This is a genomic window from Arthrobacter crystallopoietes BAB-32, from assembly GCF_000328305.2.
GTDB lineage: Bacteria > Actinomycetota > Actinomycetes > Actinomycetales > Micrococcaceae > Crystallibacter > Crystallibacter crystallopoietes_A.
The window spans coordinates 1-55,897 of record NZ_ANPE02000109.1 but is presented as its reverse complement, the minus strand read 5'-3'; the positions used below and the strand labels follow the sequence as shown (position 1 = coordinate 55,897).

55 protein-coding genes and 3 pseudogenes (1 of these 58 cut by a window edge) are annotated in these 55,897 nt (G+C 67.4%); 19 read left to right on the top strand and 39 right to left on the bottom strand.

Annotation, left to right across the window (positions count from 1 at the left end):
* The 5 genes from D477_RS08795 to D477_RS08775 form a co-directional block, all read right to left on the bottom strand.
* A protein-coding gene (locus D477_RS08795; RefSeq protein ID WP_005268678.1) for a 3-hydroxyacyl-CoA dehydrogenase family protein crosses the window boundary here: on the bottom strand, window positions 1-524 show its 5' portion. 340 nt of this gene lie to the left of the window's left edge; 524 of the gene's 864 nt are visible here — the first part of the coding sequence; its start codon is at window positions 522-524; the stop codon falls past the left edge of the window.
* Window positions 521-1,303 carry an enoyl-CoA hydratase/isomerase family protein gene (locus tag D477_RS08790; protein WP_005268677.1) on the bottom strand — a complete coding sequence of 261 codons (783 nt, stop codon included), beginning with the start codon at window positions 1,301-1,303 and terminating at the stop codon, window positions 521-523. The genes D477_RS08795 and D477_RS08790 overlap by 4 nt, the downstream gene beginning before the upstream one ends.
* Window positions 1,303-2,517: a thiolase family protein gene (locus tag D477_RS08785; protein ID WP_005268676.1), complete on the bottom strand. Its 1,215-nt coding sequence runs from the start codon at window positions 2,515-2,517 to the stop codon at window positions 1,303-1,305. The genes D477_RS08790 and D477_RS08785 overlap by 1 nt, the downstream gene beginning before the upstream one ends.
* A 154-nt stretch (window positions 2,518-2,671) precedes the next feature.
* The gene (locus D477_RS08780; RefSeq protein WP_005268675.1) at window positions 2,672-3,151 is read right to left on the bottom strand and encodes an SRPBCC family protein; all 480 of its coding nucleotides are present in this window, start codon (window positions 3,149-3,151) and stop codon (window positions 2,672-2,674) included.
* Complete coding sequence (locus tag D477_RS08775) at window positions 3,148-3,627, bottom strand: SRPBCC family protein (RefSeq protein WP_005268674.1); 480 nt, start codon at window positions 3,625-3,627, stop codon at window positions 3,148-3,150. The genes D477_RS08780 and D477_RS08775 overlap by 4 nt, the downstream gene beginning before the upstream one ends.
* Before the next feature lie 252 nt (window positions 3,628-3,879).
* Between D477_RS08775 and D477_RS08770 the strand changes: the two genes are divergently transcribed.
* The 4 genes and pseudogenes from D477_RS08770 (at window position 3,880) to D477_RS08755 (ending at window position 7,443) form a co-directional block, all read left to right on the top strand.
* The gene (locus D477_RS08770) at window positions 3,880-4,317 is read left to right on the top strand and encodes a VOC family protein (RefSeq protein ID WP_005268673.1); all 438 of its coding nucleotides are present in this window, start codon (window positions 3,880-3,882) and stop codon (window positions 4,315-4,317) included.
* Between the two features lie 46 nt (window positions 4,318-4,363).
* Window positions 4,364-5,353 carry a 1,4-dihydroxy-2-naphthoyl-CoA synthase gene (locus tag D477_RS08765; RefSeq protein ID WP_005268672.1) on the top strand — a complete coding sequence of 330 codons (990 nt, stop codon included), beginning with the start codon at window positions 4,364-4,366 and terminating at the stop codon, window positions 5,351-5,353.
* A 9-nt stretch (window positions 5,354-5,362) separates the two neighbouring features.
* A pseudogene (locus D477_RS23865) lies at window positions 5,363-6,504 on the top strand (AMP-binding protein).
* A 57-nt stretch (window positions 6,505-6,561) separates the two neighbouring features.
* Entirely contained in the window at window positions 6,562-7,443 is an 882-nt protein-coding gene (locus tag D477_RS08755) for a 1,4-dihydroxy-2-naphthoate polyprenyltransferase (RefSeq protein WP_005268671.1), read from the top strand.
* 18 nt (window positions 7,444-7,461) lie between these two features.
* Here D477_RS08755 and D477_RS08750 read toward each other — a convergent pair whose 3' ends face one another.
* The gene (locus tag D477_RS08750; protein WP_005268670.1) at window positions 7,462-7,776 is read right to left on the bottom strand and encodes a DUF4229 domain-containing protein; all 315 of its coding nucleotides are present in this window, start codon (window positions 7,774-7,776) and stop codon (window positions 7,462-7,464) included.
* A gap of 107 nt (window positions 7,777-7,883) precedes the next feature.
* Between D477_RS08750 and D477_RS08745 the strand changes: the two genes are divergently transcribed.
* Window positions 7,884-8,264, top strand: a complete 381-nt coding sequence (locus D477_RS08745) for a PLD nuclease N-terminal domain-containing protein (protein WP_005268669.1) — start codon at window positions 7,884-7,886, stop codon at window positions 8,262-8,264.
* 127 nt (window positions 8,265-8,391) lie between these two features.
* Here the strand turns inward: D477_RS08745 and ccsB are convergent, their stop codons facing one another.
* The 5 genes from ccsB to D477_RS08720 are packed head-to-tail and all read right to left on the bottom strand — an operon-like array spanning window position 8,392 to window position 13,198.
* Window positions 8,392-9,423: a c-type cytochrome biogenesis protein CcsB gene (gene ccsB / locus D477_RS08740; protein WP_005268668.1), complete on the bottom strand. Its 1,032-nt coding sequence runs from the start codon at window positions 9,421-9,423 to the stop codon at window positions 8,392-8,394.
* A 14-nt stretch (window positions 9,424-9,437) separates the two neighbouring features.
* The gene (resB, locus tag D477_RS08735) at window positions 9,438-11,081 is read right to left on the bottom strand and encodes a cytochrome c biogenesis protein ResB (RefSeq protein WP_005268667.1); all 1,644 of its coding nucleotides are present in this window, start codon (window positions 11,079-11,081) and stop codon (window positions 9,438-9,440) included.
* Window positions 11,081-11,836 carry a cytochrome c biogenesis CcdA family protein gene (locus D477_RS08730; RefSeq protein WP_043846275.1) on the bottom strand — a complete coding sequence of 252 codons (756 nt, stop codon included), beginning with the start codon at window positions 11,834-11,836 and terminating at the stop codon, window positions 11,081-11,083. The genes resB and D477_RS08730 overlap by 1 nt, the downstream gene beginning before the upstream one ends.
* Before the next feature lie 32 nt (window positions 11,837-11,868).
* Entirely contained in the window at window positions 11,869-12,483 is a 615-nt protein-coding gene (locus tag D477_RS08725; protein WP_005268665.1) for a TlpA family protein disulfide reductase, read from the bottom strand.
* 52 nt (window positions 12,484-12,535) lie between these two features.
* Window positions 12,536-13,198: a histidine phosphatase family protein gene (locus D477_RS08720; protein ID WP_005268664.1), complete on the bottom strand. Its 663-nt coding sequence runs from the start codon at window positions 13,196-13,198 to the stop codon at window positions 12,536-12,538.
* Between the two features lie 144 nt (window positions 13,199-13,342).
* On the opposite strand from D477_RS08720, the gene D477_RS08715 reads away from it, so the two are divergent.
* Entirely contained in the window at window positions 13,343-13,888 is a 546-nt protein-coding gene (locus D477_RS08715) for a YceI family protein (protein ID WP_005268663.1), read from the top strand.
* A gap of 177 nt (window positions 13,889-14,065) precedes the next feature.
* A complete protein-coding gene (locus D477_RS08710) occupies window positions 14,066-14,902 on the top strand; it encodes a hypothetical protein (RefSeq protein WP_005268662.1) in 837 nt (278 codons plus the stop codon).
* A gap of 10 nt (window positions 14,903-14,912) precedes the next feature.
* Here D477_RS08710 and D477_RS08705 read toward each other — a convergent pair whose 3' ends face one another.
* Both D477_RS08705 and D477_RS08700 read right to left on the bottom strand, forming a co-directional pair.
* On the bottom strand, window positions 14,913-15,626 hold the full coding sequence (locus D477_RS08705; protein WP_005268661.1) for a redox-sensing transcriptional repressor Rex: 714 nt from the start codon (window positions 15,624-15,626) through the stop codon (window positions 14,913-14,915).
* A 77-nt stretch (window positions 15,627-15,703) separates the two neighbouring features.
* Complete coding sequence (locus tag D477_RS08700) at window positions 15,704-15,961, bottom strand: glutaredoxin family protein (RefSeq protein ID WP_005268660.1); 258 nt, start codon at window positions 15,959-15,961, stop codon at window positions 15,704-15,706.
* Between the two features lie 100 nt (window positions 15,962-16,061).
* Between D477_RS08700 and D477_RS08695 the strand changes: the two genes are divergently transcribed.
* Window positions 16,062-16,880, top strand: a complete 819-nt coding sequence (locus D477_RS08695; RefSeq protein WP_005268659.1) for an HAD family hydrolase — start codon at window positions 16,062-16,064, stop codon at window positions 16,878-16,880.
* A gap of 81 nt (window positions 16,881-16,961) precedes the next feature.
* Here D477_RS08695 and D477_RS21790 read toward each other — a convergent pair whose 3' ends face one another.
* The 7 genes and pseudogenes from D477_RS21790 to D477_RS08665 form a co-directional block, all read right to left on the bottom strand.
* Window positions 16,962-17,060 (bottom strand): 30S ribosomal protein bS22, encoded by a 99-nt coding sequence (locus tag D477_RS21790; RefSeq protein ID WP_003792170.1) that lies wholly within the window; start codon window positions 17,058-17,060, stop codon window positions 16,962-16,964.
* Between the two features lie 178 nt (window positions 17,061-17,238).
* Window positions 17,239-17,451, bottom strand: a complete 213-nt coding sequence (locus D477_RS08690; RefSeq protein ID WP_005268658.1) for a helix-turn-helix domain-containing protein — start codon at window positions 17,449-17,451, stop codon at window positions 17,239-17,241.
* Window positions 17,452-17,602: 151 nt separating this feature from the next.
* Window positions 17,603-18,711, bottom strand: a pseudogene (locus tag D477_RS08685) (3-deoxy-7-phosphoheptulonate synthase).
* Between the two features lie 247 nt (window positions 18,712-18,958).
* Window positions 18,959-19,855 (bottom strand): N-acetylglucosamine kinase, encoded by an 897-nt coding sequence (locus tag D477_RS08680; RefSeq protein ID WP_005268656.1) that lies wholly within the window; start codon window positions 19,853-19,855, stop codon window positions 18,959-18,961.
* A 24-nt stretch (window positions 19,856-19,879) separates the two neighbouring features.
* Window positions 19,880-21,220, bottom strand: a complete 1,341-nt coding sequence (gene gdhA, locus D477_RS08675) for an NADP-specific glutamate dehydrogenase (protein ID WP_005268655.1) — start codon at window positions 21,218-21,220, stop codon at window positions 19,880-19,882.
* A gap of 148 nt (window positions 21,221-21,368) precedes the next feature.
* A complete protein-coding gene (locus D477_RS08670) occupies window positions 21,369-21,836 on the bottom strand; it encodes an ArsR/SmtB family transcription factor (protein ID WP_005268654.1) in 468 nt (155 codons plus the stop codon).
* Between the two features lie 68 nt (window positions 21,837-21,904).
* Window positions 21,905-23,107: an acetoin utilization protein AcuC gene (locus tag D477_RS08665; RefSeq protein ID WP_043846246.1), complete on the bottom strand. Its 1,203-nt coding sequence runs from the start codon at window positions 23,105-23,107 to the stop codon at window positions 21,905-21,907.
* A 122-nt stretch (window positions 23,108-23,229) separates the two neighbouring features.
* Between D477_RS08665 and D477_RS08660 the strand changes: the two genes are divergently transcribed.
* Together D477_RS08660 and D477_RS08655 are read left to right on the top strand one after the other, a co-directional pair.
* Complete coding sequence (locus D477_RS08660; protein WP_005268652.1) at window positions 23,230-24,639, top strand: TrkH family potassium uptake protein; 1,410 nt, start codon at window positions 23,230-23,232, stop codon at window positions 24,637-24,639.
* Between the two features lie 37 nt (window positions 24,640-24,676).
* Complete coding sequence (locus tag D477_RS08655; RefSeq protein ID WP_043846268.1) at window positions 24,677-25,315, top strand: potassium channel family protein; 639 nt, start codon at window positions 24,677-24,679, stop codon at window positions 25,313-25,315.
* 4 nt (window positions 25,316-25,319) lie between these two features.
* On the opposite strand, the gene proC is transcribed toward D477_RS08655, so the two are convergent.
* The 7 genes from proC to D477_RS08620 all read right to left on the bottom strand — a co-directional run bounded on the left by proC (window position 25,320) and on the right by D477_RS08620 (window position 35,027).
* The gene (proC, locus tag D477_RS08650) at window positions 25,320-26,177 is read right to left on the bottom strand and encodes a pyrroline-5-carboxylate reductase (protein WP_005268650.1); all 858 of its coding nucleotides are present in this window, start codon (window positions 26,175-26,177) and stop codon (window positions 25,320-25,322) included.
* Between the two features lie 258 nt (window positions 26,178-26,435).
* On the bottom strand, window positions 26,436-28,124 hold the full coding sequence (locus tag D477_RS08645; protein WP_005268649.1) for a DUF5671 domain-containing protein: 1,689 nt from the start codon (window positions 28,122-28,124) through the stop codon (window positions 26,436-26,438).
* Window positions 28,121-28,585 carry a hypothetical protein gene (locus D477_RS08640; protein WP_005268648.1) on the bottom strand — a complete coding sequence of 155 codons (465 nt, stop codon included), beginning with the start codon at window positions 28,583-28,585 and terminating at the stop codon, window positions 28,121-28,123. The genes D477_RS08645 and D477_RS08640 overlap by 4 nt, the downstream gene beginning before the upstream one ends.
* 89 nt (window positions 28,586-28,674) lie before the next feature.
* Window positions 28,675-29,691, bottom strand: coding sequence for a Ppx/GppA phosphatase family protein (locus tag D477_RS08635; protein ID WP_005268647.1), 1,017 nt, complete (start codon window positions 29,689-29,691; stop codon window positions 28,675-28,677).
* Between the two features lie 88 nt (window positions 29,692-29,779).
* Entirely contained in the window at window positions 29,780-32,491 is a 2,712-nt protein-coding gene (gene topA / locus D477_RS08630) for a type I DNA topoisomerase (RefSeq protein WP_005268646.1), read from the bottom strand.
* Between the two features lie 142 nt (window positions 32,492-32,633).
* Complete coding sequence (locus D477_RS08625) at window positions 32,634-33,272, bottom strand: ArsR/SmtB family transcription factor (RefSeq protein ID WP_005268645.1); 639 nt, start codon at window positions 33,270-33,272, stop codon at window positions 32,634-32,636.
* An 81-nt stretch (window positions 33,273-33,353) separates the two neighbouring features.
* Complete coding sequence (locus D477_RS08620; RefSeq protein WP_052510726.1) at window positions 33,354-35,027, bottom strand: DUF7059 domain-containing protein; 1,674 nt, start codon at window positions 35,025-35,027, stop codon at window positions 33,354-33,356.
* Here D477_RS08620 and D477_RS08615 point away from each other — a divergent pair.
* Window positions 35,026-35,601, top strand: coding sequence for a GNAT family N-acetyltransferase (locus D477_RS08615; protein ID WP_005268643.1), 576 nt, complete (start codon window positions 35,026-35,028; stop codon window positions 35,599-35,601). The two genes, D477_RS08620 and D477_RS08615, sit on opposite strands and share 2 nt — an antisense overlap.
* A 17-nt stretch (window positions 35,602-35,618) precedes the next feature.
* On the opposite strand, the gene trhO is transcribed toward D477_RS08615, so the two are convergent.
* Complete coding sequence (gene trhO, locus D477_RS08610; protein WP_043846265.1) at window positions 35,619-36,512, bottom strand: oxygen-dependent tRNA uridine(34) hydroxylase TrhO; 894 nt, start codon at window positions 36,510-36,512, stop codon at window positions 35,619-35,621.
* A 97-nt stretch (window positions 36,513-36,609) separates the two neighbouring features.
* On the opposite strand from trhO, the gene D477_RS08605 reads away from it, so the two are divergent.
* Both D477_RS08605 and D477_RS08600 read left to right on the top strand, forming a co-directional pair.
* The gene (locus tag D477_RS08605; protein WP_005268641.1) at window positions 36,610-37,284 is read left to right on the top strand and encodes a GNAT family N-acetyltransferase; all 675 of its coding nucleotides are present in this window, start codon (window positions 36,610-36,612) and stop codon (window positions 37,282-37,284) included.
* Between the two features lie 38 nt (window positions 37,285-37,322).
* A complete protein-coding gene (locus tag D477_RS08600) occupies window positions 37,323-39,665 on the top strand; it encodes a DEAD/DEAH box helicase (protein ID WP_005268640.1) in 2,343 nt (780 codons plus the stop codon).
* Here the strand turns inward: D477_RS08600 and D477_RS08595 are convergent.
* The 7 genes from D477_RS08595 to ssd form a co-directional block, all read right to left on the bottom strand.
* On the bottom strand, window positions 39,658-40,065 hold the full coding sequence (locus tag D477_RS08595; RefSeq protein ID WP_005268639.1) for an Rv3654c family TadE-like protein: 408 nt from the start codon (window positions 40,063-40,065) through the stop codon (window positions 39,658-39,660). The two genes, D477_RS08600 and D477_RS08595, sit on opposite strands and share 8 nt — an antisense overlap.
* Window positions 40,062-40,499: a TadE family protein gene (locus tag D477_RS08590; RefSeq protein ID WP_005268638.1), complete on the bottom strand. Its 438-nt coding sequence runs from the start codon at window positions 40,497-40,499 to the stop codon at window positions 40,062-40,064. Before D477_RS08590 ends, D477_RS08595 begins: the two co-directional genes overlap by 4 nt.
* Before the next feature lie 5 nt (window positions 40,500-40,504).
* The gene (locus tag D477_RS23860; RefSeq protein WP_005268637.1) at window positions 40,505-40,792 is read right to left on the bottom strand and encodes a DUF4244 domain-containing protein; all 288 of its coding nucleotides are present in this window, start codon (window positions 40,790-40,792) and stop codon (window positions 40,505-40,507) included.
* Window positions 40,793-40,926: 134 nt separating this feature from the next.
* A complete protein-coding gene (locus D477_RS08580) occupies window positions 40,927-41,511 on the bottom strand; it encodes a type II secretion system F family protein (protein ID WP_005268636.1) in 585 nt (194 codons plus the stop codon).
* A 4-nt stretch (window positions 41,512-41,515) separates the two neighbouring features.
* A complete protein-coding gene (locus D477_RS08575) occupies window positions 41,516-42,184 on the bottom strand; it encodes a type II secretion system F family protein (RefSeq protein WP_005268635.1) in 669 nt (222 codons plus the stop codon).
* Window positions 42,185-42,291: 107 nt separating this feature from the next.
* On the bottom strand, window positions 42,292-43,443 hold the full coding sequence (locus tag D477_RS08570) for a TadA family conjugal transfer-associated ATPase (RefSeq protein WP_005268634.1): 1,152 nt from the start codon (window positions 43,441-43,443) through the stop codon (window positions 42,292-42,294).
* 63 nt (window positions 43,444-43,506) lie between these two features.
* On the bottom strand, window positions 43,507-44,601 hold the full coding sequence (ssd, locus tag D477_RS08565) for a septum site-determining protein Ssd (RefSeq protein ID WP_081608519.1): 1,095 nt from the start codon (window positions 44,599-44,601) through the stop codon (window positions 43,507-43,509).
* A 69-nt stretch (window positions 44,602-44,670) separates the two neighbouring features.
* On the opposite strand from ssd, the gene D477_RS23685 reads away from it, so the two are divergent.
* From D477_RS23685 to D477_RS22250, 3 genes are all read left to right on the top strand, one after another.
* Entirely contained in the window at window positions 44,671-45,288 is a 618-nt protein-coding gene (locus tag D477_RS23685; protein ID WP_337587555.1) for a hypothetical protein, read from the top strand.
* Entirely contained in the window at window positions 45,270-46,391 is a 1,122-nt protein-coding gene (locus D477_RS08560; protein ID WP_337587554.1) for a bifunctional 3'-5' exonuclease/DNA polymerase, read from the top strand. Before D477_RS23685 ends, D477_RS08560 begins: the two co-directional genes overlap by 19 nt.
* Before the next feature lie 253 nt (window positions 46,392-46,644).
* A complete protein-coding gene (locus D477_RS22250) occupies window positions 46,645-47,994 on the top strand; it encodes a hypothetical protein (protein ID WP_190273543.1) in 1,350 nt (449 codons plus the stop codon).
* Here the strand turns inward: D477_RS22250 and D477_RS08550 are convergent.
* From D477_RS08550 to D477_RS08540, 3 genes and pseudogenes are all read right to left on the bottom strand, one after another.
* Window positions 47,882-48,588: pseudogene (locus D477_RS08550) on the bottom strand (NUDIX hydrolase). The gene D477_RS22250 and the pseudogene D477_RS08550 overlap by 113 nt on opposite strands.
* On the bottom strand, window positions 48,585-49,409 hold the full coding sequence (gene nth / locus D477_RS08545) for an endonuclease III (protein WP_005268631.1): 825 nt from the start codon (window positions 49,407-49,409) through the stop codon (window positions 48,585-48,587). Before nth ends, D477_RS08550 begins: the two are co-directional and overlap by 4 nt.
* Window positions 49,396-50,874 carry a hypothetical protein gene (locus D477_RS08540; protein ID WP_005268630.1) on the bottom strand — a complete coding sequence of 493 codons (1,479 nt, stop codon included), beginning with the start codon at window positions 50,872-50,874 and terminating at the stop codon, window positions 49,396-49,398. The genes nth and D477_RS08540 overlap by 14 nt, the downstream gene beginning before the upstream one ends.
* A 267-nt stretch (window positions 50,875-51,141) precedes the next feature.
* Here D477_RS08540 and acs point away from each other — a divergent pair, with 267 nt between their 5' ends.
* Both acs and aroQ read left to right on the top strand, forming a co-directional pair.
* Window positions 51,142-53,118: an acetate--CoA ligase gene (acs, locus tag D477_RS08535; RefSeq protein WP_005268629.1), complete on the top strand. Its 1,977-nt coding sequence runs from the start codon at window positions 51,142-51,144 to the stop codon at window positions 53,116-53,118.
* Between the two features lie 96 nt (window positions 53,119-53,214).
* Window positions 53,215-53,673 (top strand): type II 3-dehydroquinate dehydratase, encoded by a 459-nt coding sequence (aroQ, locus tag D477_RS08530; RefSeq protein ID WP_043846238.1) that lies wholly within the window; start codon window positions 53,215-53,217, stop codon window positions 53,671-53,673.
* A 28-nt stretch (window positions 53,674-53,701) separates the two neighbouring features.
* Here aroQ and D477_RS08525 read toward each other — a convergent pair whose 3' ends face one another.
* A complete protein-coding gene (locus D477_RS08525; RefSeq protein WP_005268627.1) occupies window positions 53,702-54,889 on the bottom strand; it encodes a MarP family serine protease in 1,188 nt (395 codons plus the stop codon).
* 255 nt (window positions 54,890-55,144) lie between these two features.
* Between D477_RS08525 and D477_RS08520 the strand changes: the two genes are divergently transcribed.
* A complete protein-coding gene (locus D477_RS08520; protein ID WP_005268626.1) occupies window positions 55,145-55,822 on the top strand; it encodes a Crp/Fnr family transcriptional regulator in 678 nt (225 codons plus the stop codon).
* Window positions 55,823-55,897: the final 75 nt, after the last annotated feature.

Here is a 55,897-nt window from a genome sequence, read left to right as displayed (position 1 = left end):
ACCCAGGCCTTGGAGGCGGCGGCAAGCTCCGTGGAGGTCTTGGGCGCCAGGACTACCTCCACCAGCTGCGATGCCGGGACCGGGTTGAAGAAGTGCAGGCCGCAGAAGCTGCCCGGGCGCTGCAGCTGGTCCGCCAGCTTGCCGATGGACAGCGAGGAGGTGTTGCTGGCAAGCCAGGCGGTGGGGGCGAGCTGGGCCTCAACCGCCTTCAGCGCGGTGGATTTGAGCTCGAAGTCCTCCGGCACTGCCTCCACCACGAGGCCGCAGTCGGCGAACGATGAGTAGTTCACGGCCACGGCCAGCCGCTCGGTGAGCTGGCCGATGGACTCCGTGGTGGTCCCCCGCTCCACGCTCTTAAGCAGGGCATCGGTCACGCGGCGGCGCGCGCCCTCGGCCGCTTCGTCATCCCGTTCGACGACGACGACGTTCGCCCCGGCGGTCAGGAAGGCGTGCGCGATGCCTGCCCCCATCCGGCCGCCACCCAGGACGCCGACCTTGCCCGGTACTGACTCAACTGCGTTCATTTGTTCTGCCTGCTGTCTTTCTTCTTGTCCAGGAAGGCCTGCATGCGGTCGAACTTCGCCTCGGATTCGAACAGGATCCCCTGGGCGATGGTGTCGATCACGGGGTGGACCTCCCGCGGGGTATGGAAAACGCTCTTGGTGATGCGCACGGCCAGGGGGTCCTGGGCGGCGATCCGGTCCGCGAGCGCGTGGGCGGCGTCGATGAGCTGCCCTGCCGGGTGGATTTCGGTGATCAGCCGGGCCGCGAGGGCTTCCTCGGCGTTGAGGATCCGGCCGGCGAGCAGGATCTCCTTGGCCAGCGGTTCGCCGACCAGTTCCTTCAGCCGCCAAGTGGCACCGGCCGCGGCCATAATCCCGAGGTTCGTCTCGGGCTGGCCGATCTTGACGGTTTCCGTCGCGATCCGGAAGTCCGAGGCGTAAGCCAGTTCCGCCCCGCCGCCAAGGGCGAAGCCGTCGAGGGCTGCGATCACCGGCATGGGCAGCTGGGCGATGCGATTGAAGATGGTGGAGTTGATGCCGGCCAGTGCATCCTCGCGGCGGCGCTCGCGCAGCTGGGCGATATCGGCGCCGGAGGCGAAGATGCCTTTGCCGTTAGCCTCGGTTCCGGAGAGGATCAGGATCCGCGGTTCTCGTTCCAGGACGGAGCAGATGGCGTGCAGCTCATCGACCATCGCCTGGTCGATCGCGTTGCGGACCTCGGGCCGGTTCAGCTTGACGTGGACGCGGTCGTCCCGCTCGTCGACCAGCAGCGTCTTGAATTCGTGGGAGGCGAACAGCATCAGACCCGCTCGACGATCATCGAGGTGCCCTGGCCGACGCCGACGCACATGGTGGCCAGGCCGCGGTTGGCGTTTTCGCGCTCCATGCGGCCGAGCAGGGTGACGACCAGACGGGAGCCGCTGGAACCGAGCGGATGCCCCAAAGCGATGGCCCCGCCGTCGTTGTTGACAATGGACTGGTCCAGCTTCAGGTCCCGCAGCACGGCCAGGGACTGGGTGGCAAAGGCCTCGTTCAGTTCGACGGCGCCCAGGTCCTCGATGCTCCAGCCGGCCTTGTCCAGCACCTTCCGGGTGGCCGGGACGGGGCCGATGCCCATGATTTCCGGGGCGACACCGGCCGAGGCACCCTCCACGATCCGGGCCCGCGGAGACAAACCGAACTTCTGCACCGCGGCCTCGGAGGCGACCACGATCGCGGAGGCGCCGTCGTTAAGCGAACTGGAGTTGCCGGCCGTGACCACGCCGCCGGGCTTGATGATGGATTTCAGCCCGGCCAGGACCTCCATGCTGGTGCCCGGGCGGGGCCCCTCGTCGGTTTCGACCATGGTGGTCGCTCCCTTGCGGCCATGGACGGCCACCGGGACGATTTCTTCCTTCAGCCGGCCGCCCTCAATGGCGGCGATGGCCCGCTCGTGCGACTGGACGGCGAAGGCGTCGGCATCCTCACGCGAGATGTTGTAGACCTCGGCAACTTCCTCGGCCGTCTCCGGCATCGAGTAGGTCATCTTGCCGCCGCGGGACAGGTCCCCGTGCGTGAAGCGGTGGTTCACGAAGCGCCACCCGATGGACGTGTCGAACTGCTCGCCGGGCTTGGCGAAGGCCTTCGCGGGCTTCTCCTGCACCCACGGGGCCCGGCTCATGGACTCCACGCCGCCGGCGACCACGATGTCAGCGGCGCCGGCCTTGATCATGTGCGAAGCCTGGATGATTGCGCTCAGGCCGGAGGCGCAGAGCCGGTTCACCGTGATGCCCGGGACATGGTCCGCGTAGCCGGCCAGCAGCCAGGCCATGCGGGCGACATTGCGGTTCTCCTCGCCGGCGCCGTTGGCATTGCCCAGGATCACTTCGTCCACCGCGTCCGGATCGATGCCGGCACGGTGGACGGCCTCCTTGACCACCAGCGCGGCCAGATCGTCCGGACGGACCGACGACAACGCCCCGCCATAGCGGCCCACAGGGGTCCGCGCTCCGCCAACCAGGAATGCCTCAGCCATTGAAAGTCCCTCGAGTCTGTGTTCCGTAGTAGTCCGCCGGCCGGTTCCGCGGGCGCAGCCACAGGCAGAAATTACCGACCGACCGTTCTATAAAGAATCCCACGGGCGGTGGCGGCGGTCAACTGAAGCAGCCGGGAGGGCGCAACAATTGCCGCTAACCGAGGGTCTGCCGGTAATGCTCAATAAGCTCGGGAAGAGGAGTGAGCTGCGCCTCCGAGCCGGACAACAGGGCGTCAAGTGCCTGGAAGCAGCCGTGCCAGCCGGCAGCCACCTTCGCCCTGGACTCCGGGTCCTGCAGCGTGTTGGTCATCATGAGCCGGCAGCCGTCCGCGTCGGGGTGCAGATACCAGTGCAGGACCTCCTGGTCCCAGCTGAAGCCCAGTCTGCTTTCGGGCTCGAACTCCAGCACCTCGCCGTAATCCGGCTCCTGGTCCGGGAAGAGGAACTCAATGCGGCCGCCGGCCCTTTCCTCCAGCCGGACCCGGCACGGGAACCAGGCCGACAGCTGCTCGTCATCGGTCAGGGCCTGCCACACGCGGGGCAGGCTGTGGGCGAAGCGGCAGCGGAACCGCAGCATGGAAGCGCCTTCGATGGTGCTGTCCAGACTGACATCGATCCTGAATGCGCCGCTCATGGCTGCCCGCCCTTCCGGGCCTTGCCCTCCGCGGCGGCCGCGATGTCGTACAGGTCCTGCTGCATGGCCTTGCGTGCTGCGCTGATGCCCAGCTTGCCGAACACCGCCATCGCCAGCCGCGCCGGCCAGCCCGGGTTCTGCAGCTCAGCGCCGAAGAACATGCGTAGTTCCGTGCCGTCCCCTGAAGGCGTGAGAGTGAAGCGTGTGGTGTAGTCGGCGCCGCCGGAGGCAGCCTTGACCACGGTGGACTGCCCGGGTTGGACCTCGGTTACCCACATCTCTTCGGTGGCAGCCTTGCCCAGCATTTTCCGGGTCTCGCGCCAACGGAAGCCTTCCCGATACGCACCGGGAGTAAGGATCTCCACGCTGTCCACGCCCGAAAGTGTCGAATCGGCCCGGCCGATGTCGGTCAGTACATCCCAGACGACCTCGGCTGGGGCGTCGATATAGCGGGCCAGTTCCAACTGGTGTGCCATCGGCGGCATTCCTCCCGTCATTTCCCGGCGTTGCTTGCCCATCACAGTAGCCGATGCCTGCCGACAGGACGGGGAAGGTGACGGCGCGGCCCGTAAGAAGACGCGGTGGGGCACCTGGTCCCCCGCCGCCGTCGTACTCGGGGCCATTCCCTAAGCGTGACGGTCAGAGGCTAGAGCTGCCTTCGGCAAACCAGGACGAAAGCTGTCCGGTTTCCCCTGTTGCCCATCCTCCGCCGGCCATAGGGTCGGGCCATGACCTTCAACATCCAGGTAGTGGTAGACAGCGCGGATCCGCATCAACAGGCCGACTGGTGGGCAGAGACGCTGGGCTGGATCGTCGAGCCGACGGACCAGGACTTCGTGTCGGAGATGATTGCCAAGGGCTTTGCCACCGAAGAGGAAACCATCGTCCACAACGGCGTCCGCGTCTGGAGGCCCGGCGCAGCGATCTGTCCGGCAGAGGACGCCGGTCGACGCGGCCGCCGCCGTATCCTCTTCCAAACGGTTCCGGAATCAAAGTCGGTGAAGAACCGGGTGCACTGGGACGTCGACCTCGGCGGTGCCGACAAGGACGAGGCCCGGGCCAGGCTGGAAGCGCGCGGCGCCACCTACCTGCACGACGGCCGGCAGGGCCCCCACACCTGGTACACCATGGCAGACCCGGAAGGCAACGAATTCTGCATCTCCTAAGCCAAGCAGGCGAAGGCCGTTTCGGGGCGGCGATAGACTCGAGGGCGTGAGTACAGACCATTCCGCACCGGCTGCTGCCGACGTACTGCCCGCGAAAGTCTCCGACGTCTTCGATCCATTCCAGTGGCGCGAAGTTTCCGGCTTCGACTTCCAGGACCTGACCTACCACCGCCAGGTGGAGCGCGACGCCGAGGGCAGGATCCTGCGCGACCTGCCGGCGGTGCGGATTGCCTTCAACCGGCCCGAGGTCCGCAATGCCTTCCGTCCGGGCACGGTGGACGAACTGTTCCGCGCGATGGACCATGCCCGGATGACTCCGGATGTGGCCGCCGTGCTGCTCACCGGCAACGGCCCCTCCCCCAAGGACGGCGGGCATTCCTTCTGCTCCGGCGGCGACCAGCGGATCCGCGGCCGCGACGGCTACAGGTACGTAATACAAGATACAGACGGCGAGACCCAGGAAACGATCGATCCGGCCCGTGCCGGCCGGCTCCACATCCTGGAGGTCCAGCGCCTGATGCGCACGATGCCCAAGGTGGTCATCGCCGTCGTCAATGGCTGGTCCGCGGGCGGCGGACACTCGCTCCATGTGGTGTCGGACCTGACCATCGCCTCCCGCCAGCACGGCAAATTCAAGCAGACCGACGCCACGGTTGGCAGCTTCGACGCCGGCTACGGTTCGGCGCTGCTGGCGCGGCAGATCGGCCAGAAGGCCGCCCGAGAGATCTTCTTCCTGGCCCGGGAGTATTCTGCCGAGGACATGGTGCGGATGGGTGCAGTCAATGAAGCGGTGGACCATGAGCGGCTGGAGCAGGTCGCGCTGGAGTACGCGGCCGACATCGCCAGGCAGTCCCCGCAGGCCATCCGGATGCTCAAGTTCGCCTTCAACCTCGCAGACGACGGGCTGGCCGGCCAGCAGGTCTTCGCCGGGGAAGCGACCCGGCTGGCGTACATGACCGACGAGGCCGTCGAGGGCCGGGACGCTTTCCTGCAGAAGCGCGACCCGGACTGGTCCAGCTTCCCGTACCACTTCTAGGCTGCGCCGATGGATGTGGCGCCTGCCCTCACCGCTTTGTCTGCAGCCCTGGCCGGCCGCGGACCGGCCGTGGAACTGGATGCCGGCGGAACGCCGCAACCGGTGCTGTCCGCCGGGCTGGCACCCGGAACGGCGGCAGTAGTCCGGACGTCCGGCTCCACCGGGACGCCCAAGGCGACCATGCTGGGCGCAGAGGCCCTGGCTGCTTCCTCCCGCGGCACCGTCCGGCGGCTGGGCGGCGAGGGACAGTGGCTGCTGGCGCTCGCCCCGAACTACGTGGCCGGCCTGCAGGTGCTGGTCCGCTCGCTCCACGCCGGCACGGAGCCCGCGGTCATGGACCTGGCCGGCGGGTTCACGGCGGAAGCCTTCACCGCCGCGGCTGAGCAGCTGACACACCGGTTCCGGATCACGTCCCTGGTGCCGACCCAGCTGCACCGGCTGCTCGAGGAACCGTCGGCCGGCACCATCGCGGCGCTGCGGCGGTTCGACGCGATCCTCCTTGGCGGGGCCCGGCTGTCCGATCGGCTGCGCTCCGAGGCGGCCAAGCACTCCTTGAGATTGTGCGGACCTATGGCATGAGCGAGACCTGCGGCGGCTGCGTCTACGACGGCGTTCCGCTCGACGGGGTCCAGGTCCGGCTGGAGCAGGGCCGGATCCTGCTCGGCGGCGAGGTGGTGGCCGCAGGCTACCTGGACAATCCGCAGCTGACCTCCGAACACTTCCGCCAGGAAGCCGGGACGCGCTGGTTCCGTACCTCCGACCTGGGCGCGTGGGAGGGCGGCGTACTGTCGGTCAGCGGCCGTGCGGACGACGTGCTCATCACCGGCGGGGTGAAAGTCTCTGCCGCCGCCGTCGCCGCGGCCATCGAAGCGGTGCCCGGAGTGCAGGCCGCCCTTGTGGCGGGAATAGACAGCCCGGAGTGGGGCACCGAGGTGGCGGCCGCCGTCGTCGGTTCCGCCTCCGCCGAAGACATCCAGGCGCACGTGCGCGCGGAACTCGGTGGACCGGCTGCCCCGCGCCACCTTGTGTTCCTGGACGCGCTGCCCCTGCTGGAAAACGGCAAACCGGACCGGCTCACGGTGGCCGGACTGCTGCGCCGCGCGGTGAAGGCGCCGGCTGAACCCGGCGGTGCCCCGAGTACGGGAGAATAGAACGTTGCGGCCGTGCGCCGCGGATTCCTGAACGCGAGATTGAGAAGGACCTGCACAGTGGCAACTGCCGCCCATTGGATTGAAGGCGCCCGCCTCCGCACCCTCCCGCTGGGCATTGCTCCCGTCATCGTGGGCAGTGCGGCGGCGTACGACCTGGAGGCGTTCCATCCGCTGCGGGCCTTGCTGGCGCTGCTCATCGCCGTGCTGTTCCAGGTGGGCGTGAACTACGCCAACGACTACTCGGACGGCATTCGAGGCACCGACGACGTCCGGGTGGGCCCGGTGCGGCTGACCGCCTCGGGGCTGGCTTCGCCTCGGTCCGTGAAGTATGCCGCGTTCGGCTGTTTCGGCGCCGCCATGCTGTGCGGGCTGCTGCTGGTGATCCTGTCCGGAACTTGGCCGCTGCTGCTCGTCGGGGTCGGCTGCGTGCTCGCGGCCTGGGGCTACACCGGCGGCAAGAACCCGTACGGCTACATCGGGCTGGGCGAAGTGTTCGTGTTCCTGTTCTTCGGGATCGTGGCCACGATGGGCACCACCTATACGCAGGCGCTGGCGGTGAGCTGGTCCTCGTTCCTCGGCGCCGTCTCAATCGGGCTGCTGGCCAGCGCCCTGCTGATGGCCAACAACGTCCGGGACATCCCCACGGACCGCGAGGCCGGGAAGAAGACGCTCGCCGTGCGGATAGGCGACGACGCCGCCCGGGTCAGCTATGTGATGATGCTGGCGCTGGCGCTCCTGCTGCCCCTGCTGCTCGTCAATGACCACCCGTGGATCCTGCTGGTGCTGCTGGTGGCACCGCTCTGCATCACGCCCAGCTGGGTCATGCTGCGCGGACACCGGCGGCAGGACCTGATTCCGGTGCTGAAGCAGACCGGCGTGGTCAGCCTGTGCTTCGCAGCTGCCTTCACCCTGGGCATGGTGCTCACGCAGCTGGTGTAGCCGGGGCCGGCTGCGGGATCAGTCCTTGGCCTGCCGCGGCTTGCGGTCCGCGTCGACGTGCAGCTGCCCGTGGCGGTCGACCGCCTCGTCTTCGGCCATCGCGTCCGAGATCTCGGTCGAGGTGCGGATGGGCTTGGCTTTCCCGGTGAGCCTGTTCTGCAGCGCCAGCGCCGCCTCGTCGCGCATCTTGCGGAAGAACAGGTACGTGATGCACCAGGCCATGATCACCGACACGATGGCCGAATAGATGATGCCAAGCTGCAGGAACAGCCCGAGCACGAAGATCAGGGCGACGAACCCGAGCCGCAGTGCGGTGAATTTCCAAAAAGCCACCCCACAAGTTTACGCCCCCCTGCCATGGCCCCGGCCGCCGTCGCGCTCAGAGCTGAATGGCCGCGACCGGCCAAGGGCGGGCGGCGCGGCTCAACTACAATTAAGTCATGGCCCGTGTGTACATTTTCCTCGTCGTGGTGGCGGTCTCCGTCATCATCTATGCGCTCATCGAGTGCATCCGCTCGCGGCCGCAGGAAGTGCGCAGCATTTCCAAGCCAGGCTGGATCCTGACCATCGTCCTGGTCCCGCTGATTGGCGCCCTGCTGTGGTTCTTCTTCGGCAGGCCCAGCTCCAGCCCGCGGCCGCAGGTGCAGCAGCGCCGCCCCATGGCTCCGGACGACGACGTGGCCTTCCTGCGCAACCTGGACCGCCAGCGCCGCCAGCAGCAGCGCGAGGCGGAGCAGGAAAAGCGCCGCCGGGAACTGAAAAAGAAGGACAAGGACCAGCTCGGCGAGGAAGGCCGGGACAATCCCGGCGCCCCGCGCTGATAACCGCAGCCGGCGATCCGCCGTCGTGCGCAAATGGGCCGGCCGGCCGGTTCAGCTCGCGAAGACAATAACGAAGCCCCGCAGTTTGATTTGAAAACTGCGGGGCTTCGTTATTGTCCGGTTCCGGCTACTGGATGCCGGAGTAGCTGTGCAGGCCGGAGAAGAAGACGTTGACGATGGTGAAGTTGAAGATCACGCAGAGGTAGCCAACGATCGACAGCCAGGCCGCGCGGGTCCCGGTCCAGCCGCGGGTGGCGCGGGCGTGCAGGTAGCCGGCGTAGACAACCCAGATCACGAACGTCCAGACTTCCTTGGTGTCCCAGCCCCAGTACCGGCCCCAGGCCTTCTCAGCCCAGATCGCACCGGCCATCAGCGTGAAGGTCCAGAGGACGAAGGCGACGGCGTTGATCCGGTAGGCGACGTTTTCCAGGGTCAGTGCCGAGGGGGCAAGACGCATGAAGGCCAGCCGGTCCTTCTGGCCAGCCCGCGCCCGCGCCTCGCGGCCGGACTGCATCAGCTGCAGCACCGACATGGCGAAAGTCAGGGTGAACAGTGCGGATGCAATCACTGCCACGGAGACGTGGATGATCAGCCAGTAGCTCTGCAGGGCCGGCACCAGGTGGGCCACCGGCGTGGGGAACCCGATAGCGGCGGCGCAGAGCATAATGACCACCAGGCCGATCACGAAGGAGCCCAGGAAGCGCAGGTCCTTCTTGACCAGGGCGACGAGGTAGACCAGGGCCACGACCAGCGCGCCGGTCGTGCAGAACTCGTACATGTTGCCCCACGGCACGCGGTGGGCCGCGATGCCGCGGCTGACCACCCCGGCAGCCAGGATCAGGGTGGCCAGGATGCTGACGGCCACGCCGATACGGGCGGCGTTGCGGCGCTCGGAACCGTAATCCATTGACTCGTCGGCCATTTCGAAGCTGACCTCCTGGCCGCTTCCTGCTTCAGCCGGCGCACCGCCGGCGCCGACGGCAGCGGGCACCTTCTGCGCGGCACGCTCTTCGGCCAGGCGGTTCTCCACCGCGCGGATCGTCTTGCTGGATGTTGCCAGATCCCAGCAGAAGGCGATGAAGGCCACCGTGAACGCCATGGCCGCGAGCAGGATGAACAGCTCGCTGTACTGGCCGAGGGTTTCGTCAATGCTTGGCATGCTCGGGCACGTCCTTAGGATTCGTTGACGCCGACGGCGTCCCGGTCATTCTTGGCAGGCCGGTTGTCGGCGGCCAGCCACTCTTTTTCGAAAAGCTTGCGCAGCGCTGCGGACTCGGCTTCCAGCCGGGGGTCCTCGCCGCGGGCCAGCAGGCCCCACTCGACCATTGTCCTGCCGTCCTCATGCGTGCCGGTCCGGACCCAGACGCGCCGCCGGCCGATGAACAGCGAGGCGCCCAGTCCCAGCAGCGCCAGCGTGGAGAACACCAGCGCGCCGCCCTGGCCCGGATCGTGGTCGATGTCGAGGGCGACGTAGCGCTTGAGGCCGTCGAAGGTGATGCTGCCCATCCCGTTGGGCAGTTCAGCGCTTTCATAGGCCCCCAGCTCGATGCCGCCGGCCTCCTCCTTGCGGTCGTTCAGGACCGTCAGTTCGCTGGTGTCGAGCACGTAGACGTTCTTCGGATCGCCCTCGTCCAGGCCAAGATCGCCGTAGTAGGAGTTCAGGTACAGCCGCGGGTTGAAGGGATCGGGGTCGCTGCCCACGGCGACGCCGTCTTCGCCCTCAACGGCCGTCGGCAGGAAGAAGCCCACGAAGCCCAGCTGCTCCGGCTTGGCGTCGGGCACCTTGATCACCATGGTGGAGGTGTAGGCGCCGTCGTTCGGCACGGAGACCACCGGGCCCTGGTACGCCACGTTGCCGTCGCCGTCGCGCACCGTGACCACCGGCGCGTAGCCGTTGCCGACCAGGTAGACGTTGGTCCCGCCGATGGACAGCGGCTCGTTGACCTTCAGGATCTGCTGCTCCGGTTCGGCGTCCGGGGAGTCCTTCGTGGTCATGGTCGCGGTGAAGTCGAGCGGCTGGCCGTAGTGGGTCTGGGACTCCCGGTCGAACTCCACCTCGAACTTGTCCAGCTGCATCGAATACGGTGCCAGCCGGTCCTCATGGAAGTTGCTGCCCGGGGTGAAGTTGTCATAGCTCACCAGCGTGTTGACGAAGGATTCGCCCTCGACGATGATCTTCTGGCCCCGGTAGCCGAACAGACCGCCCACGGCCACCGAGATCAGCACGCCGATCAGCGAGACGTGGAACACAAGGTTGCCGACTTCCTTGAAGAAGCCGCGCTCGGCGCCGACGGACGGCCGGTCGGTGCCGCCGTCCCGCACATCCACCCGGTAGCCGCGCCGCTTGAGCAGCCGGGCAGCATCCGCGACCGCGGAATCCCGGGTCACCTGCGAACCGGCAGGCAGCGCCATGGCACCGTACTCGGGCAGCCTGGACAGCCTGCGTGGGGTGCGCGGCGGCTGGGAGCGCATCGCCTTCCAGTGCTGGATGGCCCGCGGGACCACACAGCCGATCAGCGAAATGAACAGCAGCAGGTAAATGGCGGAGAACCAGACGGACGAATAGACGTCGAACAGCTGGAAGCGGTCCAGCCACGGCCCGGTCGTGGGGTTGTCCTTGATGTACTGGGTCACTACTGCCGGGTTGGCCGGGCGCTGCGGGAACAGGGATCCCGGGACTGCGGCAACAGCGAGCAGCAGCAGCAGGAACAGCGCCGTGCGCATGCTCGTCAGCTGGCTCCAGATGAAGCGCAACGTGCCGGCAAACCCCAAAGCGGGCAGCTCGACGTCGTCCTTTTGCATGGTCTTCTTGCTCATCAGATGGGGAGCCTCACTTCATTTGCAAACCAGTCCTGCAGCTGTGTGACCCAGCTCCCCCAGAGCCCGGTGACCATCAGCAGGCCCAAAACCACCAGCATTCCGCCCCCGGCCCGCTGCAGGAACAGCCGGTGCCGGCGGAAGAACGCCATCGCGCCCATCCCGCGGCGCGCCCCCAGGGCAATCAGCAGGAACGGCACGCCGAGGCCCAGACAGTAGACGAACGCCAGGAACGCGCCCTTGGCGGCATCGGCGCCGCCGGAGAAAGCCAGCGCCTGGACGGCGGAAAAGGTCGGTCCGATGCAGGGCGCCCAGCCCAGGCCGAACGTCATGCCCAGCACCGGCGCGCCCCAGAGGCCCGCCGGCGGACGCGAGTGGATCTTCCGGTCCCGCTGGAACCAGGACAACCCGCCCATGAAAATGACGCCCATCAAAAGTACGACGACGCCGAGCAGTTGCGTCACCCACGCGGCTTCCGTTCCCTTGAGCCATGCGCCCAGCTGGCCGAACACCGCTCCGATCGCCACGAAGACGACGGAGAAGCCGAGCACGAACAGGCCGATTCCGGCGAACATCCGGCCCCGCCGCTGGCTCTCCAGGTCTGCGCCGGTCAGGCCGGTGACGTAGCCGAGGTAGCCCGGGACCAGCGGCAGCACGCAGGGCGACATAAACGAAACCAGCCCGGCGAGCATGGCCACCGGGATCGCCAGCAGGACGGAACCGCTGAGCACGGTTTCGCCGAAGACACTGCCGATCGAGGCGGGCAGGTAGGCCGATACTCCCACGGTCAGGCGGCCGCAGTGTCTCGGATGAGGGTCTTGAGCGTGCCCTTGTCGGCGACGCCCAGGATCCGGGCAGCCACCCGGCCCTCCTTGTCCAGCACGAGGGTGGTGGGCACGGCCTGCGGCGGGACATAGTCCGTCATGGCCAGCAGGATCCCGCCGTCCTTGTCCTGGAAGCTGGGGTAGGTCACGCCGAAGTTGCGCTCGAACGCCTCGGCTGTCGCCTTCTCATCCCGCACGTTCACGCCGTAGAACTGGGCCTCGTCGCTGAACTCCTCGCTCAGCGCCTGCAGGTCCTTGGCTTCCAGCCGGCACGGGGCGCAGGCGGCGTACCAGAAGTTGAGTACGGTTACCTGGCCGGGCCAGGCGGAAGAATCCACTGTGCTGCCGTCGAAGAGTTTTCCGGTCAGCTGGACCGGCTCGCCGCGGCTGGCCGGGTCATATTCGGTGACTGAGCCGTCGCCGGCGATATAGTTTTTGTTGTCGCCGGCGTTGGCCTGCTGGGCCAGCGAGTCCTCCACCGTGCAGGCGGCCAGGGGCAGGGCAAAGACCAGCCCGGCACTCAGTTTGAGCAGGGACCGGCGGTTCAGCGGCTCAGGGTTTTTCGCAGTCACAATCACACTTTTCTTCGTGGGCTGGGGCTTCCCACTTCTACAACGCGTAGTAATTCTATTACGCTCCCGGGATGTTCGCCGCACCGGGGAGCAGGTCGGCGCTGGGTTCGCAGTAGTCAACCCCTGCCAGATGCTCTCCGTCGAACTTCAGGCTGGTCACCGAAGCCAGCGTGCACTGGCGCCGGCGCGGGTCGTGCCATAGCCGGCGGCTTTCAGCGGCCAAGCGCGTGACCCAGATCGGCAGCTGATGGCTGACCATAACGGCTTCGGCCCCCGGGCCGCCGCGCTCCTCCGCAGCCTTGCGGGCGTCCTCGGCCGCCGCCATCACCCGCAGCACTTGGGCGGTGTAAGCCTCGCCCCACGACGGCCGCATCGGATTCCGGAGGTACATCCAGTGCCGCGGATCGCGCAGGTGCCGCTTGACGTCCGAGAGTCCCTCGAAGCGGTTCTCCGCCTCAATGATCCGCTCATCGGTAACAATTTCCAGCTTCAGTGCTGCCGCCGTCGGTTCAGCAGTTTCCTGCGCCCGCGTCAGCGGGGAAGACACGAGGTAGCAGATGTTCGCGCCGTTCCGCACCCGCTCCGTGAAGTACTCAGCGGCCCGCTGTGCCATCTGGCGGCCCAGCTCCGAAAGGTGGAATTCGGGCAGGCGCCCGTACAGGACCCGGTCCGGGTTGTGGACTTCCCCGTGGCGCAGCAGGTGGACGGTGGTTGGCGGCATGGTCTTAAGTGTCTCAAAGTCGGCCGCTATTGCCCAAAGCGGGGGGCGCGGCAAGAATGTGCTGTGGAGGGCCCCGGCTCCGGCGGGGCCCTTGGCAAGGCACGAACCGTTGATCCTGGTACTACCGCACGCAAGGAGTTCACGTTGACACTGCCCCAAGGCCTCGTCGAAGGCATCTGGAAACTCGACCATTCCCACAGCGAGATCGGCTTCACTGTCCGCCACGCAGGCATCAGCAAGGTCCGCGGCCGTTTCACCGAGGCCGACGCTGAAGCACGCGTCGGCTCGTCGCTGGCCGACTCGACCCTGCATGCCACGGTCAAGACGGCCAGCTTCAGCTCCGGCGACGCCAACCGCGACGCCCACGTCAAGGGGCCCGACTTTTTCGACGTCGAGGAATTCCCTGAGATGACCTTCAAGGCCACGGGGGTGGAGGGCGACGGCGAGGAGTACACGCTGACCGGGGACCTCACCATCCGCGGCGTCACCAAGCCGGTTGAAGTCGAAGTCGAGTTCACCGGCGTTGCCGTCGACCCGTTCGGCGCCACCCGGGCGGGCTTTACCGGCGAGGCCGAAATCAGCCGCAAGGAATTCGGGCTGACCTGGAACGCAGCGCTGGAGGCCGGCGGCGTCCTGGTCAGCGACAAGGTCAAGATCAACCTGGACGCGGCCCTGGTCAAGCAGTCCTGACCTCGCTTTCACTGCGGGCCGGACGGCTGGGCTGTCCGGCCCGTTTTGCATCCCTGAAAATCATCCTTTCGGGTTAGCCTCCGCTCCCTCGGCCCCGCTGTAGTGTTGCAGTATCAGGCCGTGATAGGGCCTGCCGGCACTCGCCGCTCCTGTGCAGACCAAGAGAAGGATCCGACCATGTCCACTCCTGAAAACCAGCCCGACTCATCCGGCCAACCGGACCAGCAGCGGGGCCAGTCGGGGAACGGCGCCGGGCAGGAGCAGCCGAGGTACGGGCAGAACCCGCCCCAGTACGGCCAGCAGTCCGGCCCCTACGGGCAGAACCAGCCCCAGTATGGCCAGTACGGGCAGAACACGCCGCAGTACGGGCAGAACGCGCCGGGCTACGGACAGCAGCCCGGCTCCTATGGCCAGGGCACGCCCTCCTACGGCCAGAACGCTCCCCAGCAGGGCCAGTACGGTCAGCAGCCCGGCCCCTACGGCTACCAGAGCGCGCAGCCCGGGCAGTACAGCTACCCGTCGTCCCAGCCACAGCCCGGATCCGCCCCGGCCCGGCCGAAGGAAGTGACGACTGCCTTCTGGCTGATCATCGCCGCAGCCGTGTTCAGCGCCATCGAGATCATCTACTCCCTGGCCACCATGGACACGCTCCTGGCCTCCCTGGCCGACGACCCTTCCGTACGGGACGCTCTGTCCCAGACCGGGGGTGAGATCAGCGAGGAGCAGTTCATGGACATGATGGGCGGCATGGCAGGTGTTGTGCTCGTCATCGTCGGGCTGATCATGATCGGCCTTTACCTGATGGTTGCCTTCGGTGTGAAGGCGGGGAAGAACTGGGCCCGCATCACCGGCACGGTCTTCGCGGCGCTGTCCTTGCTGGGCCTGTTCCCGTTCGGGCTGCACAGCGTGACCGTGCTGCTGGGTGTCGCAGCGATTGTGCTGCTGTTCCTGCCGGCCTCCAACGAATTCTTCAAGGCTGTTTCGGCCCGGAAGTTCGGCATCTACGGCCGCTGACCGGAAGGGTTCACTGGCCGCTGCGGGCGTGGGTCTCGGAATGCAGTTCCGATTCCTGCGCCCGTTGCGCGTGGTAGGCCAGGATCTGCAGTTCGGTGGCCATATCCACTTTGCGCACTTCGACGCCTGCCGGGACCTGCAGGACGACGGGCGCAAAACTGAGAATGCTGCGCACGCCGGCCTGCACCAGCTTGTCGCACAATTCCTGCGCCACCCGGGCTGGCACCGCGAGCACGACCATGTTGGCCCCGGTCCGGGCCAGGACCTTTTCCAGATCCGCGACGCCGCTGACCTTGAGCCCGCCGACGTCGGAGCCGATCACGGCGGGGTCGGCGTCGAAAATGGCGGCAACTTCGAAGCCTCTGGTGGTGAAGCCGGAATAGCCTGCCAGGGCGCGCCCGAGGTTGCCGGCACCGACGATGGCGACCCGCCAGTCCTGGGTCAGGCCCAGCCGTGCGGCAATAGTCCGCGTGAGCAACTGGACCTCGTAGCCGACACCGCGCGTTCCGTAGGAACCCAGATAGGACAAGTCCTTGCGCAGCATGGCTGACTTCACGCCGACGGCCTCGGCCAGCTCCTCGGACGACACACGCTCCACGCCTTCGGCGAGCAGGGAGTTCAACGCGCGCAGGTAGATGGTCAGCCGGGCGACGGCAGCAGGAGGAATATGCCGGCCGGCCGTCTCCGGCCCCGCAAAGGGACCTGAAGGATCCTGGGTAGTCACGGTGCGGTCCTCACGGTATCGGTCTGTATCCCAACATTATGGCTTCGGTCGGGTTGCCACTAATCAGCCTGGGCGGCTCAGGCTGTGAGCAGGCGCCGGAGCCGGTCCGGATCGATATGCCAGAAGTCCCGCTGGACGCCGTCGATCATGACCACGGGAATCTCCTCCGCGAAGCGCCGCTCGAGCTCTGCGTCGTCGAGGATCGATTGTTCCCGCCACGGTATCCGCAGTTCCCCCGCCACTTCTGCCACCGTACGGCGCGCAGCCTCGCACAAGTGGCAACCAGGTTTGGTCAGCAGCAGCAGGTCGTGCGCCGGGGCCGGTGAGTCAGTCATGGCTCCAACGTAGCCTGTCCGGCAGGCGCGGCGCCAAAGAAGGGCCGGCCGCGATGGCGGAGCGCCTGCGGCACCCGGCACCGGTCGCTAGACTCGAACCATGCCGACAGCCGCCCAGGACCCTGCCGCCCGCACCACTGGTCCACCGGATCGGCAGGCAGCTGCAGCCTTTTTCGACGTCGACAACACCCTGATGCGCGGAGCCAGCCTCTTCCACGTGGCCCGGAAAATGCACCAGCGCGGGGCCTTCCGGCTCCGCGACGCCGCCGGCTTCGCGCTCAAGCAGGGACGCTTCCTGCTCCGCGGCGAAAACCTCAAGGACATCCATTCCGTGCGGGACTCCGCGATGGCACTGGGCGCGGGACTGCTGGTCAGCGATGTGAAGGCCCTGGGCGAGGAAGTCTACGACGAGATCATCGCCTCCAAAATCTGGCCGGGCACGCGCGCCCTGGCCGACCAGCATCTGCGCGCCGGCCGCCGCGTCTGGCTGGTCACGGCCACTCCCCTACCCGTCGCCCAGGTCATTGCGGACCGGCTCGGCCTGACCGGCGCCCTCGGCACCGTAGGGGAAATCGCCGACGGCGCCTACACCGGGCAACTCGTGGGCGAAATCCTGCACGGCGCCGCCAAGGCAGAGGCCGTGGCGGAACTGGCCCGGCTGGAAGGGCTCCGGCTGGACCGGTGCTGGGCCTACAGCGATTCCTACAACGATGTGCCGCTGCTGTCCTTGGTCGGCAACCCGGTCGCCATCAATCCGGATTCCAGGTTGCGCCGGCACGCCCGCGAGCACAATTGGCCGGTCTACGACTTCCGCAGCGGCCGAAGGGCGGCCACCCTCGGCCTGAAGGCAGCGACCGGCGCCGGAGCGGTCTACGGCCTCTGGCGCGGCCTGAGCAAGGTCCGCCGCCCGCACGTCTGAGGCGTGGCCAGGCCGGTTAAAAGCAGCAGGTCCGCCCGGTGGTTTCCCTGGCGGACCTGCTGGAAGCTTGCGCTGCAGCGGCTACTTCTTGTTGCGGCGCTGGTGGCGGGTCTTGCGAAGCAGCTTACGGTGCTTCTTCTTGGCCATACGCTTGCGGCGCTTCTTGATAACTGAACCCACGAGTTCCTCACAAATCACTTCGGTTGACATCCACCGGCCATGACTGCCCGGAAACAGGCCGGCAGGCAAGCGGATTCTTACGACGACGTAAAACGTTCCTTAACAGGGTAACGCCTAAACCGGAACAGTTTTGACGCCGGCCCGCCGTCCTGGCCGGACCGCAGGCGCCGAGCCACGGTCAGGCGGTGCCGCTTTGTCTGTCGACGACTGCACCCTGCACATACTGCTCCACCGCTGACTCGGGCACCCGGTAGGAGCGGCCGAAACGGACGGCGGGCAGGTCGCCGGCATGGACCAGGCGGTAGACGGTCATCTTGGAGACGCGCATGACTTCGGCAACCTCCGCCACCGTGAGGAAGCGGACGTTCGAGAAGTTTTTCTCCTCAGCCATTGCGCATCAAATCCTTTTTACTCCAGGCAGACTCCACGGCGTGCCGCCTTGCCGAGCGAAGTAAGTACCGTCTAAGTCGATACTCTAGAGGTACAAGAGACCAAAGTGAAAGTTGTCCTTGTTGCTTAACCGTTAGATGACATGGGCATTCTTAGCTGGCCGCCATGCGGCTGCGGCCGGAGGCTGCGGCCAGCTGCTCCAGCACCAGCTCTGTGGTCTCCCATCCCATGCAGCGTCGGTCACGCTTTGGCCGTACACCAGCTCGGCCTCGCCGGCTGCCACCGCTGCCACGTCCAGCTTCTGGGCGCCGCCGGCCAGGAAGCTCTCCAGCATGACGCCGGCCAAGGCGCGCGAAGCCGGTTCCGCGGTTTCCACTTGCGCCGCCAGCTCCAGCGCCACCTCGGCCTGCCGATGGTGGCTCTTCCCGCTGTTGGCGTGGCTGGCATCAACGATCACACGCGGGTTCAGGCCGGCAGCGGCCAGCTTGCCGGACGCATCAAGCACGCTCGACGCCGCGTAATTGGGTCCGGCGCTGCCGCCGCGCAGGATCACGTGAGTATCCGGGTTGCCAGGCGCGGAGACCAAAGCCGCACGGCCGTCGTCGTCCATGCCCAGGTACGCCTGCGCGGCCGCCGCTGCCTGGCAGGCGTCGATCGCCACCTGGATGCCGCCGTCGGTCCCGTTCTTGAACCCCACCGGCAGTGGCAGGCCCGCGGCCAGCTGGCGGTGGATCTGGCTCTCCGTGGTCCGGGCGCCAACCGCACCCCAGCTGACCAGGTCGGACAGGTAGGGGGCGCTGACCGGTTCCAGGAACTCCGTGGCCACCGGCAGGCCCAGCGCGGTGACGTCCAGCAGGAAGCGGCGGGCCGTGCGCAGCCCGGCTGCCACATCATGCGATCCATCCAGCTGGGGATCGTTGATCAGGCCCTTCCAGCCGACCGTCGTGCGCGGCTTCTCGAAGTACGTCCGCATGACAATGAGCAGCTCGGAGCTGTGCCGCCGGGCGGCCTCCGCCAGCCGCGCGGCGTAGTCCAGTCCCGCCTCCGGGTCATGGATCGAACAAGGCCCGGCGATCACCAGCAAGCGGTCGTCCAGGCCGTTGAGGATCGCCCGGATGCCTGCACGTCCGCGTTCGACGGCGGCAATCGCCCCGGGGGCAGCCGGCAGTTCCGCGGCGGTTTCCGCGGGCGCAGGCAGCACGGTGAAGGACCGGGCGCCGAGGGAAGAGCTGTGGTCGGCGGCGAGGCTGGATAGTGTCATGGCGGGTTCCCGTCTTCGATGATGGCGGGACCGGCAGCCCCAGAACCCGCCGTGGAAATGGCGAAGGGCAGAGATTGCTCTCTGCCCTGTTGGCTCTGGAGGTTCGTTGGTTGCGTATGCCGCTAGGCAGTCACGTCAGGCCCCTCCAGAGCCAACGGAAAATACGCATACCAACGGGTTGTCATGCTGCGAGGTTATGCCCGGCGCGTCCGCGGAGGCCAGAATATGACCCGATATGACGCGCGGGCTACCTGACGCTGCCCGCCGCAGGCGGTTCGATGCCGGCCAGGAAAGCGGCCCCGAAGGCCGGAGCACGGTCCAACTGCCGCACGCCGCGGATGCCGGCGCCGGCGACCGCAGCAGCGATCCCCTCGGCAATCCGGGGGACGTTGGTGCCGATGCCGCCGCCGAGGATCACCGGGCCGGCGCTGCCGATCTGCCGGGCGACCTGGAGGACCAGCCCGGACAGGTGCCGGACCGCGTCGTCGACCAGGGCGGCTGCCGCGCCGCCGTGCTCCGCGGCCTCGATGACAAGCCGGGCACGTTGGGCCCAGTAGGCACGCCCGGCTCCGCCGTGGAAGGCCGCAATCAGCTCTGCGGGTTCGGCGAGGCCGCAGTCCGCCAACAGTGCGCGGGTCAGGGCGTCCGGAGCTAGCCCCTGGTCGCGGCGGCGCAGCGCGTGGCGGACGGCCTCGCGTGCCAGCCAGTAGCCGCTGCCTTCGTCGCCCAGCAGGTATCCCCAGCCGCCGGCGCGGGCTTCGCGCCCTGCCCCGTCGGTACCCCAGGCGGCGGTACCCGTGCCGACGATGACGGCTATGCCGCTGCGCGCACCGCCGGCAGCCAGGATGAGTCGCGAGTCATGCACGACGTGGATCCTGGCCCCGGGCGCGAGGGGAGCAATCAGCGAAACCAGGGCACCGGCGTCGTCCGCGGTATCGACGCCCCCGGCACCGGCGACCACTGCCCGGGCGCCCGCTCCCACCGCGGCAAAAACTTCCCTCAGCGCGGCCGCGGCCTCCGCGCGGGAGACGTTCTGCACATTCGCGCTGGCCGCTACCGCCTCGGCCGCCGGCATGCCGTCCTCGAAACGGACGGCATGCGTCTTGCTGCCGCCGATGTCGAGCCCGATGAGCACTTCCGCCATGGGCCCGAGCCTACCGCCCTGCCGCTAGATGACTCCCAGTGCGAGCATCGCGTCGGCGACGCGCTTGAAGCCGTCGATGTTGGCGCCGGCCACGTAGTTGCCCGGCATGCCGTATTCCTCGGCCGTGGCGGCGCAGCTTTCATGGATGTTGACCATGATGTCGGTGAGCCGCTCTTCGGTGTGCTCGAAGGACCAGGCGTCGCGGCTGGCGTTTTGCTGCATCTCCAGGGCGGAGGTGGCGACACCGCCGGCGTTCGCGGCCTTGCCCGGTCCGAACAGGATCCCCGCTTCCTGGAACATGGCGGTGGCTTCGGCGGTGCAGGGCATGTTGGCGCCTTCGGCCACGGCGACCAGGCCAGAGGCCAGCAGTTTGGCAGCGTTCTTGTCATTGAGTTCGTTCTGCGTGGCGCAGGGCAGGGCGACGGTGGCGTCGACATCCCACACCGAGCCGTCGGCCACGTAGCTCACGGAGGCGCCGCGCCGCTCGGCGTACTCGGAGATCCGGCCGCGCTCGACCTCCTTGATCTGGCGGAGGAGTTCGACGTCGATTCCCGCCTCGTCCACGACGTAACCGCCGGAGTCGGAGGCGGTGACCACGCTGGCGCCCAGCGCCTGGGCCTTGGCGATGGCGTTGATCGCCACATTGCCGGAGCCGGAGACAGCCACGCGCTGGCCGTCGAAGCTCTGGCCGCGGGTCTTGAGCATTTCCTCGGCGAACAGCACGGCACCGTAGCCGGTAGCCTCCGGACGGACCAGCGAGCCGCCCCAGCCGATTCCCTTGCCGGTGAGCACGCCGGACTCGTAGCGGTTGGTGATGCGCTTGTACTGGCCGAAGAGGTAGCCGATCTCGCGGCCGCCCACGCCGATGTCGCCGGCGGGAACGTCGGTGTACTCGCCGATGTGGCGGTAAAGCTCGGTCATGAAGGACTGGCAGAAGCGCATGACCTCGGCGTCGGACTTGCCGCGCGGGTCGAAGTCCGCTCCACCCTTGCCGCCGCCGATGGGCATGCCGGTCAGCGCATTCTTGAAGATCTGTTCAAAGCCCAGGAACTTGACGATGCCCAGGTACACCGAGGGGTGGAAGCGCAGGCCGCCCTTGTACGGGCCGAGGGCGGAATTGAACTCCACCCGGAAGCCGCGGTTGATCTGGACCTTGCCGGCGTCGTCGACCCACGGGACGCGGAAGATGATTTGCCGCTCCGGCTCGCAGATCCGCTGCAGGATCGCGGCATCGGCGTACTCCGGGTGCCGGGCCGAAAGCGGCACCAGGGACTCGAAGACTTCGTTGACGGCTTGGTGAAACTCGGTCTCTCCGGGGTTGCGGCGGAAAACTTCGTCACGGATTTCGAGCAATTGGGCGTCCATCAGCCTGCTCCTTCTTTCACGAATAGCGCACGCAGCCGGCGTGCAGGGACCGACTACCGATGGAACCACAATAAGTCGTCAAAAATGAAAACACGCACGAAACGTCGGGGTAGGCGTGTGTAACGAAACCGGCGCTGGGTCCTGCCGGTCAAGGGCGCCGGCTGCGCCTCAATTTCGGCAGGTGGGCCAGCAGGTCCGCCGCCTGTTTGGCTGCCTGGTTGGCTGCCTGGCCGAGGGAACGACCGAGCGGGGCCGCGCCCGCGACGTCGCCTTCCGCTTCCGGAGCCAGAGCAGCGGGGCCGGGCACCAAGGCAACGGCGGGCGGCAGCACCTCGCGCACGGGAGCTGCGGCCGGCCCCAGCCCGAAGGACGCAACCCAGTCGGCGACGTCCTGGAGCGGACCGGGCTGCAGCCCGTAGTAGCGCTTCTGCCCTTGGGCACGCATGGTCACGAGGCCGGCTTCGCGGAGCACCTTCAGATGCTTGGACACGGTAGGCTGGCTGACTTCGAGTTCGTCCACGAGCTCGCCCACGGCCTTGTCGCCGTCGCGGAGGGATCCGAGGATTTCCCGCCGGGTGCCCTCCGCAATCACAGCGAAGACATCATCGATGACCATCCCATTACCCTAACCGTATATACCGCTGGTGGCATCCCCATTCCGCGCGTGCCGTGGCATCGGCCCGGTCAATCGAACCAAGGATCGAGACCGTGCAGCGGAAAGATCTCCTTCCGGGTGGCCATGACGGTGCGGTCCACTTCGTCGTTGGGGTCGTAGCCCACTTCCCAGGAGCGCCACCAGAGCCGGGCATCGTCGTGCATGGCCAGCGGACCATCCACTCCGTAGCGGTCGCGGACATAGTCGCGCCACGGCTTGGGCACCTCTGTCTGGAGGGGAACCGGCTGCCCCGAAACGATGGCCAGCAAGTGCGTCCAGGCCCTGGGCACGACGTCGAAAATGTCATACCCGCCGCCGCCGGTAGCCAACCACCGGCCCCCGCACAGCTGGTTGGCGAGATCGGCGACGTCAAGCATCATCTGCCGCTGCGCGTCCACGCTGAGGCGAAGGCTGCTGAGCATGTCGCGGGCGTGGCCGTCGCAGCCGTGCTGGCTGACAATCACTTCCGGCTGGAAGGCTCCGGCCAGCTGGGGCACGACGGCGTGGAAGGCCCGCATCCAGGCCGCGTCGCCGGTCCGCGGCGGAAGCGCAACATTGACCGCCGAGCCCAGAGCCTCCGGGCCACCTGCCTCGCTGGCGAATCCGGTGCCCGGAAAGAGGGTCCGTCCCGTTTCATGCAGGGAGATCGTCATCACCCGCGGGTCGTTCCAAAAGATGCTCTGGGTGCCGTCCCCGTGGTGGGCGTCCACGTCCACATAGAGCACCCGCTGCACGCCGCCGTCGAGCAGCCGCTGGATGCCAACGGCGCAGTCGTTGTAGATGCAGAAGCCGCTGGCGTTGCCGCGGGCCGCATGGTGCAGGCCGCCGCCGAAGTTCACCGTGTGCAGCGCCCGTCCGGCCAGCAGGGACTCGGCCAACTGCAGCGTTCCCCCGGCCAGCCGCGCACTGGCCTCGTGCATGCCCTCGAACACCGGATCGTCCTCGGTACCGAGACCTCGGGCCTCGTCCGGCTCGTCCGGGTTGGCGCTCACCTTGCGCACGGCCTGGACGTAGTCCGCATCGTGCACCGACTCCAACTGGGCATCCGTGGCGACGGCCGGCTCCAGCACGGTGACGTTGCCGCGGTCCAGGATCCCGAACTCCGAAGCGAGGCGGGCGGTCAGCTCAAGCCGGACCGGCGACATGGGATGCTGGGGGCCGAAGTTGTATGCCAGCATCGACTCGCTCCAGACGATCTCTGTCGGAATGGCTGCTGCTGGGTTCTCGGACATCAGGGACAGGCTACGCGAATCGGGTCCGCGGTGCATGATTCTGCTCACTGTGACGAACCCGAGGATGATTTACTACTGCTAGAACTGCCACCCTTCCCCAAACAACCATCAGAAGCAGAGTCATGACACTGAACCGGCCGCCCCGGCTGCAGCAAGGCAACGGGCTGCGCTCAGTCTTCGGCAACATCCGGGACTTCGTGGACCAAGTGGCCAACAGTTCCCCCGCCCGGCTCGCCCTGATCGTGTATGCCGCCGTCGTCCTTGTCTTCGCCGGCCTGCTGTCCCTGCCGATTGCCGCGGCAGACGGGCAGGTCACGCCCCTGCACGACGCCGTGTTCACGGCCGCCTCCGCCGTCTGCGTCACCGGGCTCACGGTTGTTTCGACGGCGGTGCACTGGACCTTCTTCGGACAGGCGGTCATCCTGCTCGGCATCTTCATCGGCGGCCTGGGGACCCTGACCCTCGCCTCTATGCTGGCCCTGATGGTGAGCAAGCGGCTCGGCGTCCGAGGCAAGCTGATCGCCCAGCAGGCGATGAACAATGCAGGGCGGCTTGGCGAAGTCGGCACGCTGCTGCGGATCGTCATCACCACCTCTGTGCTGATCGAACTCGGCTTGGCGCTGATGCTGATCCCCCGGTTCATGATGCTGGGTGAGCCGTTCGGCCAAGCCGTCTGGCACGGCTTCTTCTACGCCATCTCGGCCTTCAACAATGCCGGCTTCACACCGCACTCGGACGGACTCGTACCGTACGAGACGGACGAGTGGATCCTGGTTCCGCTCATGATCGGCGGTTTCCTCGGCAGCCTCGGCTTCCCGGTCGTGATGGTGCTGCTGGAACGCGGCTGGCGGTACCGGAACTGGAACCTGCACACCAAGCTGACCATCGAGGTCTCGCTCATCCTGCTGGTTGTCGGTGCCCTCGCCTGGGGCGCCATGGAGTGGAACAATCCCGAGACCATCGGCGGCCTGAGCGTCTGGGACAAGATGCTCAACTCGGTGTTCGCGTCCGTGATGACCCGCTCCCTGGGTTTCAACCTGGTGGACATGAACCAGATCGAGGCCAGCACCCTCCTGCTCTCCGACGCCCTGATGTTTGCCGGCGGCGGCTCGGCGTCCACGGCCGGCGGCATCAAGGTGACGACCATCGCCATCGTCTTCCTCGCCATCGCGGCCGAAGCGCGCGGCAACAGGGACGTGACCGTGCATGGCAGGACGGTTGCGGAAGGCGCGATGCGCGTGGCCATCTCCGTGATCGTCATGGGTGCCACCTTCGTCGCCCTCGCCGCCGGCACGCTGCTGGCCATCTCCGGCGAATCCCTCGACCGGGTGCTGTTCGAAGTCATCTCGGCCTTCGCCACCGTCGGGTTGAGCACCAACCTCAGCGCGGAACTTCCGCCCGAGGGCAAGTACGTGCTCTGTATCCTGATGTTCGCGGGCCGCGTGGGCACCATAACCCTGGCCTCCGCCCTGGCGCTGCGCGAGCGGCGCCAGCTGTACCACTACCCGGAAGAAAGGCCGATCATTGGCTGACAGATCCTCAGGCAACCGCCCTGCCCACAACGCCCCGGTGCTCGTCGTCGGCTTGGGCCGGTTCGGGGCTGCCACTGCCGAGCAGCTGGTCAAGCAAGGGCGCGAAGTCCTGGCCATCGAACGGGACCCCGCGCTGGTCCAGAAATGGTCGGACCAGCTGACCCACGTCGTCGAGGCCGATGCCACGAACATCGACGCCTTGCGCCAGCTGGGCGCCCAGGACTTCACCTCCGCCGTCGTCGGCGTGGGCACCTCCATCGAATCCTCGGTGCTGATCACGGTGAACCTCGTGGACCTGGGCATCGAGCACCTCTGGGTCAAGGCCATCACCGCCTCCCACGGAAAGATCCTGACCCGGATCGGCGCCAACCACGTGATCTACCCGGAAGCGGATGCCGGCCGGCGCGCCGCCCACCTGGTCGGCGGGCGCATGCTGGACTTCATCGAGTTCGACGACGGCTTCGCCATCGTGAAGATGTACCCGCCCAAGGAAACGCAGGGCTTCACCCTCGGCGAATCCGAAGTCCGGTCGAAGTACGGAGTGACGGTTGTCGGCGTGAAGTCACCGGGCGAAGACTTCACCTACGCGCGGCCGGAAACCAAGGTCTCCGGCCGCGACATGCTCATCGTCTCGGGCCACGTCGACCTGCTGGAACGCTTCGCGGCGCGGCCCTAACGGGTCAGGCCAGTTCCTTTGACAGTTGGGCAGCACGGTCCGCCGCAGCCCGTGCGCCGGCGGCGATGACAGCGGGCAGTCCGGCTTCGTCGAAGACGGCGATGGCGCGTTCGGTCGTGCCGTTGGGGCTGGTGACGGCCTTCCGGAGGGCGGCGGGATCCGCTCCTTCCTCCGCGAGCATGGCACCGGCGCCCGCGACGGTCTGCCTGGCCAGAGCCAGCGCGAGCCCGGGCTCCAGCCCCAGTTCCACACCGGCGTTGGCCATCGCCTCAGCCAAATAGAACGCGTAGGCCGGACCGGATCCGCTGACGGCGGACACCGCGTCCAGCTGGTCCTCCGGGACCACCACCACGGTTCCCGCTCCGGAGAACAGCTCTTCGGCGAGCTTGAGCTGTTCCGTTCCGGCATGGGTTCCCGCCGAAATTCCGACGGCGCCGCGTCCCACCTTCAGCGGGGTGTTGGGCATGCTGCGCACCAGCGGCTGGCCGGCAGGCAACGCCGCTTCCATGGTCGCCACGGTGATGGCGGCAGCAACACTGACGACGACGGTGTCCGGCGCCAGCGCTCCGGACACCTCCCGGCACAGCTGGGCAATGCCAGCGGGCTTGACGCCCAGTACGACGAGCCGAGCACCTTGGACGGCTTTGGTGTTGGCTTCGGCGTCCTCGCTCTCGGCCAGTACGGTCAGCCCGGGATACCGCCCGCGCAGTTCCTCGGCTCGCTCGCTGCGGCGCACGGTCGCGGTGACGGTCCGGACGTCCGTGCCGCCGGCCAGCAGGCCCGCGAGGACGGCCTCGTTCATGGAGCCGCAGCCGAGGAAAACGGTGCGGCCGGACGATGGCGTGGAAGTCTCTGCAGTCATGGTGCCATTGAACCACGCTGTCCTGCGCCCTCCGGCCCGGCGCGATTCACAGGCTTCTCCCAGCTTCTTAAGGGTTGGGACCCAAGCTCGGCCCCTACAGTCGTTACTACCTCATAAAGGTGCGAGTGATTAGGGATCAGGCTTTTCGCTTGATCCAGGTGCCGGCAGGTACGCGGATGTCTCCCCCAACCGTCCGCTGAACCTGCCGGCGCTTCTCTTTAACCGCCGACCGGGTCCGCACCGGCGGCGAAGTTCCGGTCAGCCCTCGAGGCCGATGACCTCCAGCCGGCCTTCAGGCCCGGCGATGACGAGGATGCGGGCCGCCGAAACACCGTCCAGCGCCCGTTCCAGCCGTGCGGCCGCGGGCTCCGGCTGTTCCGGCACGGCGTCCGCCTCCAGGCCTGTCCCGGTTGGAGAACGGCGCCAGACAGTGACGCGGGCTCCGGTCAGCTCCTTGGCGGCCTGCAGCCATGGTTCGGGATCTCCAGCCGCGACAAGGAGAATCCGGCTGATGCCGCGGTTACCGCCCGGCGCTTGGGAAGGTCCGGCCGGACGTTCATGCCTCCACACGCTGTAGTGGTAGCCGGCGGCCAGACCCGTCGCCGCCAGCAGGCCGAAGGGCGCCCGGATGCGGTCCACCAGGCTCCCCGGCGTCGTGCCGTCAAGCAGGAGTTCGAAGACCCGGTAACCGATCACCAGCAGCGTCACCAGTGCCACCACGGCGCTCACGCCGAACACGATGATCAGATAGACCTTGCGCCCGGCGGGCTCCTGCAAGCCCTCCGGGCCGTCTGGCCGGCCGTGCTTCCCGGGGCGCCAGCTGCGCCACCACAGGGGGCCGCCGACGGCCAGGGCGCTGATCCCTCCAAGCAAGAGGGTCCGGGGGCTGGTCCCCGCAAGGGCGCTGCCCGTGATGGCCAGGAGCGAATTCACGACGACGCCGACGCCGGTCGCGGCAGCTGCCAGCGCCACCCCGCACACCACCAGTCGTGCTGCTTCCCTGGTCGCCGCCGTCCGCCCGGCGGCGATGCCCCGGTGGTAGATCCACACGCAGGTGCCCACTGTGCCGGCGGCGAGCGCGAACCCGAGCGGTCCCAGCAGTTCTCCCGCCGGTTCGGAACGGTCGAAGGCCAGCCGGAGGAGCACGAACAGCAGCGTGCCCCAGCCGGCAACTGCCAGGACGCACGCACCAAGGATTCCCGTGACCACCAGCGCCACGTCGGCAAGGCCGGAATGCAGGCGCAGGCCGGCCTGCCGGAACCAGTGCCACCACCAGAGGAGGACGCCGGCGGCGGCCCAGAGCAACGCCTGGACGGCGAGCACCCACCAGGGCTTGCCGACCGCCGTCGTACCGGCCAGTGATTCCGCCGCCGTGTCGAACAGGAGGGCCAGGCCGGTCACCGCACCTCCGGTACCGATCACCAGGCCGTAGACCGTGCCCCCGACCGTGGGAACCTCGGCCAACCGGACGGGCCCTTTGGCCGGATGCAGCCACATCCAGCGGTGCCAGATCCAGACCCCGCCCCAGACCAAGGCGCCGGCGATGCCGGTTCCCCAGCCCACAGTCCGTCCGGCGACGAGGTCGGAGAGCACCGACAACAGGGAGGTTGCCGCAACGATCATCGACACGACGTACATGGCGCTGGCGTACAGGCCCCAGGCCAGCGAGGAACGCTCGGAGGGTTCGCCCAGCCTGCGCCAGACGGACCACCATAAAGCCAGTGCCAGCGGCCCGCCGACCAGCAGGAAGGCAAAACCCTGAGCCAGGCCGGTGACATCGCCCGCCACGAGTTCGGAACCGGCACCGAGCAGCCGGCCCAGCAGGTTTGCGGCGCCACTGGCTGCAATGACGACGAGGACGAAGAGCAGGGTGAAGACGACCAGGCGGCGGACCGTCCGCTGCATCCCCGTCGCCGGCGAAACCGCCGGTGCCAGTTCCCGGGTCACGGTGCCGCGGCCTTATTGGTGCACAAGGCGAACTGCCAGGGTGCGGATTCCACCAGCCACCGGCCGTCCTCTTTCACAAGATCGAAGACCTCCTCAGTCTCGTATTCGGAGGCGCCGAACGGTCCGCCGTCGCTGGACGTCACGATGAGCACCTTCACGTCGGCCGAGTCTTCCCGCTCCACCGTGGAGAGGAGCGACACCCGCACGTTGTCCGAGTACGGCTGTTCGAGGTTGTCGCAGCGCTTGCGGGCGGCCTCCGTGAGGTACTCCGCCGCGGCATCCTCGTCGCCGTCGATGATCGCGGCGGTATAGCGCTGGACGATACCGGCCGGTGTTCCGGCATCCAGAAGTTTCGGCTCTCCCCGGGTGAAGACCACGGCGAGTGCCGCCGCCACCAGCACTGCAATCAGCACCAGGATTACCGTCAATAGGCGCCGCGGGCGGGTGCCGGAGTCATTCATGGCATCAGTATGACCGACCGGCGCCCCGTGCACTACGGCCTCAAGGCACCGGCTTTGGACGGACTTTGATGGGCGGCGGGCAGGCGCCCCTACGGCCTGACGTTGCCGTTGGCCAAGGCCGGCTGGATCGCTTTCTGGACCAGGGCGGTGCCCACCGGCCGCACCGGGGCGTCGCTGTCGTAGAGGAGATGGTCGAACCGCTTGAGGATCAGCCCCTCGCGAAGGGCCCACGGGCAGATCAACAGGGTTTCGACGTCGAACATTTCCATGGCCGCCTCTGCCACCATGGCACCGGCCAGCAGCTGCGGTGCCCGGATCCGGGAAACGCCCGGCAGGTGGACCCTGTCCTCCACCGGCATCGCGACCAGCCGCTGGGTCCACAGCGAAAGGTCTTTGCGGCGCAGCTCCCGGCGGACGTACGGGCCGGCCGCCGAGGGCGCGGCCCCGGTGATGCGGGCGAGCGACCGGAAGGTCTTGGACGTCCCGGTGACCAGGTCCGGTGTGCCCAGGCCGTCGAACTGCCGGACCGCCGGTTCAAGAGTTGACCTGATGTAGTTCCGCAGGTCCTTGACGCTCCCGGCCGTCGGCGGATCCGTGGGCAGCCACTCGCGGGTCAGCCGTCCGGCGCCCAGCGGCACGGAGACGGCCACGTCCGGCTGCTCGTCGTGGCCCATGGCCATTTCGAAGGAGCCGCCGCCGATGTCGAGGTCCAGCACCGTTCCGGCGCCCCAGCCATACCACCGGCGCACAGCCACCAGCGTCATGGCCGCTTCCTCCGGCCCGCTCAGCTCCTGCAGCTCGACTCCGGCTTCCGCCTGCACCTTCGCCAGCACAGTCTCGCCATTGGCTGCCTCGCGGATGGCCGAGGTGCAGAATGCCAGCATGTCTTCGGCGCTGTGCTGCACTGCGAAGGCCCACGCCTCGCGGACGAAGGACACCAGCTCCCGCTGGCCTTCCTCGTTGATGTTGCCGGCCCGGTCCAGGTACGCGACCAGGGACAGCGGCCGCTTGTGCGAGGCGAACGGCACGGGCCGCGCCCCTGGGTGGGCATCCACGAGCAGCAGGTGGACGGTGTTGGAACCGATGTCGAGGACGCCTAGACGCATGTTCCCATTATGTCGTCCGCGCCGCGGCCACGCTGCACGGAAGCTGGATCCGACGACACACTTGGCAAGACTGGCTGGGCCATGCCGCCTACTTCTTGGCGGCAGCCTTGCGCCGGGTGGCCGGCTTCGTGGCCGGGCCCTTAGCCCGCTTCTCCTTCAGCAGGTCGATGGCCTGCTCCCGGGTCAGCTCCTCGATGGTCATCGAACGAGGTACCGTGATGTTGGTGACGCCATCGGTGATGTAGGGGCCGAAGCGGCCCTCCTTGACCACGATGTTCTTCTCCGAGACCGGGTCGACGCCGAACTCGGCCAGCGGCGGAACCGCAGCCCGCCGCCCGCGGGTCTTCGGCTGCGAGTAGATCTCCAGCGCCTGCTCGAGCGTGATCGTGAAGATCTCTTCCTCGGAGCCGATCGAGCGCGAGTCCGTGCCCTTCTTCAGGTACGGACCGAAGCGGCCGTTCTGCACCGTGATCTCGTTGCCCTCGGCGTCCGCGCCCAGCACCCGCGGCAGGCTCAGCAGCTTCAGCGCGTCCTCCAGCGTGACCGTGTCCACGCTCATGGACTTGAAGAGCGAGCCGGTCCGCGGCTTGACCTTGACCGGCTTCTTGGGCGGCTTCGGCTTGCCGTTCTTGTAGTACTCGACCGGCTGGTTGGCCAGCTCCTCCTCCGTCGGCTCGGGGATCACCTCGGTAACGTAGGCGCCGTAGCGGCCTTCCTTCGCCACGATCGTCCGCCCGGTCTCCGGGTCCTCGCCGAGCACGCGTTCGCCCGGCCCCTGGGTCTCCATCAGCTCGACGGCCTTCTCCGCCGTCAGCTCATCCGGGGCGAGGTCTTCGGGGACGTTCGCCCGCTGCGGCTCCTCGCCGCCGTCCTGGCCGGCGCGTTCGAGGTAGGGGCCGAACTTGCCCACGCGCAGCGTGATGCCGTCAGCGATGTCGATCGAATTGACCACCCTCGGGTCGATCTCGCCCAGGTCGTTGACCACGGTGTTCAGGCCGGTTTCCTGCCGGTCGCCGTAGTAGAAGTCGTTGAGCCAGTCGATGCGCTGTGCTTCGCCGTTGGCGATGCGGTCCAGGCCCTCTTCCAGCTCGGCGGTGAAGTCGTAGTCCACATAGTTGTGGAAGTGGTCCTCCAGCAGCTTCACCACGGAGAACGCGATCCAGCTCGGCACCAGGGCGGAGCCGCGCTTGCGGATGTAGCCGCGGTCCATGATCGTCGAGATCGTGGTCGCGTAGGTGGACGGGCGGCCGATGCCGCGGTTTTCCATTTCGGCCACGAGCGACGCTTCGGTGTACCGCGGCGGCGGGGACGTCTCATGTCCGACGGCGGCAATTTCCTGCGGCGCCAGTCCGTCACCTTCGGTGAGGTTCGGCAGGCGGCCACCCTCGGCGTCGTCCTGTTCATTTCGCGACGCGTCCTTGCCCTCCTCGTAGGCAGCCAGGAAGCCGGGGAAGGTGATGACCGTGCCGGAGGCGGTGAAAACGGTGTCCCGGCCATCCGAGGCCGTGGCTCCGAGCCGGACGGTGGAGGTCGAGCCCTTGGCGTCCTCCATCTGGGAGGCGACGGTGCGCTTCCAGACCAGTTCGTACAGGCGGTATTCGTCGTTGCCCAGCTGGCTGCGCACCTGGCCTGGGGTGCGGAACGAGTCGCCCGCGGGACGGATGGCCTCGTGGGCTTCCTGGGCGTTCTTGGACTTGCCCTTGTAGACGCGGCGGGCCTGCGGCACGTACTCCGGGCCGTAGAGCTCGGAGGCCTGGCGGCGCGCGGCGTTGACGGCCTGGTCGCTCAGCGCCGGCGAGTCCGTACGCATATAGGTGATGTAGCCGTTTTCGTAGAGCCGCTGCGCCAGCGACATGGTGGTCCTGGCGGAAAAGCCGAGCTTGCGCGCGGCTTCCTGCTGCAGCGTGGACGTGGTGAACGGTGCCGCCGGCCGGCGGGTGTACGGCTTGTTCTCCACTCCCCGGACGGCGAATTCGGCGCCTTCCAGAGCGCTCGCCAGCGCGGTGGCGGCGGCCTCATCCAGATGCACGGCATCGCGGGTCTTGAGCATGCCGCGGTCATCGAAGTCCCGGCCGGCCGCCACCCGGGCGCCGTCCACCTGCGCCAGCTTTGCCTTGAAGCTGCCTCCCTTGGCGGCATCCAGCGGCTGGACCGTTGCCAGCAGGTCCCAGTAGGACGCGGAGCGGAAGGCCATCCGCTCGCGCTCGCGCTCGACCACCAGCCGGGTAGCCACCGACTGGACGCGGCCGGCCGACAGCCCGGCCTTGATCTTGCGCCAGAGCACCGGCGAGAGTTCGTAGCCGAACAGCCGGTCGACGATGCGCCGGGTCTCCTGCGCGTCCACCAGGTCGGTGTCGATATCGCGCAGTTCGTTCATGGCCCGCTGGAGCGACTCGGGGGTGATTTCGGAGAAGGTCATCCGGTGCACCGGAATCTTCGGCTTCAGCACCTCCAGCAGGTGCCAGGCGATGGCCTCGCCTTCGCGGTCACCGTCAGTGGCCAGATAGAGTTCGTCGGCGTCCTTGAGCATCGACTTCAGCTCGGTGACGGTCTTCTTCTTGCCGGGTGAGACCACATAGTACGGCTCGAACCCGTTCTCGATATCGACGGCGAACTTCCCCACCGATGTCTTCTTCAGTTCGGCCGGGAGGTCGGACGGCTGGGGCAGGTCGCGGATGTGGCCAACCGACGCCGTGACCTCGAAGCCCTCGCCGAGGTACCCGGCAATGGTCTTGCTCTTGGCAGGAGACTCGACGATGACGAGTTTCTTGCCGGTCTTTTCGCGGGCCTTCGCTGGCACGTTGCTCCTACTGACAAATTGCTGTGGTTCCGGGGGTGCACCGCCGTCGTTCTGGATTGGACGGTGGCTACCTGCACTAGGGTAGCCGCAACATTAGCGCAAAACAGAAAGCGGGCAAGCACCGGGCAGACTTACGGCACCCTCAGGCGTCGTCGATATCCCCCGGCAGGAACGAGAAGACATAGTAGAGCTTCTCGGCACCTTCGCCCCGGTTGTCCGGGTTGGTCGTGGGGCTGTATTCGAGCAGGATTTCGCCGATCCGCCGCCCCAAATCCGCGCGCTGCTCCGCCGTCAGATAGAACCGCCCCGTACTCAGTGCCGCGAGGTGGCCTTCCTGGCGCCAAGTGTCAGGATTCGGCGATTCCTTGTCGCGCTTCACATACTTGCTGAGCCGTTCACGCAGGTCGTTGAGCTCAACGTCGACGACGCCGAGTGTCGCCGCGCGGCTGTCCGCCACGGAGGTCACGTCCAGCCGTCCGGCCGCTGCCTGCCAATGCCGCTCGCGCCCGTCGCCCTGGTTCGCGCTGCGCTTGACGAAGCCCCACTTTTCCAGCGCCCGCAGGTGGTAGCTCATGGCGCTCGGCGTCAGGCCGTGCCGCTGGGCCAGTTCGGTCGCCGTGGCCGGCTGCTGCGTGTCGAAAAGCTCTTCAATGACTTTCAGGCGCACCGCATGCGCCAGCGCGCGGATGGCCCTGGCATCGGAAATGTTGACCCGTTCCGCTGCGCCCGGAGACGTCTCGCCCGCAACCGGGTCCAGGGAGGGCGATGCACCTTTCGTCATGAACAGTAAGTCTATCCCGCATGGCCCCGGCGCTGTGGGCTGCTTCACGCCGGGAGAAACAATTGGCCCTGCCGTTCCGGGTTAATCGCCGGCGGGCACCAGGAACCCGTCCGCCACCAGGTGCCGGACCTCCGCCTGCAGGCGGGCCGCAAACTCCTCCTCCGGCTGCTCGAGCAGGGCCGCGAGCGCCGTAACCAGTTGGCCGACCGTCAGTTCCCCGTCGCTGGCGGAGACGAAGCCGGCCAGCTCCGAACTCATCAGGTTGGTTCGCCGCAGGCCAGCCCCCTGCCGCAGCAGAATGACGCCCGGGTGCTCGGCGCCCGGCCGCTGATGGCGTTCTTCCGTCACGTCTTCGGCAGCCACCAGCCGCTGCCCGGGGAAGTCCCCTTCGTGGGCGGCCAGCCAGTCATGCCGCTGCACGGCCGCCGCCAGATGCGGGCCGATCGGCTGCTGCAGCGGGTAGGTGAGCTCTTCGAACCGCCGCAGCAGCCTGCCGCTTGGCTGCCCAACCCTGCTGCCGCCGTCGCGCTCGCCCTGCCCGCTGCCCGCCCTGCGCAGCCACAGCATCCCGAAGCCAACCGCCTCGACGTTGCGCGCGGCGAAGTCCTCCAGGTAGGCGCGGTAGAACCGCTCATACAACTTCGGATCGCGGTTCTCCGACGCATCGCGCAGCCAGGTTTCGGCATAGCCGGACGGGCTGAGCTGCTCGCGCTGGATAACCCAGGCTTCGGTCTGCGGGTCCAGCCAGGATTCGATCCGGTCGTGCCAGGAGGGCGCCGCGGCGGGAATCTCCCAGTTGCCCAGCATCTGCGCGGTGCCGCCGGGAACCAGCACCGACGGCAGGCGGCGCACGAGGGTCGCAACGATGTCGTCGCCCGGCAGCCCGCCGTCGCGGTAGGTGAACAGCTCCTCCCCCGCGGTTTCGGAGGTCCGCGGCGTGATCACGAAGGGCGGGTTGGATACCGCCAGGTCGAACTGCTCGCCGGCCACCGGATCCAGCAGGCTCCCCAACCGCAGGCTCACCCGGGCCGCCAGGTTGTCCGGGTCCAGGCCCAGTGCCGGCGCGTTCAGCAGCAGATTGAAGCGGGTGAAGGCCAGGGCGCGTTCGGAAATGTCGGTGGCCGTGACGTGCCGGGCATGGCCCAGCAGATGGAAAAGCTGGATCCCGCAGCCCGTGCCAAGGTCCAACGCCCGGTCGACCTCGGTGCGGATGGTCAGCTGCGCCAGCGTCAGCGAGGCCTGTCCGATGCCCAGCACATGGTCCCGCCGCAGCACGCCGGCCTGCTGGTGCGCGCCGAGGTCGCTGGCCACCCAGATCTCTGTCTGGCCGAACGCATAGGGACGCAGGTCCACACTGGCGCGGTGCCTCCCGCCGTCGTCGGCTGCCAGGCCGAGCGTCTCCAGCCCCGCGACCCCGGTGGCTGGCAACGCGGCCGCCAGCTGCTCCTTGTCCACTGCCTCGCCCAGGAGCCATAAACGGACGACGGCGGCCAGCGGGTTGGGTGCCGCCGCGGCCAGTTCCTCTTCGGTCGCCATTTTCGCCGGCACCAGCTGGTCCCGGCTGAACGCCTCGTAGGCCGCGCTCCCGAGCAGCTGCTCCACGCCGTCGACCGTATAGTCCAGCGCCGCCAAGTCCGCCGCCAGGCCGGCGACCAGCTGCGGATCCGTGCTCTGTGGCGCATGGGGCGTGCTGCCGCTGTTGAACTCAGTCACAGTGCAAAGTCTAAGCCGCGGGTAGTGGTTGAATGGCCGCATGCTTGTGACCACCACGCACCTGGAACAGACCGCACCGGAACAGCTCGTGCCCGGCTCTCAGCCCTTGCCGCACAACGCCCGCGTGGAACAGGTGGTGGATATCAGCCCCGAATTCAGCAGGTTCCTCTACCAGTGCGTGGGCAGCGGCTGGAACTGGACCGACCGGCTGCCGCTGGCGCGCAGCCAATGGGACGCGATTCTGCGGACTCCCGGTGCCGAAACGTGGGTCCTCTGGCTGGACGGCGCGCCGGCCGGCTACATCGAGCTGATGGGGCGTCCCGGCCCGGCCGGAAGCGACGTGGAGATTCTCTACTTCGGGCTGTTCCCCGAGTTCCTCGGCCGCGGGCTCGGCGGCGCCCTGCTCGCGGAGGGGATCCAGCAGGCGTGGCAGCTGGACCGCCGCTGGCCGGGGTTCCAGCCCGTCAGCCGGGTGTGGGTGCACACCTGCTCGCTCGACGGACCGGCGGCGCTTGCGAACTACCAGGCGCGCGGCATGACGGTGTTCAAGACCGAGGAAGAGGACATCGAGCCCCAGGACGCTTCGACCGGACTCTGGCCGGCCGAGCAGCCTTAGCCCCGCGGGCGCTCCGCTCAGACAGCGCAGCCCTCCGGGCAGCGCATGGTTTCCGGGCTCGCGGCGCAGTCCGCGCAGTACAGGGTGAGGGTGCGGCAGCTGGGATTCGAGCAGTTCTCGAACTTGCTGGTCTCCGCCTCGCAGCGCGCGCACCGGCCGATGGTCTTCGCCTCCGGTGTGAACTCCAGATGCATCCTCTTGTCGAAGACGTAGAGCGAGCCTTCCCACAGGCCGGCATCGCCGTACTTTTCGCCGTAGCGGACGATGCCGCCGTCGAGTTGGTAGACCTCCTTGAAGCCCCGGTTGACCATCAGCGAGGACAGGACTTCGCAGCGGATGCCTCCGGTGCAATAAGTGACCACCGGTTTGTCCTTGAGCTCGTCGTACTTGCCGGAGTCCAGTTCCCGGATGAAATCGTGGGTGGTGGCGACATCGGGCACGACGGCGTTCCTGAACTTGCCGATCTGCGCTTCGAAGGCGTTCCGGCCGTCGAAAAAGACCACGTCCTCGCCGGCCTCTTCCTTCAGCGCCACGAGTTCGTGCAGTTCCTCGGGGCCCAGGTGGGTGCCGCCGCCGACGACGCCGTTTTCATCCACCTTCAGCTCGCCCGGCGCTCCGAACGACACAATCTCGTCCCGCACCTTGATGCTCAACCGCGGGAAGTCGGCGGCACCGCCTTCGGACCATTTCACGTCGAGGCCGCGGAACGCCGGATGTTCGCGGGTGGTCTTGACGTACTGCTTCACTGCGTTGATTTCCCCGCCGACGGTTCCGTTGATCCCGTCCTTGGAAAGAAGGATCCGCCCGGTCAGCCCGAGCTTCTCGCACAGCGCCCGCTGCCAGAGGCGCACCGCCTCGGGATCGGGCAGCGGGACAAACGCGTAGTAAAGCACAATTCGGTTAAGAGCCACGCATTTAAGGTTACGACGCGGCACCAAACCGGCCTTCGTGACGGCGTTCGCCACAGGGTGGATATCCAGCAGGCACTTCCTTGGGTACATTCTTCCTATGGGCCTCGATTTCACTGCAGACGTACCCGATAACTTGCTCCCGGCCTGGGTCGCAGGCTGGTCAGCCTGCCGCGGCTACAGCGCGGCGGAGGAAGCAGGCCATCCGGCCATCGTCCTGTCCGACAAGACCGGGGACTGGGAGTTCTTTGCCTATGAGCCAGGCGATGAGGAATTCGCCGAACTGGCCCGGAACACCGTTGCCTCACCCAAGCGGATGTTCACGGTCCTGACGCGCGATCCCCAGCGCTACCACGCACTGGCTCCCCAGCACGGGCTGCGGGTGCACCACAGCGACCAGTCCATGATGGTCACGGACATGTCCGAACAGGACGCGGAGGATCCGTGGTACCGCGACACCGATTTCAAGACCGAAATCGACCGGGACGGCAACGTGCATCGTGCCCGCGTCATGTGCGGGGAGCAGGAGGCTGCCCATGGGGTGATGGCCGTCGTGGACGGCGTCGCGGTGTTCGACCACATCGAAACCCACGAAAATTTCCGGCGGCGCGGCCTGGCCACCCATGTCATGCGCGCCTTGGCAGCTTCGGCCTTCGAGCACATCGTGGACACCGGGCTGCTCATTGCTTCGCATGATGGCCGCATGCTGTACCAGCACCTGGGCTGGGACACCGTTTGCGATGTCATGATCCTGAAGCCTTCGGACGCTGCCTAAGAACCTTCAGCCGGCCGCAGGGATGAAACAATGCTCTGGTGGCACTGCATGACTCGTTGATCCCGTTGCTGGGCTCCGGCCCCGATCCGGAGCAGCTCCTGCATGTGCGCGAACTGCCGGCACGCGACGCCATTCATGAGCCGTGGCCCGATTGGGCCCACCCTGACGTCGTCTCTGCCTACGCCGGCCTAGGCGTAGTAGAACCATGGCGCCATCAGGTCCAGGCTGCCTCCAGCGCCCATGCCGGGCAGCATACGATCATCGCGACAGGCACGGCCTCCGGCAAGTCGCTGGCCTATCAGCTGCCCACGCTGGATGCGATCCACCGGACAGCGCTGGACGACCAGGTGCGGCTTGAACCGACGGGCGCCACGGCACTCTACCTGGCGCCGACAAAGGCGCTGGCCGCCGACCAACTGGCGGCGGTCAAGTCGCTGCAGCTTCCAACCGTCCGGGCCGAAACGTACGACGGCGATACGGACCCGGGGGCCCGCCGCTGGATCCGGGACCATGCCAACCTTGTCCTGGCCAACCCGGACATGCTCCACTACGGCATCCTGCCCAACCATGCCTGGTGGGCGCGGTACTTCCGCCGCCTGAGGTTCGTCATTGTCGATGAAGCGCACAGCTACCGCGGTGTCTTTGGCTCCCATGTGGCGAACCTGCTCCGCCGCCTGCGGCGCATTTGCTCCAGCTATGGTGCCGACCCGGTCTTCATCGGCGCCTCGGCCACGGCCGGCGAGCCGGAGGTCTCCTTCGGCCGGCTGATCGGTGCACCCGTGACCAGTGTGACGGAGGACTGTTCGCCGCACGGCAGCACCACCATCGCCTTCTGGGAGCCGCAGCTCACCGACCTCAAGGGGGAAAACGGTGCCCGCGAACGCCGAACGGTCGTAGCCGAGACTGCGGATCTGCTGGCCAACCTCGTCTCCGCGCGCGTGCGCACCATTGCGTTCATCAAATCCCGGCGCGGGGCGGAAACCATCTCCAGCATCACCAAGCGGTTGCTGGAGGACGTCCATCCCTCGCTGCCAGGACGGATCGCGGCCTACCGCTCCGGTTACCTGCCCGAGGAACGGCGGGAACTGGAGGCAAAGCTGCGCTCCGGGCAGCTGCTGGGTGTTTCCAGCACGTCGGCCTTGGAACTGGGTATCGACATTTCCGGGCTGGATGCAGTCCTCGTCGCAGGCTGGCCGGGCACCAAGGCGTCGCTGTACCAGCAGATCGGCAGGGCCGGAAGGGCCGGACAGGATGCCGTTGCCGCCTTTGTCGCCAGCGACGATCCGCTCGATACCTACCTGGTCCACCATCCCGAGACGGTCTTCGATGTGTCCGTCGAAGCCACCGTCTTCGACCCGTCCAACCCTTACGTCCTGGGCCCCCACCTGTGCGCCGCCGCGCAGGAGCTGCCGCTGGAAGCCGCCGATCTGGAACTGTTCGGCCCGGCTTCTGCCCAACTCGTGGACGAGCTGACAGCCGATGGCTACCTGCGCCGGCGTCCGGCCGGCTGGTTCTGGACGCACGCGGAAAGCGCAGCCGCCATGGTCAACCTGCGTGCCGATGGGGGCGGCCCCATCAATATTGTCGAGTCGGAATCGGGCACCCTGCTCGGCACCATGGACTCCCCGCAGTCGCATTACCAGGCGCACACCGGCGCCGTCTACGTGCATCAAGGCACCACCTACGTCGTGGACGAACTCAACGAACAAGACCATTGCGCCATGGTGACCAGGTCCAACCCGGACTACTACACGCAGGCCCGCGATGTCACCCAGATCGAGGTGCTCGAGGAACACCGCAGCGCCGATTGGGGCACCGTCCGAGCCAGTTTCGGAGATGTCAAAGTCACCACCAAAGTCGTGTCCTTCCAGCGCAAGGCCTTCATATCCAACGAGATCATGGGCGAGGAGCCTCTGGATCTGCCGGCCCGCGAACTGTTCACCAAAGCCGTCTGGTTTACCGTCGGGGAGCAGGATCTGACGGCGGCCGGGCTGACCGCTGCCCGGATCCCGGGCTCCCTGCACGCTGCCGAGCATGCCGGTATCGGACTGCTGCCCCTCGTGGCTTCCAGCGACCGCTGGGATATCGGCGGGGTCTCGACGGCGCTGCATGCTGACACCGGCAAGCCCACCATCTTCGTCTACGACGGCCATCCGGGCGGAGCAGGCTTCGCCGAGCGGGGCTTTGAGGCTGCACGGATCTGGCTCTCAGCCACCCGCGATGCCATCCAGGCCTGCGAATGCGACTCCGGCTGTCCCTCGTGCGTCCAGTCGCCCAAGTGCGGCAACAAGAACAACCCGTTGGACAAAGCCGGAGCCGTCATCCTGCTCGACGCACTGCTGCAAGCCGCCGCCGTCCCCGTCCAAGAGCCGGTCATCTGACAGGCTGCGGAAGAGGACCCGGCGGCCCGGCCCTGCTCACGCCCTTGGCCGCCTGCCATGGTGGATCGAGCCAGCCGAACACCTGCAGCGGCACACTGACGTCGATATCGACGACGTGCCCCGCTGGGCCCGTTCTGCGGCACTCCAGCAGCGATGCTCCGTGCTTGCGGGCGACGTCGGCCGCAAGCAAGCACGGTTCTCCATCAATCAGGCCCCATGCGGCATCAGCCGCGGCCAGTGCGGCCAGGTCCGCTGCCTTGGCCGCACGCGATGATGCTGCGCTTGCCTGCACCGCCAGGGCTATCGCTGCCAGCAGGATGCACAGCATCAGGGCCACCCCGGCTGCGAGCACCGTGCCGGCACCGCGGTCCCGTGCGAACCGGGCCGGCCGCGAGGTCATCGGGCAGTCCCGATGCCGGCATGCGGTTCCGCCGGCGCCGATGCCTCCGCGGTCAATGTCCAGCCGGCGGCGCCGGCCCACGGTCCAGGCACCGCCGCGCTGACCCTGACCGTGACCCAGCCGCCTTGGTTGCCGGAGGCCAGCGCCGCCCTGCTGCCGGCGATCCGGCGCACGGCCATGGCCGCTTCCGCGCCGGTCTCACCGCGGGCAAGCTGGCGGGCTGCAGTCTGCGCCGCCTTCTCGAGCTGAAGCTGTGTCGATCCGGCCGTCGCACCCGCCAGCAGCATGGCCAGGACCGCGACAACGGCCGGCAGGACGATGGCGGTCTCGGCCGTGACCGACCCACGATCGCTATCCTCTTCTGCACATGGTCCGGTGTGCGCAGCGACGCGGAACCAGCTACGAGGCACCAGACGGGTTGATGGCCGGATCATGCGAGTCACACTGCTGTCAGGGCCAACTCGACGAGGTTCATCAGCAGACCCCTCACTTCGCCGCTGCGCAGGATCAGCACGAGCAGTCCGGCAAAGGCCACTGCAGCCAGCGTGGCGATGGCATATTCGGCAGTTGCCATTCCGGCCTCGGAACCAACAAGATCGCGCCAGCGGCGGCTGCCTTCCGAGTTTCGGTCGGTCGGGAACTCGATCACTTCGGCCTCCTGCCGCGCTTCGCCGGGCTCGGCTTCGATGATGGAGCGGGCCGCCAGGGACGATGACGATGATGACATTTTTCCTCCTGTGGATTGCCGCGGTGTTGCGGTACTTACGAGCTTTCCCGGCGGGAGGCTTCGCCGGCAGCCACGTGTTGTTGTACGTGGACAACCGGCACGCCGGACGCGCTGTGAAGGATGACTTGCGCCCATCAGAGCTGCGGCAGCAGCGAGATCAGGACGGGAACAATGCCCAGACAGACAAAGGACGGCAGCGCACACAGGCCCAGGGGCAGGACCAGTTTGGTGCCCAAAGCGGCCGCCCGGCGTTCGGCTTCCTGTTTCCGCCGGCGCCGGAGCTGCTCGGCCTGCGCGTGAAGGATGTCGGCCGATGGGGCACCGGTCGCCGCACCGAACTTCAACGCTTCGCGGATACCGGCCAGGTTTTCGTCGTCCCCGGCCAGCGCCCATGCGCTGCTCCATTCGGTTCCCAGTTGCAGCGCCGCTGCCACTTTTTCCAGTCTCAGGCTGCTCTCTCCCTCGGCCACCCTGGCAAGAGTCCGTACGGCGACCGGCAGCGAGGTGCCCGCGCGGAACATCGCGCCCAGCAGGTCCAGCATGAGGGCAGCGTCAGGCAGCCGGTCCGCTGCCCCGTTTCCTGGTCCGTTCGATGGGCGGAGTGGTCGCGCCATCCGTCCGGTTCCGGTGCCTTCGCGGCCGAGCCCGCGCAACCTTGGCGGAGCCAGCAGCAGGAATCCGGCCAGCGCCAGCAGTGCTACCAGCAGAGCAGCAACCATGTCCCTACTCCTTGGCCGCAGTGTTGACCAGCCGAAGCGACCATTTCCGGCCGGCTGCCAGCAAAGCCAGGCCGGCGCCGAGGATCAGCAACCCTGACGGCGTCCCGAGGAGGATGCCCAACGGGTCCGCGCCCATCGCGATGCCCAGCCCGAGCCCGAGCAAGGGCAGCCATCCCAACAGCGTTGTGGTTGCGCGTGGCCCGGCCAGAGCCGTCCGGCGTGCAGCTGCCGCGTCCAGCTGGTGCTGCAGGTGGTGTGCATAGTTGTCCAGCAGCACGGCCAGCGGCGCCCCGGTCTGTTCCGCGGCTTCCCAGCAGGAGCCGAGGTCGTGCCACAAACGGGATACCAAGCGGGCAGTTTCGGCCGGAACCCCCGCAGGCACCCTCACCTGGCGCAGTGCCGAAGCAACGCTCAAACCCAAGCCTGCGGCCTGGGCTGCAGCCCGTATACCCGGCTGCAGCAATGCGGGTAGCTCCGGCTGGGGCAGGGGTTCGGTGGCTACAGCAGTACCGGGAGCCTGGCTGCGGCCGGAGCCGCCCTCGTCAGGTCCGTAGATCCGGCCTGCTTCGACCCACATCCGCGCGGGAGTGCTGCCGGCCCGCAGCAAGGCGGCCAATTGCCTGACGAACATAGGCAGATCGTGGGCGCATTCGGCGTACGCTTTGGTGCTCATGCCGCCGCCCCGGCGCGCCCGGCCCTTCGGACGTCGAAACCATGCCGAACCCGTCCCGCGCAACAGCAATACGCCGCAGAGGCAAAGCCCGAAGACCAGCAGCCCGCTCACAGCGCTCCCGCTTCCGGCCGCCGGAGCCCCCACGGCGCCAACCGGTCCTGCAGCTCTGCCCAGCCCGGACCCTCCAGAATCGTTCCGCCCACAGCCTTCAGCGCAGGCACAGACTGCAAGCCTCCTCCGGACGTGCAGTTGATCAGGGCCAGCTCCGCGATTCTGCGGCCGCCCTCGGAGCGTTCGAGGTGGATGACCAGGTCCAAGGCGTTGCCTGCCTGCAGCGCCAGCGCTTCAGGCGACATGCCGGCGAGCGCACCCATGGCGGCCAAGCGGGCCGGAACACCTGCGGCGGAGTTGGCATGGACCGTGCCGCCGGCGCCGGCATGACCGGTGTTCATCGCGGCCAGGAAGTCCCGCACTTCGGCGCCGCGGCACTCCCCCACGATCAACCGGTCCGGCCGCATCCGCAACGCCTGCCGGACAAGTTCCCCGAGGTCCACGGTGCCGCTGCCCTCTACGTTGCTGTGCCGGCTTTGCAGGCCGACTACATGCGGATGCTCCGGGTTGAGCTCGGCCGCGTCCTCGACAAGGACCAGGCGTTCAGTGGATTCCGCCAACCCGAGCATGGCCGACAACAGTGTGGTTTTTCCTGATCCGGTGGCGCCGCTGATGAGGAAGTTCAGCCGGCTGGCCACCACGGCCTCGAGATAGGGCAGCCATTCCGGCGCATCGCCCAACAGCTCGGCCAGCGTAAAAACCTGCGGGCGCCGGATCCTGATCGACAGCAGTGTCCCCTGGGTCGAGACCGGCGGGAGCACCGCGTGGACCCGGTAGCCTTCAAGCCGCACGTCCACGCAGGGATTGCTGTCATCCAACCGGCGCCCGCCCGCCGTCACGAGCCGCGCGGCCAAGGCGCGGACCTCCGCATCGCTGGCGAATACAACCTCGGTCTGCCGCAGCCCGCCGCTGCCGTCCGTCCAGACCTCCTGCGGCCCGTTAACGAGGATGTCCGTGACAGTGCCTTCCTGGGCCAGCTTCTGCAGCGGCCCGAGTCCGCGCAGGTCGGCGTTGAGGTTCTCGACGGCTTCAAGCACCGCCGCTGTGCCGAGGACCTGGCCGCTCGTCTGGACCGCTGCAGCGACGCGCGCTCCAGTGACCGGTGACGGGTCGGCCAGCACCGCATCGCGGAAAGCTGCCAAATCCATCGGTGTGCCCGCCGGTATCCGCGCCGCGCGGCGTCCATGTGGTCCTGCCTGGTAGCCCATGGTTCAAGCCGTCCGTCCGCCGGACGGTGCAAGGCTGGGCCCGAGGCGCCGCATCAGGCGCCGCACTGCGCGGTGCTTGGCTTTTTCCAGCAGCCTGCCCCTCTCCTGCGCCGCTGCCAGGCCGCGCAGTCCTGGGAGGTATCCCGCCAGTTCCAGCCCTGCGTGTTCTGCGGCCAGCTCCTCATCGAGCCCGGCAGGCAGGGGCCCGCGGACAACTGCGCTGGTCGGTATGGGTTGCAGGAACCCTCCGGCCGCAGTCCCCGCGGCGATTCCGCGGGTACCGGCCGGCATGATCAGCAAGGCGCGGTCCGCCGCGGAGAGCCAACTACCGGCTTCACCCCGGGCCCTGCCCGCATCGACGACGACCAGGTCGAAGCCCGCCGCCGCGGCGGCCACGATCTCCGTCACGGCCTGCCGCGGAATATCCGTCGTTCCCTGGGGACCCTGTCCGCTCCCCCAGCCCAGCAGCGAGAAGCCATCGGCGGCCGGCAGCGAGGCCCGCAGCTGGGCAGGGTTGACCGAACCGCGCACACCGGCGAGGTCCGGCCAGCGCAGCCCGGGGACCTGGTCCCATCCCAGTCCGGATTCCAGCCCGCCGCCGAGTTGATCGGTATCGACCAGCAGGGTGGACAGACCGCGCCCGGCAGCGTCCGCAGCCAGCCAGCAGGCCAGTGTGGAACAGCCGATTCCTCCGTTGGTTCCCAGCAGGGCCACCACGCTGCCGCGGGCATCGCCATGCCGGCTGCGGCTGAGGTACTCGGCCAGCCAACCGGCCGCTTCGGGAAGAACCGCAACCCGATGGGCTGCGACCGCTGCGGCTTGTTCCCACAACAGCGTGGATTCCTCCGGAAACCCCGCGACGATCACCTCGGCTGCCAGCCTGGGCAGCCTCGCTGCGGCATCGCTGCCCAGCACCACCACGCTGCCTTCGGGAATGCGTCCGGCATCCGGCAGGTCGAGCAACCGGACTTCCACCCCTGCTGCCGCTGCCACCCTGGCCACTTCATCGCGCAACCGTGCGGCTGCTGTCATGAGCAGGACCTCCGGCCCGTCATACCGGGGTGTCCACTGCCGGCTTGCCATACTCTCCGTCTGCATACGACGAGCCTGTCCCTGCCTGCCCGGCGGACAAAGAGCCGGCAGGCCCGATGTGGACAACCGCGTCCTGTGGAGGACAAGCCGCCGCGCACCGTGCGCGAGAATACCTGTGTGTACATGGTTCTTGCGCCGGGAGCCCGAGGCAACAGCGACGGCGGCGCCGGCCGGTTCCGGCTCCAGCCGGCGGACGCAACGGGCGCACCCACCGCGCCCGCCGCCGTCGTCAGTTCCCGGGACCTTCCCGAGGCGGTCCGTGCCCTGGAAAAACCCTCGCTGCGGTGGGTCTGGCATAACACGCGCAGCCGCTACCTGCCCCTGCTGCGGGCAGGTGTCTCCGTGGACCGCTGCCACGATCTGTCCCTGGCGCGAAACATCCTCGCGCTGTCCGAGTACGCCGCGGGAACACCTTACGTGCGCAAGCTCCGGGAGCGCGGAACCAGCCTGCCAGCGGATGCGCCGGAGGAGCCTGCGCCGGACCAGTTCACGCTGTTCGACGCGCAGCCCGCGGCCATTTCACTGGAAGACCTGCTGCAGGAATTGCAGGACCAGCTGGCGGCAGTGGCCGGATCGCCGAGCCGGGACCGCCTCCAGCTCCTCCTCGCCGCCGAATCCGCCGGCGCCTGGTGGCCGCCGAGATGGAGCATTCGGGCCTGCCCTGGCGGCGGGACGTGCACGAAGAAATCCTGACCCGGCTGATCGGTCCCCGTCCTGGTCCGGGCCGGCGGCCCGCCAAGCTGGAGGAGCTCGCCGCCGAACTGCACCGGCTGCTCGGCGTTCCTGCCTTCAACCCGGATTCGCCGCAGGAACTGCTGCGGGCGCTGCACCGGACAGGTATCGAAGTCCGGAGCACACGGTCCTGGGAGCTTCGCGGGCAGCGGCACCCGGCCATTGGCCCGCTGCTGGAATACAAGAAACTGGCCCGGCTGGCGTCGGCGAACGGCTGGTCCTGGCTCGACTCCTGGGCGGGCGCGGGACGGTTTCGGACCGAGTATGTGGTTGGCGGCGTGGTGACCGGACGGTGGGCATCGCGCGGCGGCGGCGCGCTGCAGATTCCGCAGCAGGTCAGGGATGCTGCGCGCGCTGATGACGGCTGCCGGCTGGTGGTCGCCGATGCTTCCCAGCTTGAGCCGCGGGTGCTCGCCGCCTTGGCCCAGGATGAGGCGCTGGCGGCGGCGGCGCAGGGAAAGGACCTCTACCAGGGGATTGCCGATGCCGGGTTCGGCGGGGACCGCGGCAAGGCGAAGGTGGCGATGCTGGGTGCCATGTATGGGGCGACGACGGGCGAGTCCGGCCGCCTGATGCCCCAGCTCGCCAAGACCTATCCGCGGGCTATTGGCACCGTCGAACGGGCGGCCCGCGCGGGCGAAGCGGGGCAGGTCGTGAGCAGCTATCTGGGCCGCAGCTGCCCGCCGCCATCCGAGAACTGGCGGCGGGTCCAGCTCAGCGCCAGTGCCGACGAACAGCGGCGGGCCGATGCGGCGGCACGGAGCCGGGGCCGTTTCACCCGCAACTTTATTGTCCAATCGACGGCGGCCGAGTGGGCGCTGTGCTGGCTGGCGGAAGTACGACGACGGCTGCGGGCTTCGGCTGCGGCCGGCACCGTTGTCGGGGAACTGGTGTTCTTCATGCATGACGAAGTGGTCCTGCATGTGCGCCAGGACCAGGCCGATGTTGCCTGTGCCCTGATCGAACAGGCGGCCGCCGAAGCGATACGCCTGATGTTCGGCCGGATTCCGGTCGATTTTCCCCTCAGCATCGCCGTAGTGGGCTCCTACGCCGAGGCCAAGTAGGAACTTATCCACAAGCCGGCAGCGGTCCATGGCCCCGCCGAGGGCCTTTCCCTACGCTGATTCCAGCGCCTGCCGGAACCCCGCCGGCAACGGGACAAGGAGGAGCATGGCCGTTCTGACCATAGATACCGAAGCGATGCTCGGGTCTGCCAGGGCCGCCCAATCCGCAGCGGCCAGCTGGGCGGATCTGCGTGTGGAGGCAGTTGCCCGCACTTCGGTGGCGGCCGGCATGTCCGGCTGGGAAACGGAAGCCATGGCCTGGGGCGAGGCGTATGATGCGGCTGCCGCAGACATCCTGGCCGCTTTGGATGGCTTGGAAGCCGCCTATGGGTCGGTGGCTTACCATACCCGGACAGCAGCTTCCCTTTACGCTTTTACCGAGCAGGTGGCTGGTGGAGCGCCCATGCCGTATGAAGTGCCACCGGAACCGCACGCACGCGCGCTCTGCCCGGTGCCCGCCGCGTCAGCCGTAGGCGGCCGTTTCCCGGTTATTCCGGAATTCGGCCAGTTCATCGCGGACTTCGCAGGCAGGGTATGGCCCTCCGGAGACGCCGAGGCCATGCGCGCCGCCGCGGCGGCCTGGTCCCTGCTGGCCGCGGAGGTCGACGCCAGTGTGGCGAAATACTGGTCAGCCGCCACCGCTCCGCTCGCCGGTCAGCGCGCCGCGGACATCACACTGCTGAATGGGCACCACAGCCAGCTGTATCTCTGTGGGTCCAACATTGCCGAAGCCTGCCGTTCGCTGTCCGCGGACTGCAACCGCATGGCGGAAGCAGTCGAGGCGGCACATACCGCGCTGGCGGATGAGGCGGCGATGTTCGTCCAGGACGTCGCCATCTCAGTCGGGGTCTCGGTCCTGGTTTCTGTTCTCAGCGCCGGCGCTGGCGCGCTGCTCGCCCACGCCGCGGCGGCTGCGCGGCTCAAGAAGGCAGCAGACCGTTTCGCCGGTATCATCGATCAGTTGGCAGACCAGTCCGCCTATGCGAAGGAAACACTCCGGACCACGGGATCTGCCCTTGCCGCAAGCCTGCCGCAGCCATTGCGGGCGGCGCTCTGGCCGGTTTCGCATGGGGCGCGGAAGCCACTGGACCGTTTGGGACATCTTAATCGTCCTTCATCCGCGAGCCGGGCTACCACTGTCATGGATAAGTACGGTGATCAGGCCTTGGCCCTGGCCGCCGCCGGACCGGTGGCGATGGCCGCGCAAGGCCTTTCGTCGGCTGCCAAGTGGGGGCTGAAACGGACCTCTGGCCATTTGATCGAAGGCCCCCTGAAGGAGACCTCGTTCAAAAGGACTGTCATCGACAAACTGGCTTTCGGATCGATGGTTTCGGTCCTCTCGGTCGGCGGATACCGGCTGCAGCAGCGTGCACAGAATGCCTCCCAGGCCACGTCTCCGGAAGGCTTCTTCAGCCCTGGACGCGCTTCCGTTCCCGCCCTCGCGCCGGTCACGATCACGATCCCGGCGCAACTGCGCTCCAAGCTTGGCGCTACTCCTCAACCTGTGCGGCAGGACGCAGCGGAGCGGGGATTTCTCGCGTCGCGTCCCACGCCATCGTCCAGCCCAGGTCGTCGAACAGGTGATTCAAAACGATCGCCGTGAAACCCCAGACGATGACGTTATGCACCAGGAAGCAGGGACTCTTGAAAACCTGCCCGTTGCGCTGGATGACTGCCGTGCGCCGGTTCTCCGGATTAAGCAGGTCCGCCACCGGGACACGGAAGACCTGTGCGGACTCCGCGAAATCGACGACGGCCACGGGCGACGGCGAGGTCCACCACGCGAGCACCGGGGTCACCAGGAAGTTGCTTACCGAGAGCGGAATCTGCGGCAGGATTCCCAGCACCTCCACGCCCTCGGCGTCCAAACCGGTTTCCTCCACTGCCTCCCGCAGGCAGCCGCCACCGGCCCGTCGTCGTCCGGGTCGATCCCGCCACCGGGGAAGGCTACTTGGCCCGGATGGGACGACAGCGTTGCAGCGCGCTCGACGAACAGCAGGTCGAGGTCGTCAGGAACCACTGAATCGTGGAATTCCGCCGGCGTATCGTCAAGCGCGCCGAAAAGCATCAGCACTGCGGCAGTCCGGCTGTCGTCCTCATCCAGGTCGACGTTGTACCAGCGCTCACGGTCGCGGACCGACAACCGTTCGCTGAGCGGTACGCTGACCAGCTTCTGCAGATCCGCCTTGGCACTCATGCATCCAGCTTAAAACCGCTGGCACGCAGTTCGGCACGGGTCTCACCGGCACGCATCCGTTCCAACAGCTCCTCGCGGCCAGGGGCCAGCTCGTACTTAAGGAGCTTGGCTGCCTTCGAAGGGTCGGTCTCGCCCTCACCGAACGACGGGCACAGGTCCGCAACCGGGCATGCCCCACAAGCCGGTTTCTTGGCATGGCAGACCCGGCGCCCGTGGAACACAACGCGATGGGACAGCATGGTCCAGTCCTTGGGCTCGAACAGTGCGGCAACGTCGGATTCGACCTTGACCGCATCGGTCGAATTCGTCCAGCCGAACCTTCTGGCCAGGCGGCCAAAGTGGGTGTCGACGGTGATTCCGGGAACGCCGAAGGCGTTGCCAAGGACGACGTTGGCCGTTTTCCGGCCCACTCCTGCCAGGGTCACCAGGTCCTCGAGCTTGTTGGGCACCTCGCCGTCGTACTCGTCCACGATGCGGTGGGACAGCGCCAGCAGGCTCTGTGCCTTCGCCCTGAAGAAACCGGTGGGCCGGATCATTTCCTGCAGGTCCGCTTCGTCCGCTTCGGACATCGCCTTGGCATCCGGGTAGCGGGCGAACAGCGCCGGCGTCGTCGCGTTGACCCGCACATCCGTGGTCTGGGCCGACAGGACGGTAGCCACCAGCAGTTCGAACGCGTTACGGAAATCGAGTTCCGCCACAGCGTAGGGATACTGTTCGGCGAGAATTTTGTTGATCCGGCGGGCACGTCGTTTCAAGGCCAGCGGCGACTCCTCCGCGGCGGCTTTGCGCGGCCTGCGCCGTACGTTGCTAGGCGCGCTCAATGTTCGTCAGGTCCTTCAGCACGCCAACCCTGCCGTCGGTGTGCTGGACCAGGAATTCGTCGCCGCGGTCCTGCAGCGCGAGAATCCAGGCCCCCGGTTCCAACGTGAAGGCCACCTGCCCGGTGCCCTCGTCGAATACCGGACGCGTGCGGCCGACGGCAAACCAGAACGCTTCGTACGCGGTCTCTTCCTCATCCGGTTCTTCATAGTGCTCGCGCGTGGCGCTGATCGGTCCGCCATGTTCCCGGTTCGTTCCCGCAGCAGCTGTTCCCATCGCAGCGGTCTTCGGCGTGGAGTCCACGGTTGCCCCGGTCGTCTCCTCCTGGCGGGCGCCAGCCGGGCCGTCAGTGCGTTCGGTGCCGCTGGCAGCGGAGAGCGCAGCGTCCGGCTGGCCCTTGCCAGCATCGGGCCCGCGGGATCCCGCTCCAGCGAGGCTGTGCGCCTCCGTCTTGTCGCCGCGTTCGGCCGGAACGGTCGACTCGGTGGCTGCGGTGGCCGAGGCAGCGGCACTGCCTGCTTCAGCCGCCTTCCCTGCGGCAACTGCCGCGGAGGCCTCGTCGTCGGAGATCGGGATGCCTACGGCCTCCCCATCGGCTGCCCCTGGCGCCGTTTGGTCCTCCGGCGGACCTGCCGGCGCCTTCGCTTCTGATGTGCCGGCTGCGGTGCCCGATTTCCTCAGGGACTCGCCCGTGCCCCGGGTGGCTGCTCCCGAACCGGACCTGATGGCCCCGGCAGATGCTCCATGGCCTGTGCCTGCGGCGGCAGTGATCGGCTCCCGTGAGGCCTGCGCAGTCGCTGCACCTTCTGAAACGCCGGCGCCAGGACGAGCGGCTTCAGCAGCGGCGCTGAAGGCAGTGTGTCCGGCCGGTCCATTGGCTGCGGGACCTGCTCCGGCCGCCATGGTTGCGGAGGCGTTCACTGAGCGGCCCGAGGCTGCGGCCGGCTCCTTCGGCTTGGCAACCTTGGGGCGGGGCTCAACCGCATCCCGGGCAACCGGGTGAGCGGCACTTTCCGGCCGCCCCACGAAGTCGGCGCGGAACTGCGGAATCCATCGCGCGCAAACAGTGGCCGCCAGCAGACCAAGGCCACCGACGAAGCCAACGACTGACACCAGGTCGAACCCGGAGACGAGCTCAAGGAAGTAGTAGGCGGCATTGAAACATGCCACGACCGATGCAAACTGGTCCACGGAGAGGGACCCGATCCTCAGCCTCGTTTTAGGCGCCAGCCGACGAATGGCGAACAAAGCCAACACCATGACCGGCAGCAGGATGCTCAGGCCCAGCTGGAACAGAGGCGCTGAGTTCCACACGTTGAACACGATTCCGCGGAAAACCTCCGACGGAAGGACGGAAGCCAGGAACAAAAGGACCACGGACAATGCCACGGTAATGTCACGCACGGTAAAGGGACCGGCCACCGCCTCGCCTACACCGTCGCGGTTGATCACGGCAGGATCTGTCATCGTCATTCTCCGTTCGTTACGGCCAGGCAGCCTGTCCAGAGGGCCAGTTGATTTCAGCGTAGTCAAGGATTAAGTGCTTCACTACCCGAACCGCTGCAGCCGGCAAGAGTGGTTTTAACCGCTTGGCGCAGAATTACGGCCTTTTACATCCTCGGCTGTGATGCCGGACACGGATGTTCCGGGCAGGTACTAATGTGATGATCAGCACGAGTGGCAGCCGCTCCCCTGTCGGCGCGCCATGCCAGCCGCAACACGAAAGGTCTTCACATGTCTGAAGCCAACGGTGTCCAGTCCGCCACCCAGGGCGACGCACTGGAGAACCTGCTGCAGGAGAACCGGAAGTTCGCGCCGAGCGAAGAGTTCGCCGCCAATGCGGTGGTCCAGGCAAATGTTTATGCCGAGGCCAACGCGGACCGGCCGGCGTTCTGGGCCAAGCAGGCGCGTGAACTCCTGACCTGGGACGAGAATTTCACCCAGGCCCTGGACTGGTCGGACGCGCCGTTCGCGAAGTGGTTCGTCGGCGGGACGCTCAACGCGGCGTACAACGCGCTGGACCGCCATGTGGAGAACGGCTTGGGCGACCGGGTGGCCATCTACTTCGAAGGCGAACCCGGCGACACACGCACTTACACCTATGCCCAGCTGACCGAGGAAGTCAAGAAGGCGGCCAACGCCTTCGAGTCGCTCGGCGTAGCCAAGGGAGACCGCGTGGCTGTCTACCTGCCGATGATTCCCGAAGCCGTCATCACCATGCTCGCGTGTGCCCGGATCGGCGCCATCCACTCGGTGGTGTTCGGCGGGTTCTCCGCCGACGCGCTGCGCAGCCGCATCGACGATGCCGAAGCCAAGCTCGTCGTCACGGCGGACGGCACCTACCGCAGGGGCAAGCCGAGCCCGCTGAAGAACGCCGTGGACGCCGCCCTCGAGGCCGAAGGCCACAGCGTCGCCAACGTCGTCGTCGTGAAGCGCAACGGCGAGCCCATCGACTGGCATGAGGGCCGCGACCAGTGGTGGCACGACGCCGTCGAAAGCGCCTCCGCCGAGCACACCCCGGTGCCGCACGATGCCGAACACCCGCTGTTCATCCTCTACACCTCCGGCACCACCGGAAAGCCCAAGGGCATCCTGCACACCACCGGCGGCTTCCTCGCCCAGAGCGCGTTCACGCACAAGGCCACGTTCGACCTGCACCCGGAAACGGACGTCTACTGGTGCACCGCCGATATCGGTTGGGTCACCGGGCACACCTACGTGACCTACGCCCCGCTGATCAACGGCGCCACCCAGCTGATGTACGAAGGCACGCCGGACTCTCCGCACCAGGGCCGCTGGTGGGAGCTCGTGGAGAAGTACAAAGTCTCGATCATGTACACGGCGCCCACGGCGATCCGCACCATGATGAAGTGGGGCGAGGACATCCCCGCCAAGTACGACCTCTCCTCCATCCGCGTCCTCGGCTCGGTCGGCGAACCGATCAACCCGGAGGCCTGGATGTGGTACCGCCGCGTCATCGGCGGCGACAAGGCACCGATCGTGGACACGTGGTGGCAGACCGAAACCGGCGCGCACATGATCGCCCCGATGCCCGGCGTCACCGCCACCAAGCCCGGCTCCGCCCAGGTCGCCGTCCCCGGCATCGCCGTGGACGTGGTGGACGAACTCGGCCAGCCGGTGCCCAACGGGCACGGCGGCTACCTGGTGGTAAGGGAACCGTGGCCCGCGATGCTGCGCGGCATCTGGGGCGACCCGGAACGCTACAAGGACACCTACTGGTCCCGTTTCGAGAACATGTACTTCGCCGGGGACGGCGCCAAAAAGGACGACGACGGCGACATCTGGCTGCTGGGCCGCGTGGACGACGTGATGAACGTGTCCGGGCACCGGCTCTCCACCACCGAAATCGAGTCCGCGCTGGTCAGCCATCCGTCGGTCGCCGAAGCCGCCGTGGTCGGGGCCGCGGACGAAACGACCGGCGAAGCCGTCGTAGCCTTCGTGATCCTGCGCGGCAACGCCGCCCAGGACGAGGAGATCGTCACCACCCTGCGGAACCATGTCGGCAAGGAGATCGGCCCGATCGCCAAGCCGCGCCAGATCCTGGTAGTGCCGGAACTTCCCAAGACCAGGTCCGGCAAGATCATGCGCCGGCTGCTCAAGGACATCGCCGAGGGCCGCGAAGCAGGTGACGCGAGCACGCTGGCCGACAACACGGTCATGCAGCAGATCGCCACCTCACTCAAGGGCTGACCATCCAGCACCATCCGCACGGGGCCGCCGCAGCACTGCTGCGGCGGCCCCGTTGCTTCCCGCGGGAGGGCAGCACCATGCGGCATAGTGGGCAACATGAGTGAACATTCCACCGGCAGCAGCACACGTAAACTCCTGGTCCTCAACGGCCCCAATCTCAACCTGTTGGGCACGCGTGAGCCGCAGATCTACGGCTCCGACACCTTGGAGGACGCGGAAACCCTCGCCGCACGGGCGGCAGAGGCCCATGGACTGGCGGTGGAGTGCCTGCAGTCGAACCATGAGGGCGTCCTGATCGACGCCATCCATGCCGCCCGTGGCACGGCGGCCGGAATTGTCATCAACCCTGGCGGTTACACCCATACGTCAGTTGCGCTGCGCGACGCGCTCTCCGGCGTCGACCTTCCCGTGGTGGAAGTGCACATCAGCAACATCCACCGGCGCGAGGAGTTCCGCCACCACTCCTACATCTCAGGCATCGCCGTCGCCGTGATCGCCGGTGCAGGCATCAGCGGCTACAAGTTCGCTGTCGATCTGCTCGCTTCGCGGCTGTAGCAGGCCGGGTCGCTGACTGCCCGCACGCCTACTTGCGGATGCACTGGCCGGCGGCGACCGTCTCCTGGTAGACCATGGAGTCGTTGATGACCGGGAGGATCTCCTCGAGCGTCAAGGCATAGCCGACGGGGACATCGTCCGTCGCCTTGGCGAAGACCATGCCCGCGATCCGACCCTGCTGGTCCAACAGCGGTCCCCCGGAGTTGCCCTGTTCCACGTCCGCGGCGAGGGTGTAGACCTCGAGTTCGGACGGATCCGCGCCGTAGATGTTCTGCACCAGCACCGTTGACCGGCCTTGGACCGTTGCGGGGTGGCTCTGGAACGGCCCGCCGGCAGGGTAGCCGTGGAAGGCGGCCAGGGAACCATCTGCAAGAACGTCGCCGACAGCCAGCGGTTGCAGCTCCAGGTCCTCCACCGCCAGCACGGCGATGTCCCGCTGCGGATCGAAGTGCACTACCCGGGCCGGACGTACCCGGCCGTCCGGGATCTCCACGATCGGCTCGTTGACACCGGCCACCACATGGGCGTTGGTCATGATGCGGCCAGGGGCGATGACAAACCCGGAACCGGTCTGGTTCTGCCCACACTGGAACGCGGTTCCGGCGATCTTGAGCACGGACGCTGCGGCCTCGTTCAAGGCGGGAGTGTCAGTGCTCGCATCCGGAACCGGCGCCGGATCGGCCGGGGCCGCTTCGTCCAGCACCATGGGAATGCCGTCCTGCACCGCGATGGACCGGGCCTGCGCCAGCCAGGTCTTCACCGGCGCAGGCGTGAGCGAGTCAATGGTCTGGATGACCTTGGAAGCTGCGATCTGCTGGGATACAAAGGGAACGCCGAGGGCCCCGATACTGAAGGCCAGCATCGACATCACCAAGGCCGCCACCGCAAGGTTCGCCGCCCCGCCGAGCAGCCGGTCGAGCGGCCGGACGGTCGGAAAATCGATCCGGCCGCGGATGCTCCGGCCGATTCCGGAACCTATCGCGTGGCCCAGGATCACGAGCAGCACGGCGACGGCTATGATGGCAGTCAGCCTCCAGCCCTGGTCCGGCACCCACATGCTCACGTACGGAATGGCCAGGAACGCGGCGACGGCGCCGATGGCGAAGCCGATGATGCCGCCAAGGGTCACGAGGAATCCCTTGCGCAGGCCCGCAATCAAGTAGGAAAGCAGCACCAGGATCAGGACGATGTCCAGAATGGTCAGGCCAAAAAGCAAGCTGTCTCCATCGATTGCCGGAGTTTGCCTACCAGTCTAGTCGCCCAGGCTGGGAATATGCCTTGGTCTTCATGGGTTATGGGCAACGGCACCGCTTGCCGATAAGACTCCCCCAACCCTTTGGGATTTTCGTTACCTTTCAGCGAAAATCCGCTTGTGGAAGATGTCACATGCCCAACTCATGCGGCAGAATGGGAGGCAGTGCCCAGCCAGCAAGCGACGGCTGACCGCCCAACGACTGAAACAGGAGACTACATGGACATCGAGATACTTCGCCGCGCACCTCTTTTCGCCACCCTCGACGACGACGTTTTTGCCGCGCTGACGGATGAGCTGACTGAGGTTGACCTCTCGCGCGGCGCTTCGGTGTTCCGTGAAGGCGACCAGGGCGACCAGCTCTATTTCATCGTCTCCGGCAAGATCAAGCTCGGCCGCACGGCTGCCGACGGCCGCGAAAACCTGGTCGCCATCCTTGGCCCCGGTGAACTCTTCGGCGAGATGGCGCTCTTCGATCCGAGCCCGCGTTCCACCTCCGCCACCGCCGTCTCCGAAACCCGGCTGGCAGGACTGAAGAACGAGAACCTCCGCGGCCTGCTCGAGACCCGCCCCGAAGTCTCCGCCCAGCTGCTGCAGGCTCTTGCCCGCCGCCTGCGCCGCACCAACGACTCGCTCGCCGACCTGGTCTTCTCGGACGTTCCCGGCCGCGTCGCCAAGGCGCTCCTGGACCTGGCCGACCGCTTCGGCCGCCCGGCCACCGACGGCATCCTGGTCGCACACGAGCTGACTCAGGAAGAACTGGCCCAGCTCGTCGGCGCCTCCCGCGAAACCGTGAACAAGGCCCTGGCCGAGTTCGTCCAGCGCGGCTGGGTCCGCCTCGAAGCCCGTGCGGTTGTCATCCTCGACATCCAGCGCCTGCGCCAGCGCTCACGCTGAGCCCATTAACGACGACGGCGGCGGCCACCTCTATGGGGTGCGCCGCCGTTTCTTTCACCCTGCTGGGAAGAATGC

Excerpts from the sequence above, each read along its gene's own strand:
- D477_RS08790 (WP_005268677.1), bottom strand. The coding sequence starts at position 1,303 with ATGCTGTTCGCCTCCCACGAATTCAAGACGCTGCTGGTCGACGAGCGG.
- D477_RS08785 (WP_005268676.1), bottom strand. The coding sequence starts at position 2,517 with ATGGCTGAGGCATTCCTGGTTGGCGGAGCGCGGACCCCTGTGGGCCGC.
- D477_RS08780 (WP_005268675.1), bottom strand. The coding sequence starts at position 3,151 with ATGAGCGGCGCATTCAGGATCGATGTCAGTCTGGACAGCACCATCGAA.
- D477_RS08775 (WP_005268674.1), bottom strand. The coding sequence starts at position 3,627 with ATGGCACACCAGTTGGAACTGGCCCGCTATATCGACGCCCCAGCCGAG.
- D477_RS08770 (WP_005268673.1), top strand. The coding sequence starts at position 3,880 with ATGACCTTCAACATCCAGGTAGTGGTAGACAGCGCGGATCCGCATCAA.
- D477_RS08745 (WP_005268669.1), top strand. The coding sequence starts at position 7,884 with ATGGCCCGTGTGTACATTTTCCTCGTCGTGGTGGCGGTCTCCGTCATC.
- ccsB (WP_005268668.1), bottom strand. The coding sequence starts at position 9,423 with ATGCCAAGCATTGACGAAACCCTCGGCCAGTACAGCGAGCTGTTCATC.
- resB (WP_005268667.1), bottom strand. The coding sequence starts at position 11,081 with ATGAGCAAGAAGACCATGCAAAAGGACGACGTCGAGCTGCCCGCTTTG.
- D477_RS08720 (WP_005268664.1), bottom strand. The coding sequence starts at position 13,198 with ATGCCGCCAACCACCGTCCACCTGCTGCGCCACGGGGAAGTCCACAAC.
- D477_RS08710 (WP_005268662.1), top strand. The coding sequence starts at position 14,066 with ATGTCCACTCCTGAAAACCAGCCCGACTCATCCGGCCAACCGGACCAG.
- D477_RS08700 (WP_005268660.1), bottom strand. The coding sequence starts at position 15,961 with ATGACTGACTCACCGGCCCCGGCGCACGACCTGCTGCTGCTGACCAAA.
- D477_RS08695 (WP_005268659.1), top strand. The coding sequence starts at position 16,062 with ATGCCGACAGCCGCCCAGGACCCTGCCGCCCGCACCACTGGTCCACCG.
- D477_RS08690 (WP_005268658.1), bottom strand. The coding sequence starts at position 17,451 with ATGGCTGAGGAGAAAAACTTCTCGAACGTCCGCTTCCTCACGGTGGCG.
- D477_RS08680 (WP_005268656.1), bottom strand. The coding sequence starts at position 19,855 with ATGGCGGAAGTGCTCATCGGGCTCGACATCGGCGGCAGCAAGACGCAT.
- gdhA (WP_005268655.1), bottom strand. The coding sequence starts at position 21,220 with ATGGACGCCCAATTGCTCGAAATCCGTGACGAAGTTTTCCGCCGCAAC.
- D477_RS08670 (WP_005268654.1), bottom strand. The coding sequence starts at position 21,836 with ATGGTCATCGATGATGTCTTCGCTGTGATTGCGGAGGGCACCCGGCGG.
- D477_RS08665 (WP_043846246.1), bottom strand. The coding sequence starts at position 23,107 with ATGTCCGAGAACCCAGCAGCAGCCATTCCGACAGAGATCGTCTGGAGC.
- D477_RS08660 (WP_005268652.1), top strand. The coding sequence starts at position 23,230 with ATGACACTGAACCGGCCGCCCCGGCTGCAGCAAGGCAACGGGCTGCGC.
- proC (WP_005268650.1), bottom strand. The coding sequence starts at position 26,177 with ATGACTGCAGAGACTTCCACGCCATCGTCCGGCCGCACCGTTTTCCTC.
- D477_RS08640 (WP_005268648.1), bottom strand. The coding sequence starts at position 28,585 with ATGAATGACTCCGGCACCCGCCCGCGGCGCCTATTGACGGTAATCCTG.
- D477_RS08635 (WP_005268647.1), bottom strand. The coding sequence starts at position 29,691 with ATGCGTCTAGGCGTCCTCGACATCGGTTCCAACACCGTCCACCTGCTG.
- D477_RS08625 (WP_005268645.1), bottom strand. The coding sequence starts at position 33,272 with ATGACGAAAGGTGCATCGCCCTCCCTGGACCCGGTTGCGGGCGAGACG.
- D477_RS08615 (WP_005268643.1), top strand. The coding sequence starts at position 35,026 with ATGCTTGTGACCACCACGCACCTGGAACAGACCGCACCGGAACAGCTC.
- D477_RS08620 (WP_052510726.1), bottom strand. The coding sequence starts at position 35,027 with ATGCGGCCATTCAACCACTACCCGCGGCTTAGACTTTGCACTGTGACT.
- D477_RS08605 (WP_005268641.1), top strand. The coding sequence starts at position 36,610 with ATGGGCCTCGATTTCACTGCAGACGTACCCGATAACTTGCTCCCGGCC.
- D477_RS08595 (WP_005268639.1), bottom strand. The coding sequence starts at position 40,065 with ATGACCTCGCGGCCGGCCCGGTTCGCACGGGACCGCGGTGCCGGCACG.
- D477_RS08590 (WP_005268638.1), bottom strand. The coding sequence starts at position 40,499 with ATGATCCGGCCATCAACCCGTCTGGTGCCTCGTAGCTGGTTCCGCGTC.
- D477_RS23860 (WP_005268637.1), bottom strand. The coding sequence starts at position 40,792 with ATGTCATCATCGTCATCGTCCCTGGCGGCCCGCTCCATCATCGAAGCC.
- D477_RS08580 (WP_005268636.1), bottom strand. The coding sequence starts at position 41,511 with ATGGTTGCTGCTCTGCTGGTAGCACTGCTGGCGCTGGCCGGATTCCTG.
- D477_RS08575 (WP_005268635.1), bottom strand. The coding sequence starts at position 42,184 with ATGAGCACCAAAGCGTACGCCGAATGCGCCCACGATCTGCCTATGTTC.
- D477_RS08570 (WP_005268634.1), bottom strand. The coding sequence starts at position 43,443 with ATGGATTTGGCAGCTTTCCGCGATGCGGTGCTGGCCGACCCGTCACCG.
- ssd (WP_081608519.1), bottom strand. The coding sequence starts at position 44,601 with ATGCAGACGGAGAGTATGGCAAGCCGGCAGTGGACACCCCGGTATGAC.
- D477_RS22250 (WP_190273543.1), top strand. The coding sequence starts at position 46,645 with ATGGCCTGGGGCGAGGCGTATGATGCGGCTGCCGCAGACATCCTGGCC.
- D477_RS08540 (WP_005268630.1), bottom strand. The coding sequence starts at position 50,874 with ATGACAGATCCTGCCGTGATCAACCGCGACGGTGTAGGCGAGGCGGTG.
- acs (WP_005268629.1), top strand. The coding sequence starts at position 51,142 with ATGTCTGAAGCCAACGGTGTCCAGTCCGCCACCCAGGGCGACGCACTG.
- aroQ (WP_043846238.1), top strand. The coding sequence starts at position 53,215 with ATGAGTGAACATTCCACCGGCAGCAGCACACGTAAACTCCTGGTCCTC.
- D477_RS08520 (WP_005268626.1), top strand. The coding sequence starts at position 55,145 with ATGGACATCGAGATACTTCGCCGCGCACCTCTTTTCGCCACCCTCGAC.